This is a genomic window from Burkholderia cepacia (genome assembly GCF_001039005.1).
In the GTDB taxonomy this organism is placed as follows: Bacteria; Pseudomonadota; Gammaproteobacteria; order Burkholderiales; family Burkholderiaceae; genus Burkholderia; species Burkholderia theae.
Genome location: NZ_LDWR01000027.1, coordinates 54,744 through 111,175, shown reverse-complemented (window position 1 = coordinate 111,175; position 56,432 = coordinate 54,744). Strand labels below are relative to the sequence as shown.

54 protein-coding genes and 1 other RNA gene (2 of these 55 cut by a window edge) are annotated in these 56,432 nt (G+C 66.2%); 19 read left to right on the top strand and 36 right to left on the bottom strand.

The genetic code is table 11. The features are described from left to right. The 17 genes from VL15_RS16770 to ndk form a co-directional block, all read right to left on the bottom strand. On the bottom strand, positions 1-576 hold the start of the coding sequence (locus tag VL15_RS16770) for a potassium transporter Kup (RefSeq protein WP_048246926.1). The gene continues 1,341 nt to the left of window position 1, outside the view; 576 of the gene's 1,917 nt are visible here — the first part of the coding sequence; it begins with the start codon at positions 574-576; the stop codon falls past the left edge of the window. 274 nt (positions 577-850) lie between these two features. After that, positions 851-1,447 carry a phosphoribosyltransferase gene (locus tag VL15_RS16765; protein WP_048246924.1) on the bottom strand — a complete coding sequence of 199 codons (597 nt, stop codon included), beginning with the start codon at positions 1,445-1,447 and terminating at the stop codon, positions 851-853. 6 nt (positions 1,448-1,453) lie between these two features. Next, positions 1,454-2,800, bottom strand: coding sequence for an adenylosuccinate synthase (locus VL15_RS16760; RefSeq protein ID WP_048246922.1), 1,347 nt, complete (start codon positions 2,798-2,800; stop codon positions 1,454-1,456). Positions 2,801-2,913: 113 nt separating this feature from the next. Then, complete coding sequence (locus VL15_RS16755) at positions 2,914-4,062, bottom strand: ATP phosphoribosyltransferase regulatory subunit (RefSeq protein ID WP_048246920.1); 1,149 nt, start codon at positions 4,060-4,062, stop codon at positions 2,914-2,916. A gap of 101 nt (positions 4,063-4,163) precedes the next feature. Further along, positions 4,164-4,355, bottom strand: coding sequence for a DUF2065 domain-containing protein (locus VL15_RS16750; protein ID WP_009687995.1), 192 nt, complete (start codon positions 4,353-4,355; stop codon positions 4,164-4,166). Positions 4,356-4,391: 36 nt separating this feature from the next. Then, positions 4,392-5,291, bottom strand: coding sequence for a protease modulator HflC (gene hflC, locus VL15_RS16745; RefSeq protein WP_048246918.1), 900 nt, complete (start codon positions 5,289-5,291; stop codon positions 4,392-4,394). Between the two features lie 14 nt (positions 5,292-5,305). Further along, positions 5,306-6,646, bottom strand: coding sequence for an FtsH protease activity modulator HflK (hflK, locus tag VL15_RS16740; protein ID WP_048246916.1), 1,341 nt, complete (start codon positions 6,644-6,646; stop codon positions 5,306-5,308). A 47-nt stretch (positions 6,647-6,693) separates the two neighbouring features. Then, entirely contained in the window at positions 6,694-7,857 is a 1,164-nt protein-coding gene (gene hflX, locus VL15_RS16735) for a GTPase HflX (protein ID WP_193099478.1), read from the bottom strand. Positions 7,858-7,929: 72 nt separating this feature from the next. Then, positions 7,930-8,169, bottom strand: a complete 240-nt coding sequence (hfq, locus tag VL15_RS16730; protein WP_047901242.1) for an RNA chaperone Hfq — start codon at positions 8,167-8,169, stop codon at positions 7,930-7,932. Between the two features lie 142 nt (positions 8,170-8,311). Next, positions 8,312-9,649 (bottom strand): ribosome biogenesis GTPase Der, encoded by a 1,338-nt coding sequence (gene der / locus VL15_RS16725; protein WP_048246912.1) that lies wholly within the window; start codon positions 9,647-9,649, stop codon positions 8,312-8,314. Positions 9,650-9,896: 247 nt separating this feature from the next. Next, positions 9,897-11,042, bottom strand: a complete 1,146-nt coding sequence (gene bamB, locus VL15_RS16720; protein ID WP_048246911.1) for an outer membrane protein assembly factor BamB — start codon at positions 11,040-11,042, stop codon at positions 9,897-9,899. 41 nt (positions 11,043-11,083) lie between these two features. Further along, positions 11,084-11,713, bottom strand: a complete 630-nt coding sequence (locus VL15_RS16715; protein ID WP_048246909.1) for a tetratricopeptide repeat protein — start codon at positions 11,711-11,713, stop codon at positions 11,084-11,086. Between the two features lie 55 nt (positions 11,714-11,768). Then, complete coding sequence (gene hisS / locus VL15_RS16710) at positions 11,769-13,109, bottom strand: histidine--tRNA ligase (RefSeq protein WP_048246907.1); 1,341 nt, start codon at positions 13,107-13,109, stop codon at positions 11,769-11,771. Between the two features lie 16 nt (positions 13,110-13,125). Continuing rightward, a complete protein-coding gene (ispG, locus tag VL15_RS16705; RefSeq protein WP_048246905.1) occupies positions 13,126-14,430 on the bottom strand; it encodes a flavodoxin-dependent (E)-4-hydroxy-3-methylbut-2-enyl-diphosphate synthase in 1,305 nt (434 codons plus the stop codon). Positions 14,431-14,542: 112 nt separating this feature from the next. After that, positions 14,543-15,568: a helix-turn-helix domain-containing protein gene (locus tag VL15_RS16700; protein WP_048246903.1), complete on the bottom strand. Its 1,026-nt coding sequence runs from the start codon at positions 15,566-15,568 to the stop codon at positions 14,543-14,545. Positions 15,569-15,746: 178 nt separating this feature from the next. Continuing rightward, on the bottom strand, positions 15,747-16,886 hold the full coding sequence (gene rlmN, locus VL15_RS16695) for a 23S rRNA (adenine(2503)-C(2))-methyltransferase RlmN (RefSeq protein WP_048246901.1): 1,140 nt from the start codon (positions 16,884-16,886) through the stop codon (positions 15,747-15,749). A 55-nt stretch (positions 16,887-16,941) separates the two neighbouring features. Then, positions 16,942-17,367, bottom strand: a complete 426-nt coding sequence (ndk, locus tag VL15_RS16690; RefSeq protein ID WP_047900843.1) for a nucleoside-diphosphate kinase — start codon at positions 17,365-17,367, stop codon at positions 16,942-16,944. Between the two features lie 249 nt (positions 17,368-17,616). On the opposite strand from ndk, the gene VL15_RS16685 reads away from it, so the two are divergent. Then, entirely contained in the window at positions 17,617-18,315 is a 699-nt protein-coding gene (locus VL15_RS16685) for a Bax inhibitor-1/YccA family protein (protein WP_006484459.1), read from the top strand. 63 nt (positions 18,316-18,378) lie between these two features. Here VL15_RS16685 and rlmD read toward each other — a convergent pair whose 3' ends face one another. Beyond that, entirely contained in the window at positions 18,379-19,776 is a 1,398-nt protein-coding gene (gene rlmD / locus VL15_RS16680; protein WP_080970860.1) for a 23S rRNA (uracil(1939)-C(5))-methyltransferase RlmD, read from the bottom strand. Between the two features lie 220 nt (positions 19,777-19,996). On the opposite strand from rlmD, the gene VL15_RS16675 reads away from it, so the two are divergent. After that, positions 19,997-20,851: an endonuclease/exonuclease/phosphatase family protein gene (locus VL15_RS16675; protein ID WP_048246897.1), complete on the top strand. Its 855-nt coding sequence runs from the start codon at positions 19,997-19,999 to the stop codon at positions 20,849-20,851. Positions 20,852-20,884: 33 nt separating this feature from the next. Here VL15_RS16675 and VL15_RS16670 read toward each other — a convergent pair whose 3' ends face one another. The 10 genes from VL15_RS16670 to ffs all read right to left on the bottom strand — a co-directional run bounded on the left by VL15_RS16670 (position 20,885) and on the right by ffs (position 30,363). Continuing rightward, positions 20,885-21,661, bottom strand: coding sequence for a 3'-5' exonuclease (locus tag VL15_RS16670; RefSeq protein WP_048246896.1), 777 nt, complete (start codon positions 21,659-21,661; stop codon positions 20,885-20,887). A 3-nt stretch (positions 21,662-21,664) separates the two neighbouring features. After that, positions 21,665-22,753, bottom strand: a complete 1,089-nt coding sequence (rpoS, locus tag VL15_RS16665; protein WP_048246894.1) for an RNA polymerase sigma factor RpoS — start codon at positions 22,751-22,753, stop codon at positions 21,665-21,667. Positions 22,754-22,764: 11 nt separating this feature from the next. After that, on the bottom strand, positions 22,765-23,652 hold the full coding sequence (locus VL15_RS16660; RefSeq protein ID WP_048246893.1) for a peptidoglycan DD-metalloendopeptidase family protein: 888 nt from the start codon (positions 23,650-23,652) through the stop codon (positions 22,765-22,767). 5 nt (positions 23,653-23,657) lie between these two features. Further along, positions 23,658-24,590, bottom strand: coding sequence for a protein-L-isoaspartate(D-aspartate) O-methyltransferase (locus VL15_RS16655; RefSeq protein ID WP_048246933.1), 933 nt, complete (start codon positions 24,588-24,590; stop codon positions 23,658-23,660). Further along, positions 24,587-25,348 carry a 5'/3'-nucleotidase SurE gene (gene surE / locus VL15_RS16650; protein WP_048246891.1) on the bottom strand — a complete coding sequence of 254 codons (762 nt, stop codon included), beginning with the start codon at positions 25,346-25,348 and terminating at the stop codon, positions 24,587-24,589. The genes VL15_RS16655 and surE overlap by 4 nt, the downstream gene beginning before the upstream one ends. A gap of 115 nt (positions 25,349-25,463) precedes the next feature. Continuing rightward, complete coding sequence (locus VL15_RS16645) at positions 25,464-26,669, bottom strand: CaiB/BaiF CoA transferase family protein (protein ID WP_048246889.1); 1,206 nt, start codon at positions 26,667-26,669, stop codon at positions 25,464-25,466. A gap of 48 nt (positions 26,670-26,717) precedes the next feature. Further along, positions 26,718-27,314 carry a recombination mediator RecR gene (gene recR, locus VL15_RS16640; RefSeq protein ID WP_034181272.1) on the bottom strand — a complete coding sequence of 199 codons (597 nt, stop codon included), beginning with the start codon at positions 27,312-27,314 and terminating at the stop codon, positions 26,718-26,720. A gap of 31 nt (positions 27,315-27,345) precedes the next feature. Then, positions 27,346-27,672 carry a YbaB/EbfC family nucleoid-associated protein gene (locus VL15_RS16635; RefSeq protein WP_006482124.1) on the bottom strand — a complete coding sequence of 109 codons (327 nt, stop codon included), beginning with the start codon at positions 27,670-27,672 and terminating at the stop codon, positions 27,346-27,348. A 92-nt stretch (positions 27,673-27,764) separates the two neighbouring features. After that, entirely contained in the window at positions 27,765-30,137 is a 2,373-nt protein-coding gene (locus tag VL15_RS16630) for a DNA polymerase III subunit gamma/tau (protein ID WP_048246888.1), read from the bottom strand. A 127-nt stretch (positions 30,138-30,264) separates the two neighbouring features. After that, positions 30,265-30,363, bottom strand: an RNA gene (gene ffs, locus VL15_RS39250) — signal recognition particle sRNA small type. A 389-nt stretch (positions 30,364-30,752) separates the two neighbouring features. Between ffs and trxA the strand changes: the two genes are divergently transcribed. From trxA to VL15_RS16580, 11 genes are all read left to right on the top strand, one after another. Further along, entirely contained in the window at positions 30,753-31,079 is a 327-nt protein-coding gene (gene trxA / locus VL15_RS16625) for a thioredoxin TrxA (RefSeq protein WP_006402348.1), read from the top strand. A gap of 195 nt (positions 31,080-31,274) precedes the next feature. Next, positions 31,275-32,537 carry a transcription termination factor Rho gene (rho, locus tag VL15_RS16620; protein ID WP_006478662.1) on the top strand — a complete coding sequence of 421 codons (1,263 nt, stop codon included), beginning with the start codon at positions 31,275-31,277 and terminating at the stop codon, positions 32,535-32,537. 131 nt (positions 32,538-32,668) lie between these two features. After that, the gene (locus VL15_RS16615) at positions 32,669-33,169 is read left to right on the top strand and encodes a MerR family transcriptional regulator (RefSeq protein WP_048246886.1); all 501 of its coding nucleotides are present in this window, start codon (positions 32,669-32,671) and stop codon (positions 33,167-33,169) included. Continuing rightward, on the top strand, positions 33,166-34,722 hold the full coding sequence (locus VL15_RS16610) for an MFS transporter (RefSeq protein ID WP_048246884.1): 1,557 nt from the start codon (positions 33,166-33,168) through the stop codon (positions 34,720-34,722). Before VL15_RS16615 ends, VL15_RS16610 begins: the two co-directional genes overlap by 4 nt. Before the next feature lie 38 nt (positions 34,723-34,760). After that, complete coding sequence (locus VL15_RS16605; RefSeq protein WP_048246883.1) at positions 34,761-35,594, top strand: zinc-dependent peptidase; 834 nt, start codon at positions 34,761-34,763, stop codon at positions 35,592-35,594. A 157-nt stretch (positions 35,595-35,751) separates the two neighbouring features. After that, a complete protein-coding gene (locus tag VL15_RS16600) occupies positions 35,752-36,012 on the top strand; it encodes a type B 50S ribosomal protein L31 (protein WP_006753671.1) in 261 nt (86 codons plus the stop codon). 145 nt (positions 36,013-36,157) lie between these two features. After that, positions 36,158-37,990 (top strand): ArnT family glycosyltransferase, encoded by a 1,833-nt coding sequence (locus VL15_RS16595; RefSeq protein ID WP_155420241.1) that lies wholly within the window; start codon positions 36,158-36,160, stop codon positions 37,988-37,990. A gap of 2 nt (positions 37,991-37,992) precedes the next feature. Further along, positions 37,993-39,348, top strand: a complete 1,356-nt coding sequence (locus VL15_RS16590; RefSeq protein WP_048246879.1) for an MATE family efflux transporter — start codon at positions 37,993-37,995, stop codon at positions 39,346-39,348. Positions 39,349-39,393: 45 nt separating this feature from the next. Continuing rightward, a complete protein-coding gene (locus VL15_RS42035; RefSeq protein ID WP_155420240.1) occupies positions 39,394-39,546 on the top strand; it encodes a hypothetical protein in 153 nt (50 codons plus the stop codon). 190 nt (positions 39,547-39,736) lie between these two features. Continuing rightward, positions 39,737-40,348 carry a ComEA family DNA-binding protein gene (locus VL15_RS16585; RefSeq protein WP_048246877.1) on the top strand — a complete coding sequence of 204 codons (612 nt, stop codon included), beginning with the start codon at positions 39,737-39,739 and terminating at the stop codon, positions 40,346-40,348. Positions 40,349-40,436: 88 nt separating this feature from the next. Next, entirely contained in the window at positions 40,437-40,874 is a 438-nt protein-coding gene (locus VL15_RS16580; RefSeq protein ID WP_048246875.1) for a YidB family protein, read from the top strand. A gap of 120 nt (positions 40,875-40,994) precedes the next feature. On the opposite strand, the gene clpB is transcribed toward VL15_RS16580, so the two are convergent. Continuing rightward, on the bottom strand, positions 40,995-43,592 hold the full coding sequence (clpB, locus tag VL15_RS16575; RefSeq protein WP_048246873.1) for an ATP-dependent chaperone ClpB: 2,598 nt from the start codon (positions 43,590-43,592) through the stop codon (positions 40,995-40,997). A gap of 157 nt (positions 43,593-43,749) precedes the next feature. After that, complete coding sequence (locus VL15_RS16570; protein ID WP_048246871.1) at positions 43,750-44,268, bottom strand: Rrf2 family transcriptional regulator; 519 nt, start codon at positions 44,266-44,268, stop codon at positions 43,750-43,752. Positions 44,269-44,520: 252 nt separating this feature from the next. On the opposite strand from VL15_RS16570, the gene VL15_RS16565 reads away from it, so the two are divergent. Continuing rightward, complete coding sequence (locus tag VL15_RS16565; protein ID WP_048246869.1) at positions 44,521-45,081, top strand: group III truncated hemoglobin; 561 nt, start codon at positions 44,521-44,523, stop codon at positions 45,079-45,081. A gap of 60 nt (positions 45,082-45,141) precedes the next feature. Here VL15_RS16565 and moaE read toward each other — a convergent pair whose 3' ends face one another. The 6 genes from moaE to VL15_RS16535 form a co-directional block, all read right to left on the bottom strand. Then, positions 45,142-45,618, bottom strand: coding sequence for a molybdopterin synthase catalytic subunit MoaE (gene moaE / locus VL15_RS16560; protein WP_048246867.1), 477 nt, complete (start codon positions 45,616-45,618; stop codon positions 45,142-45,144). Positions 45,619-45,628: 10 nt separating this feature from the next. Further along, positions 45,629-45,886, bottom strand: coding sequence for a molybdopterin converting factor subunit 1 (gene moaD / locus VL15_RS16555; protein ID WP_031403202.1), 258 nt, complete (start codon positions 45,884-45,886; stop codon positions 45,629-45,631). Between the two features lie 19 nt (positions 45,887-45,905). Next, complete coding sequence (gene glp, locus VL15_RS16550) at positions 45,906-47,153, bottom strand: gephyrin-like molybdotransferase Glp (protein ID WP_048246865.1); 1,248 nt, start codon at positions 47,151-47,153, stop codon at positions 45,906-45,908. A 245-nt stretch (positions 47,154-47,398) separates the two neighbouring features. Continuing rightward, the gene (thrC, locus tag VL15_RS16545) at positions 47,399-48,850 is read right to left on the bottom strand and encodes a threonine synthase (RefSeq protein ID WP_048246863.1); all 1,452 of its coding nucleotides are present in this window, start codon (positions 48,848-48,850) and stop codon (positions 47,399-47,401) included. A 12-nt stretch (positions 48,851-48,862) separates the two neighbouring features. Continuing rightward, positions 48,863-50,188 carry a homoserine dehydrogenase gene (locus tag VL15_RS16540; RefSeq protein ID WP_048246861.1) on the bottom strand — a complete coding sequence of 442 codons (1,326 nt, stop codon included), beginning with the start codon at positions 50,186-50,188 and terminating at the stop codon, positions 48,863-48,865. A 53-nt stretch (positions 50,189-50,241) separates the two neighbouring features. Next, positions 50,242-51,480, bottom strand: coding sequence for a pyridoxal phosphate-dependent aminotransferase (locus VL15_RS16535; RefSeq protein ID WP_048246860.1), 1,239 nt, complete (start codon positions 51,478-51,480; stop codon positions 50,242-50,244). 313 nt (positions 51,481-51,793) lie between these two features. On the opposite strand from VL15_RS16535, the gene VL15_RS16530 reads away from it, so the two are divergent. From VL15_RS16530 to VL15_RS16510, 5 genes are all read left to right on the top strand, one after another. Continuing rightward, the gene (locus tag VL15_RS16530) at positions 51,794-52,168 is read left to right on the top strand and encodes an Mth938-like domain-containing protein (protein WP_048246858.1); all 375 of its coding nucleotides are present in this window, start codon (positions 51,794-51,796) and stop codon (positions 52,166-52,168) included. Positions 52,169-52,292: 124 nt separating this feature from the next. Then, entirely contained in the window at positions 52,293-53,969 is a 1,677-nt protein-coding gene (locus VL15_RS16525) for a glycosyltransferase family 39 protein (protein ID WP_048246855.1), read from the top strand. A 13-nt stretch (positions 53,970-53,982) separates the two neighbouring features. Beyond that, complete coding sequence (locus VL15_RS16520) at positions 53,983-54,354, top strand: EamA family transporter (RefSeq protein WP_048246853.1); 372 nt, start codon at positions 53,983-53,985, stop codon at positions 54,352-54,354. 137 nt (positions 54,355-54,491) lie between these two features. Beyond that, positions 54,492-55,643: a DegT/DnrJ/EryC1/StrS family aminotransferase gene (locus VL15_RS16515; RefSeq protein WP_048246852.1), complete on the top strand. Its 1,152-nt coding sequence runs from the start codon at positions 54,492-54,494 to the stop codon at positions 55,641-55,643. A gap of 6 nt (positions 55,644-55,649) precedes the next feature. Continuing rightward, positions 55,650-56,432, top strand: the 5' portion of a protein-coding gene (locus VL15_RS16510; protein ID WP_048246850.1) for a glycosyltransferase. Its footprint extends 255 nt past the window's final position; 783 of the gene's 1,038 nt are visible here — the first part of the coding sequence; it begins with the start codon at positions 55,650-55,652; the stop codon falls past the right edge of the window.

Genomic DNA, 56,432 nt, shown 5'->3' with positions numbered 1-56,432 from the left:
GAACCACAGCACCATGATCGGGCCGAACAGCTTGCCGACCAGTGCGGTGCCGTGACGCTGGATCCAGAACAGCGCGATCAGGATCACGATCGTGATCGGCATCACGAGATGGGACAGGTGCGGCGTCGCGATTTCGAGACCTTCGACGGCCGACATGACCGAGATCGCCGGTGTGATCACCGCGTCCCCGTAGAACATGCATGCGCCGAATATCCCGAGCGCCATCAGCGCACCCGCGACGCGGGTCTTCGAGTCGAGCGGCCGCAACGACAGCGCCATCAGCGCGAGCACGCCGCCTTCGCCGTTGTTGTCAGCCCGCATCACGAACAGCAGGTACTTGATGCCGACCACCAGGATGATTGCCCAGAACAGCAGCGAGATCACGCCGAGAATCGAACCTTCGGTGAGCGGAATGCCGTGCGCGGGGCTGAACGCCTCCTTGAGCGAATACAGCGGGCTGGTGCCGATGTCGCCGAACACGACGCCGATGGCTGCTATCGCTAGCGCCCGCATCGAGTGTTGTTGCGTCGAGTGCGGCGCGTGTGCTGCGTCGGTCGCGTGGATCGTGTCGTTCATATGAAGCGTAATAATCGGGTCCGGGTCGGACAAAACGAGCGCTATTCTACTCGCGCCCCCGTGAAACGCCGCCCTGCTCTGTTGCCGTGAAGCCACGTGATCCACGCCGCGCATGCAATCCGGCGCGAGCTGTGGCAGGGCTGCCATCATAGCCGGGGCTGCGCCGTCTGCCTACCGGATATACGGAGCGCGCGGCGCGGCACACCCGGCGCGCCAATGAAAAACGGCGCCGCAAGCGGCGCCGTACAAGGCTTTCGTTCAGTCGGCCGGCCGCTTACGCGCCCGAACCGTCGCGCTGCGCGCGACCACGCTTGATCCACGCCTCGAGGTTATGCGGACGAACCGTGTCCCATTCCTCGAACGGCTGATGAATCCACGGATTCGTCGGCAGGAACTGCGTGTGATAGTCGGGCTTGACCTTCGAGCAACCCTTGTACCAGAGCACCGCCGAACGCACGGCCGTCACGGCCGGATAACGCTCCTTCAGGTGCTCCTGCACACGCGCGAGCGTGACGCCCGAATCGACGAGATCGTCGACCAGCAGCACGTTGCCCGCGAGGTTGCCGCGCGTCATCGTGATGTACTGCGCGATGTCGAGGTCGCCCTGCTCGGTGCCGGCCGCCTCGCGGTACGAACTCGTCGCGAGGATCGCGAGCGGCACGTCATAAATGCGCGACAGCTGATCGCCGACGCGCAGGCCGCCGCGCGCGAGGCACAGGATCTGGTCGAACTTCCAGCCCGATGCATGCACCTGGAGCGCGAGGAGCTCGATCAGACGGTGATACTCGTCCCAACCTACCCACAGATTCTTGTCGTCGTTGCGCGGATCGGTCATCAAGTCTGCCGCCGTCATCGAAATTTGCTGCGTCATCTGGGGTTACACCTTGAACGGATGGCGGAGCAGAATCGTTTCGTCGCGGTCCGGGCCCGTCGACACCATGTCGACCGGCACGCCGGCCACTTCCTGGACACGGGTCAGGTAGGCCTGCGCGTTCGCCGGCAGTGCGTCCCACGTCTTGATGCCCACCGTGCTTTCCTTCCAGCCGGCGAACGTCTCGTACACGGGTTCGCAACGGGCCACGTCGGCTGCGCCGCGCGGCAGGATGTCCGCATCCTTGCCGTCGATCTTGTAGCCGACGCACAGCTTGACCTCGTCGAGGCCGTCGAGCACGTCGAGCTTCGTCATGCACAGGCCCGACACGCCGTTGATCTGGATCGAGCGGCGCAGCGCGGCTGCATCGAGCCAGCCCGTGCGGCGCGGACGGCCGGTGACCGAACCGAATTCCTTGCCGACGTTCGCGAGCGTGACGCCGACCTGGTCCTGGCGCTGCGGATTATCCGCATCGTACAGCTCGCTCGGGAACGGACCCGAGCCGACGCGCGTGCAATAGGCCTTCGTGATGCCGAGGATGTAGTTGAGCTTCTGCGGACCCACGCCCGCGCCGGCCGACGCCGCACCCGCGACGCAGTTGCTCGACGTGACGAACGGATAGGTACCGTGGTCGATATCGAGAAGCGTGCCCTGCGCGCCTTCGAACAGCAGGTTCTGGCCCGCGTTGTTCGCGTCGTACAGGCGGCGCGACACGTCGGCCACCATCGGCTTCAGGCGATCGGCATAACCGAGCATCGTGTCGAGCGTGGCCTGGAAGTCGACGGCCGCGCCACCCAGGTACTGGGTCAGCACGAAGTTGTGGAAATCGAGGTTTTCGCGCAGGCGGTCGGCGAAAGTCTTCGCGTCGAACAGGTCCTGCACGCGCAGTGCGCGGCGGCCAACCTTGTCTTCGTACGCGGGGCCGATACCGCGGCCCGTCGTGCCGATCTTGCCCGCGCCCTTGCGCACTTCGCGCGCCTGGTCGATCGCGATGTGGTACGGCAGGATCAGCGTCGTGGCTTCGGAAATGAACAGACGGTCGCGCACGTTCACACCGGCTTCTTCGAGCTCGCCGATTTCCTTGAACAGTGCCTCGGGGGACAGGACGACGCCGTTGCCGATGTAGCAGGCGACGCCTTCACGCATGATGCCCGACGGAATGAGGCGCAAGATCGTTTTCTTGCCGCCGATGATGAGGGTGTGGCCGGCGTTGTGGCCGCCCTGGAAACGCACGACGCCCTGAGCGTGGTCCGTCAGCCAGTCGACGATCTTGCCCTTGCCTTCATCACCCCATTGAGTTCCCACGACGACGACATTGCGCCCGGGAGTCACGTTCACTGCGCTGGCAGACATGTTGATTCGTTAGCTGGTTAAAAACGTATTCTACCTATGTTCGCGGGCGATTCCGAATTTTTCCGTTTCGCTTCAACGATATGCACGCCGAAGCACGGCCCGCGAACGCCTGTTTAACGGGGTTCGACCACCCATGCGCCATCGCGCTCGACGAGCGAACGATCGCATGCGAACTCGTCGAGCACGTGGTCGTGGCCCGGCAGCGCCTGGATCACGACCTCGCCCGCATCGCGCAGCGCCGAGACGGCCGCGCGCAGCGCGTCGTCCTGCACCCAGGGCGCGAGAATCGCGGTGCCGCGCGCCTCGATCGGCGAAATCCGGGCGAGCTCGCGCAGGTCGAGCGAGAAACCCGTTGCCGGTCGCGCACGGCCATACGCCTGGCCAACGTGGTCGTAACGGCCGCCGCGCGCGATCGCGTTCGGCACGCCGTCGATGTAGGCGCTGAACATCGCGCCGCTGTGGTATGCGTAACCGCGCAGGTCGGCAAGATCGATCGCCACTTCCACGCCCTTCGCCTGTGCAGCGAGTTGCGCCAGATCGTCGAGCGCCTGCGTGATTTCCGGCAGCACCGGCAACCGCGCACGCGCCTCGGCCAGCACGCTCGCGTCGCCGTAAAGGTGCGGCAGCGCGCGCAGCGCTGCGCGCGTATCGGCACCGAGATCGTCAGTCAGTTCGTTCAGCAGCGGCACGTCCTTGCCCGACAGCGCGTCGTACAGCGACTCGCCGCGTTCGGCGGCCTGCGCGTCGCGCGCGAGCAGCGCCGCGAGCACGCCCGCATGGCCGAGGTCGAGACGGATGCGCGACAGGCCCGCGAGGTGCAACGCGTCGAGCATCAGCTGCTGGATCTCGAGATCGGCTTCCAATCCGGCATGCCCGTAGATTTCGGCGCCGATCTGGATCTGCTCGCGCGTCGCGTGCAGACCGCGCGGGCGCGTATGCATCACGTGGCCCGCATAGCAGAGACGCGTCACGCCCTGGCGGTTCAACAGGTGCGCGTCGATCCGCGCGACCTGCGGCGTGATGTCGGCGCGCAGGCCGAGCGTGCGGCCCGACAGCTGGTCGACCAGCTTGAAGGTGCGCAGGCGCAGATCGGCGCCGCCGCTCGTCAGCAGCGACTCGAGATACTCGAGCAGCGGCGGCATCACCATTTCGTAGCCGTACGAACGGAAGCGGTCGAGCAGCCTGCGGCGCAGCTCCTCGATCTTGCGCGCTTCCGACGGCAGTACGTCGGCGATATTCTCGGGAAGTAACCAGGTCGACATTGGTACGGTCCTACGACGGGAAACAGCGCGCGACACGCGCGCCGCGAGATGAATCGGAAATTCGGAATCGGGCGGGACGAACGGCGGATGCGCCGTCCGGATCAAGTGGCGAGCAGCAGCAGCACGAGCCCGAGCGCCATCACGATCAGCCCGCCGATCCGGATATGATGCGGCGGCCGCTCAGCTATTCTACGAAACGTGTCGCGCCAGGCGACGGGAAACACGAAAGGGAACGCCCCCTCGATAATCAGCATCAGCGCTACTGCGAGCAACAACGAGCCAGCCAGGTCCATGCGAGCGACGGCGCCGCTCGACGCGGCGCCCCAAGGTCAATGTTTGCGGGGAGCAGGCGCCGCCGGTACGGCACCGCCCGTCGGGCTGCGCATGAAGCGGAAGAACTCGCTGTCGGGATCGACGACGATGATGTCGTTGCGCTTGAACGTGTTCCGGTAGGCCTGCAGGCTCGCGTAGAACTGATAGAACTGCGGATCGCGGCCGAACGCATCGGCGGCAATCGACGCGGCCTTCGCGTCACCCTCGCCCTTGATCGTCTGCGCGGACTTGTACGCGTTCGCGAGCACGGCCTGCTGTTCGCGTTCGGCATCGGCCTTGATCTGCTCGACGTCGGCCGCGCCTTCCGCACGCACCTGCGCCGCCTGATCGCGCAGCGCGCCGATCATCCGCTGATAGACCGCGTCCGTCTGCGCGGCCGGCAGGTCCACGCGCGTCAACTGGACGTCGATCACGTCGACACCGAAACCGGATGCCTTCTCTTTCGCCGCGTCGCGGGCCGCATCGGCGATCGCGCGCTGGCCGCCGAGCGCGTCGTCGAGCGCGCGCTTGCCGAACGCGTCGCCGAGTGCACTCTTCAACACGCCAGCCAGGCGTTCGGTGGCCGCTGCCGGATCGCCACCCGTCGCCGTGAAATACTTCATCGGATCGCTGATCCGGTATTTCACCGCATACGCGACGAGCAGGTCGTGCTTGTCTTCCGTGGCCAGTTGCAGCGGATCGGACGACTCGAGCGATTGCAGGCGCGTATCGATCAGCGTGGCCGTCTGCAGTGGCGGCGGCAGTTTGAAATGGATGCCGGGGCCCGCGAGTTCCGGCTGCGCGCCGTCGCGGCCCGACAGCACGGCCGCATGGCGCGGATCGACGGTGAGGACCGTCGAGGACGCCGCAAAGGCAACGATCACGATTGCGACGACGAGCGCAATGATTCGGTTCATGTTCTGCGCTCCCGTTACTTCAGATCGTCTTCGCGCGACCGGCTGCGAAACGCTTCGCGCGATCGCAGCACGTCGCTGCCCGACGCCGCGGCGGCCGGTGCCGCGCTGGCGGATGCGGCTGCTGCCGGCGCGACGGCCGCCGGTGCCGACGCCGCATCGGGCGCGGATGCGCCGCTGGACGCCGCGGCGTTTTGCCGCCCCTGCTCGACGAGCTTGTCGAGCGGCAGATACACGACGCTATTGCCGCCCTTGTTGCCGACGAACACCTTCGTCGCGTTCGAATAGATTTCCTGCATCGTCTCGAGGTACATCCGCTCGCGAATCACTGCAGGCGCCTTCGAGTATTGCGCGTAGACCTGCTTGAAGCGGTCGGCATCGCCGTCGGCTTCCGTGACCACGCGATCGGCATACGCCTTCGCTTCGTCGACGAGCTTCGCGGCATCGCCCTGCGCCTTCGGCAGCAGGTCGTTTGCGTACGCCTGCGCGGCGCGCTTCGCGGCCTCGCGCTCGTCGCGCGCCTTCGCGACTTCGCCGTAGGCGGCCTGCGTCTGTTCGGGCGCCGCGACGCTCTGCATCGTGACGGCCGTCACCTCGAGCCCCGACTGGTAGCGATCGAGATCGCGCTGGATCGCGGCGGACAGCTGCTCGCGCAGCGCGTCGCGGTCCTGGCTCAGCACGTCGGCCGCGCTGCGCGTGCCGACGATTGCGCGCACCGCGGCCTGTGCAGCCTGCGATACGCTGCGCTCCGGATCGACGCTGCGGAACAGGTAATCGGTCGCGGAACGGATCCGGTACTGGACGATGAAGCGCACGTCGACGATGTCGGCATCGCGCGTCAGCATCGCCGCTTCCTTCACGTTCGCGAGACGCACGACGTTGTTGCGGCCGATCTCGATCGAGCGGACCTGCGACGTATCGACGATCTCGTGCGACGCGAACGGATACGGCGCGCGCCAGTGCACGCCCTGCCCGACCGTGCCCGACAGCTTGCCGAGCTGCAGCACGACGCCGGTCTGGCCTTCCTGCACGACGAACAGCCCGCTGCCCGCATAGACCGCGACCAGCACTCCGATCACGATGCCGACGCCGACCCGCGCGGCCCGCCCGTTGTCGGGACGGAAGCCGTTGCCGCCCTTGCCGCCGAAAAGGCCGCTCAGGCGCCGGTTGAAGTTGCGCCACATCTCGTCGAGATCGGGCGGACCGTCACCGTCGCCGCTTTGCGGGCGCTTCGATTCGTTCGCACGGGGGCGGGATCCGTCTTTGCCATTGCCTTCGCCGCGTCCCCAGCGGGGATCGTTGATCGACAGCAAGGCGCGCATCCGCCGCCAGGTACTCCGCTCGTTGTATTCGTTCACCAGAGTTTGTTCACCAGATTAGACGCCGGCGTACCGGCCGGGACCGGTTAGCGCCCGTGTTCGGAAATCGTGTGGTCTTCGTGTGGTTCAGCGGACGCGCCGTCGAGCGGCATCGCGCCGGACAGGTGTTCCGCGGAGGCGATCTCGGCGATAGCGGCACGCAACGCGTCAAGACCCTGACCGGTGCGCGCGCTCAAAAAGACGCGCGAAATATTACCATACTCGTCCCGCTCAACCGCGTCGCCGCGGGCCGCCAGCTCAGGCACGGCGTCGATCTTGTTGAAGACCAGCACCTGCCGGATCGTGTCCGCGCCGATCTCGTGCAACACGCCGTTGACCTGCTCGATCTGTTCGAGCCGAACCGCACTCGACGCATCGACCACGTGCAGCAGCAGATCCGCGTGGATCGTTTCCTCGAGGGTTGCGCGGAACGCGGCAACGAGCTGGTGAGGCAGTTCGCGGATGAACCCGACGGTATCCGACACGACGATCTGGCCGACCTCGTCGCCAAGGTACACGCGCCGCGACGTCGTATCGAGCGTCGCGAACAGCTGATCGGCCGCATATGCCTGCGCTTTCGTCAACGCATTGAACAGCGTCGACTTGCCCGCGTTCGTATAGCCGACGAGCGACACCGACATCGTGCCGCTGCGCGCGCGCTGCCGGCGTTGCGTGCTGTGTTGCCGGCGCAGCCGGTCGAGCCGCGACTTCAGCATCTTGATCCGCTCGCCGATCAGTCGACGGTCGGTTTCGAGCTGGGTTTCGCCAGGACCGCGCAGGCCAATACCGCCCTTTTGCCGCTCGAGGTGGGTCCACGCGCGAATGAGCCGCGTCGACAGGTATTGAAGCTGCGCGAGCTCGACCTGCAGCTTGCCTTCGTGGCTGCGGGCGCGCTGCGCGAAGATGTCGAGGATGAGGCTCGTACGATCGATCACACGCCTGTTAAGTGCCCGCTCCAGATTGCGTTGCTGGGCCGGTGCCAGTGCGTGGTTGAAGATGACGAGTTCGGCGTTGTGCGCGTCGCAGGCAAGCCGCAGCTCTTCGGCTTTGCCGCTGCCGATGAACATCGCGGCATCGGGACTGGAGCGACGGCCCGTGAGGGTGACGGCGGGATGGGCCCCCGCGCTGGAGGCGAGAAGACTGAGTTCTTCGAGACTGGCTTCGAAATCGGTCTTGCCGAAATCGATGCCGACGAGCGCTGCGTTGATCAAATTATCAGGTGTCAAGATAAGGCGGCTGGCATCGGTCGCTCGCGGCGACCGGATGCCGGCCGCTGCGATAGGTTAGGACGTAGCTTCCGCGTCCGGGTGGAAATTCACCGGGCGCGCCGGCACGACCGTCGAGATGGCGTGCTTGTAAACCATCTGGGTCACTGTATTACGGAGCAACACGACGTACTGGTCGAACGATTCAATGTTCCCTTGGAGCTTGATGCCATTGACGAGGTAGATCGAAACGGGAACGTGCTCTTTGCGCAGTGCGTTCAAAAACGGGTCTTGTAACAATTGCCCTTTGTTGCTCATGGCGTACTCCATCTTTTTTTGCAGGTTGATCTGGATTGGCGGCGAAGAAAAAGAGATCCGGCGCCAATCGCTACACTATAGCCGATTTTGCCTGCCCCGCCCGGGGCGTAGGCCTTGCGGCCTATCCCTTGCGGGGCGTGCTTCAGCCCTTGTCCGCGTACGGATTGTTCGACGAACGGAACTCTATGCGCAATGGAGTCCCGATCAGTGAGAAAGTTTCGCGGAACCGGTTTTCCAGGTAGCGCTTGTACGTTTCCGTCACGGCGTCGAGCGCGTTACCGTGGATGACGATGATCGGCGGATTCTGGCCGCCCTGGTGCGCGTAGCGCAGCTTCGGACGCACCGGGCCGCGACGGCGCGGCTGCTGGAACTCGACGGCCTCGATCAGCGCGCGCGTGAGCTTCGGCGTCGGCAGCTTCGCCATCGCCGCCGCATACGCGTCGTCGACCGAGCGCATCAGCGTGCCGATGCCCGTCTTCTTCGTGGCCGAAATGAAGTGCGATTTCGCGAAGTCGAGGAATTTCAGCTTGCGGGTCAAATCCGCTTTCGCACGATCGCGTGCGTGGTCGTCGAGCCCGTCCCACTTGTTGACGCCGATCACGAGCGCGCGGCCCTGCTCGACGACGAAGCCGGCGATGTGCGCGTCCTGGTCGGAGATGTCCTGCTGAGCATCCAGCAGAAGAATGACGACGTTCGCATCCGAGATCGACTGCAGCGTCTTCACGACCGAGAACTTCTCGATCGCTTCGAACACCTTGCCGCGGCGGCGCAGTCCGGCCGTGTCGATCAACGTATATTTCTTGCCGTTACGCTCGAAGTCGACGTAGATCGAATCGCGCGTCGTGCCCGGCATGTCGAACGCGATCACGCGATCCTCGCCGATCAGCGCGTTCACGAGCGTCGATTTGCCGACGTTCGGACGGCCGACGATCGCGATCTTGATGCCGCGCGACGGGTCGTTCTCATCCTCTTCCGCCGGACGGTCCGCGTACGCGACCTCCAGCGCCTCGTTGATCATGTCGGTCACGCCGTCGCCGTGCGCGGCCGAGATCGCGCGCGGGTCGCCGAGCCCGAGTTCGTAGAACTCGGACGCAACCGATGTGTACTTCATCCCCTCGGCCTTGTTGACGACGAGGAAGATCGGCCGGCCGGTCTTGCGCAGGTAGTCGGCGATCGACTTGTCCTGCGGCGCGAGCCCGTTGCGGCCGTCGACGATGAACACGACGACGTCGGCTTCTTCGACCGCCTGGCGCGTCTGGCGCGCCATCTCGTGCAGGATGCCGTCCTTCGCGACGGGCTCGAAGCCGCCCGTATCGACGACCAGGTACGGCCGCTCGCCCGTCCGCCCCTCGCCGTAATGGCGATCGCGCGTCAGGCCCGGCAAGTCGGCGACCAGCGCATCGCGCGAACGCGTGAGCCGGTTGAACAGCGTGGATTTCCCCACATTGGGGCGCCCAACTAGGGCAATGACCGGTTTCATCTGTGTTTTCTACGGTGAAGCGCAGCAGCGGGAGGCCCGCTGCTGCGGGCGGCTGCGCTGAATGAAAATATCACGAATTCGCGCAGCGCCGGATGCGCGCGCCGGGCGCACGTTGCGCGCCGTCGTCTTTCGTCTCGAACTGCCTTTCAAATACCGAGCGGCCGGGAACACCGGCCGCCTTCAAATCGCCCGGCCCGTGCGCGCGGGACAAGCCCGCCGCGCCACGGCCGCGCAGGTTTCCTGCTCGTCAGCGCGGACGGAACCCGTACAGGCCGCCGTCCTTCGTCTGCACGACGAGCGTATTGCCCGCGAGGACCGGCGCCGCCGTGATCGCGCTGCCGTCGGTCTTCATCCGGGCGATGAAGCTGCCGTCTTCGCGCGACAGGAAATGCACGAAGCCCTGGTAATCGCCCATCACGACCGCATGCCCGAGCAGATACGGCACGCCGACGTCACGGCTCTTCAGCTTGTCGTTGCGCCAGAGCTGGTTGCCGGAGGCCGCGTCGTACGCCGTCACGACCGACCAGTCGTCGCCACCTGCGACAACCGAATCGTCCTGCGCAAGACCGCTGCGGCTCGAGAACGCCTTTTCCCACAGCGGGCGGCCCGAGTTCGCATCGAAGCAGCCGAGCTGGCCCTGGAACGTCACCGCGCAGGCTTCCGCGCCCACGAGTGTCGGCGGGCCGCTGACGTCGTTGATGCGCTCGACCTCGGTCACCCCTTTCGGGAACGACACGGGCGTTTGCCAGAACGGGTCGCCCGATTGCAGGTTGATCGCGACGAGGCCGCCGCCGGGGAAGCCCGCCAGCACCGCCGCGTCGCCCGCGAACGTCATGCCGGCCGACACGCGCAGGTTCAGCGGTACCGCGCGGTTGCGGTAGTTCCACTTCTGCTCGCCCGTCTGCGCGTTGAACGCGATCACCTGACCGTCGATCGTGCGGACAACCACGAGGCCGTTGCCGACGAGCGGCGGCGAGAAGATCTCGCCCTGCACGCTGGTCTTCCACAGTTGCTTGCCGTCCGGGCCCAGCACGAACACGCCGCCCTTCAGCGCGCCAACCGCGGTCAGGTTGCCGTCGCTGCCGACACCGGCCGACAGGTCGGAGTCGACCTTCGAGCGCCAGATCGTCTGGCCCGTCTTCGCGTCGATCTTCTCGACCGAACCGTTTTCACCCGCCGCATAGACGGCGTCGCCCACGGCCACCGGCGAGAACAGGTAGCGCCCACCCTTGCCGACGCTCGCCTTCCAGACCTGTTGCACGTCCATGACGGGCTTGAACTCGGTGAGCGGCGTCGGCACGCGGCGCGCGTCCTTCGACGACGAGCAGGCCGCCAATGCGAGGACAGCCGCCGCGCAGGCGACGGGCACAGCGTAACGTTTCAGCAAATTCATCGGTTAGCGAAGCAGAGTTAAGAGGTTGAGGGGACCGGGGTTCAGCCGCCGAGTGCGTCCAGCTTGAACTGTACGAGCTGGCGTGCAGACTGGTCGTCCTTCGACAGGCCGTCGAGCGCGAGCTTGTAAGCGGCGCGCGCATCGTCGGTCTTGCCTTGCGCGGCAAGCAGATCGCCGCGGCGATCGGCCACGAGGCCCTTGAATGCATCGACCGGCGTACCCGACAGCAGCGTGAGGCCCGCGTCGTATGCCTTCTCGTCGAGCAGCAGCGATGCGAGACGCAGCTTCGCGATCTGCTTGTACTCGTCGTCCTTGGCGTGATCGACGGCCCATTGCAGCTGCGCCTTCGCGCCCGCCGCATCGCCTGCCGCGTACAGCACCTTCGCGGCGGAGAGCGCCGCCATCTGGGCATACGGCGTGCTGCTGAACTTGTCTTCCATGTCGGCAGCCGCACGCGCCATCGTCGCCTTGTCGTTCGCGGCGGCAGCCTTCTGGACCTGCTCGTACAGCCCGGACGCCTCGGCAGCCTGACGCCGCTGCCAGTAGTTCCAGCCGTTGAAACCTGCCGCGACGACGAGCGCCGCGAGCACGATCCACGTGGTGAGGTTGCCCCAGCGGGCCCACCACGCCTTCAGACTTTCAATCGATTCTTGTTCGTCGTGATAACTCATCGGCGAGCGTTTCCTTCCTGTTCAGGCTTTTCTTGTCGAGCGGATGCCAGCGCGATCAGTCGTCGCCGTCTTCGGCGGATGCAACCATCGCATTGATTAGGAATTCGGTCAAGCTTTCGACCGGTACGGTCTGCTGAACGTTCTTTTCCCCTTCTTCGCCCGCACCGCGCAGCGCTTTCACGCCCACCGTGCCGTTCGCGACCTCTTCTTCGCCGAAGATCACCGCGAACGCGGCGCCGCTTGCGTCGGCCCGCTTCATCTGCGACTTGAAGCTTGCCGTCGCACCGTCGGCGCTGCAGTGGAAGATCACATCGAGACCCGTGTCGCGCAGGCGCTCGGCGGCGATGAACGCATGTTCGCGCGCGGTGTCGCCCTGGTGCACGACGTACACGTCGACGCCTTCCTGCTCGGGCGCAAGGTTGTCTTCCTTCAGCAGTTCGAGGATGCGCTCGATGCCCATCGCCCAGCCGCACGCGGCGGTCGGCTTGCCGCCGAGCTGCTCGATCAGCGGATCGTAGCGGCCGCCGGCCGCGACCGTGCCCTGCGCGCCGAGCTTGTCGGTCACCCACTCGAACACGGTCAGGTTGTAATAGTCGAGGCCGCGCACGAGACGCGGGTTGATCTTGAACGGAATGTTGTTCGCGAGCAGCAGGCGCTGCAGCCCGTCGAAGTGCGCACGCGATTCGTCGCCGAGGAAGTCGATCAGCTTCGGCGCGTTCTGCGCAATCTCCTGCAGCGCGGGATTCTTCGTGTCGAGCACGCGCAGCGGGTTCGTATACAGGCGGCGCTTCGCATCCTCGTCGAGCACGTCGGCAAACTGCTCGAGGTACTTGATCAGTTCGACGCGGTGCGCGGCGCGCTCTTCGGCGAGGCCGAGCGAGTTGATCTCGAGCTTGATGCCGGTCAGGCCAAGGTCGTCCCACAGGCGCTGGCACATCATGATGATCTCGGCATCCGCATCGGGACCCGCGAAACCGAGCGCCTCGACACCGACCTGGTGGAACTGGCGATAGCGGCCGCGCTGCGGGCGCTCGTGGCGGAACATCGGACCGATGTACCACAGGCGCTTCGGGCCGTCGTACAGCATGTTGTGCTCGATCGACGCACGCACGACGGCCGCGGTGTTTTCCGGGCGCATCGTCAGGTTCTCGCCGTTCAGCGCGTCGGTGAAGCTATACATCTCCTTCTCGACGATGTCCGTGACTTCGCCGATGCCGCGCGTGAAGAGCTGAGTATGTTCGACGATCGGCGTGCGGATGTTCTGATAGCCGTAGGCGCGCAGCAGCGATTTCACCGTGGCTTCGAAGAACTCCCAAAGACCGGCATCCTGCGGGAGGATGTCGTTCATGCCCTTGACGCCGGCGAGCTTCTCGATCTTGCGTTTCTGTTCAGTCATCGTGTGTGTGGACGAATTAATTCAGGGCCTCGGTGCGGCCGTAATTGCGTGCGACGTAGTCGCTGACGATCTGCTGGAATTCCTCGGCGATCCGCTCGCCGCGCAGCGTCTTGACCTTCTCGCCGTCGATGAAGACGGGCGCGGCCGGGTTCTCGCCCGAACCCGGCAGGCTGATGCCGATGTTCGCGTGCTTCGATTCACCCGGGCCGTTGACGATGCAGCCCATCACCGCGACGTTCATCTTCTCGACGCCCGGATACTCCTTGCGCCACGCGGGCATCTGCTCGCGCAGGTAGGTCTGGATCTGCATCGCGAGTTCCTGGAACAGCGTGCTCGTCGTGCGGCCGCAGCCCGGGCACGCGATCACCATCGGCGCGAACGAGCGCAGGCCCATCGTCTGCAGGATTTCCTGACCGACGATCACCTCACCCGTGCGCGACGCGCCCGGTTCCGGCGTCAGCGAGATGCGGATCGTGTCGCCGATCCCTTCCTGCAGCAGTACGCCGAGCGCGGCCGTCGATGCGACGATGCCCTTCGAGCCCATGCCGGCCTCGGTCAGCCCGAGGTGCAGCGCGAAGCCGCAGCGGCGGCCGAGTTCGCGGTAGACGGCGATCAGGTCCTGCACGCCGCTGACCTTGCACGACAGGATGATGCGATCACGGCCGAGACCCAGCTCGACCGCACGCTCGGCCGAGCCGATCGCCGACTGGATCAGCGCCTCGTACATCACGCTCTGCGCGTCCCACGGCTGCGACCGTGCACCGTTTTCGTCCATCATGCGTGCGAGCAGATCCTGGTCGAGGCTGCCCCAGTTCACGCCGATCCGCACGGGCTTGTCGTACTTGGCCGCGGCCTCGATCATCTGCGCGAACTGCGTATCGCGCTTCGCGCCCTGACCGACGTTGCCGGGATTGATCCGGTACTTCGACAGCGACTCCGCGCAGCCCGGGAAATCGCGCAACAGCAGGTGGCCGTTGTAGTGAAAATCGCCGACGAGCGGCACGGTCACGCCCATCCGGTCGAGTTGCTCGCGGACCGCCGGCACGGCGGCCGCGGCCTCAGGCGTGTTGACCGTGATGCGCACCAGTTCGGAGCCTGCGTTCGCGAGTTCCTTGATCTGGATCGCCGTGCCGATCGCGTCGGCCGTATCGGTATTCGTCATCGACTGCACGCGCACCGGCGCGGCGCCGCCAATCGTCACGAGCTGTCCGCCCCAGCGGACATCCACCGCATGCGACACGCGGCGCGGCTGATGCCCGCCGAACACCGGCTCGGTTGAACAAATCTGACTGCTGCGTGGGGATTGGGCTTCGGATTGCATCGATAGATCCATTTACGCGGAATGCACCGCAACGCGGCGCATGAATTGAAAAAGCGCCGTGCCCTCACGGCCTGCCGATATCGACGACAGGCCTTCGCCACGGCGCTTGACGTCAGGGCAACGTGAACCGCGCCACATTACCCCGCGCTGCCGAATATTTTGCCGGATCGACAGGTTTTCCGTCGAACGCGACCGCGTCGAGGCCTGCCTTGTTGCCGATCGTGACCTTGAACGGCCCGTCGCCGGCGACCTGCTTCGTCTCGCCGGCCCGCACCAGCGCCGAGAACAGCTCCTTGCCGTTCTTGTCGCGCACGCTGAACCAGCAATCCTGCTTGACCTTCAGTTCGACCATCGACTGACCTGCCGCGACCACGACGCTCGCCGGCTCGGCCGGCGCGGCGGCGCTCGCCACCGTCGTCGTCGTTGCCACGACGGGCTGCGACGCAGGCGCCGTCACGGCCGGTGCCGCGGGCGCCGGGACAGCGGATGCAATCGCCTGCACGGCGGTTGCGGACGTCGAAGCCGGGGCCGGAACCTCATTGGCAACCACGGTCGACGCGCCGCTCGCGGCCGCATCTTCAACGGACGACGAGGATGCAGCCGGCGCGCTCGCGGCCGACGCATGCTCCGTGTCACCGCCCTTGAAGCGCGCGAGCAGGCTCGACGAATCGCCGCCAGTGTGCCACATCAGTACTGCAACCACCGCGACGACGACGATTGCCGTTCCCCACAGCCACGGGTGGTGACGCGACGAGCCGCCCAGCGGAATCGACACGCGGCCGCGCGGCAGGTCTGTCCCGGACGACGCAGGCATCGACAGGTCGACTTCCGGTACCCCGCGCTCACGGCGCAACGCCTGCGCGAACGGTTCCGGATCGACGCCGAGCATCTTCGCGTAGCTGCGCACGACACCGAGCGCGAAGGTCACGCCAGGCAAATGGCTGATGTCGCCAGCCTCGAGCGCCCGGAGCTTCTGCGGTGCGACCTTGAGTCGCGCCGACACGTCGTCGACCGTCCAGCCCTTCGTCTCCCGAAGCTGCGCCAGCCGGCTGCCGACCGCCGCCAGCGATTCCAGTCCCGCCGGTGCCGGCTTCGCGGCATTCGTCTCTGCGCCGTTAGACGGCTGCGGCTCACTCATCCTTGTCCTCGCGTCGATTCTTCTTCACTGGCGGCCGCCGCCGGCTTCCACCGGCCGGCACCCGCAACTGTCCATACCATGCGCGGCGCCGTGGCGCCGCGACCGATCGCTGTTCGCGTGTTGTACTGCCAAAAGGTTCGGGCATCCCCGGACAGGCATCCCCGACTAGGCGTCCCCGTCAAATTGCCCGAACTTCGATGATTTTTGCTGCTGCGCCCGTTCGTTCCGCGAGGCGCGTGCGGTCCTTCACCGCACCGGCCAGCTGGCCGCACGCGGCATCGATATCGTCGCCGCGCGTCTTGCGCACGGTCGTGACGACACCCGCGTCGATGAGGATCTGTGCAAAGCGCTTGATCTGCTCCGACTTCGAGCGGAGGAGGCCCGATTCCGGAAACGGATTGAACGGAATCAGATTGAACTTGCACGGCACGTCACGCGTGACGGCCAGCAATTCGCGTGCATGCGCTTCGGTGTCGTTGACGCCGTCCAGCATGCAGTATTCGAAAGTAATGAAGTCGCGCGGCGCGACTTTCAGATAGCGCTGGCACGCAGCCATCAGCTCGCGGAGCGGGTACTTCTTGTTGAGCGGCACCAGCTCGTCGCGCAGCGCATCGTTCGGCGCGTGCAGCGAAACGGCCATCGCGACCGGCAATTCGGCACCTAGGCGGTCCATCATCGGCACCACGCCGGACGTCGACAGCGTGACGCGGCGGCGCGACAGGCCGTACGCGTTGTCGTCGAGCATCAACCGCATCGCGGGCACGACCGCGCTGTAATTCAGGAGCGGCTCGCCCATGCCCATCATCACCACGTTGGTGACAACCCGTTCGGCCTTGCCGTTCGGGCCGGGCGCGCGGCCCAGCGACGCTCGCAATGCAAATTCGGCCATCCGTAGCTGGCCGATGATTTCGGCTGTCGACAGGTTGCGGGAGAAACCCTGCTTGCCCGTCGAGCAGAAGCGGCAGTTGACCGCACACCCGGCCTGCGACGACACGCACAGCGTGCCGCGCGTCTCTTCCGGGATGAACACGGTTTCGACCGCATTGCCGTTTCCGACGTCGATCAGCCACTTGCGCGTGCCGTCGGTGGAAACGTGATCGCTGGCGATGTCCGGCATCACGATCGACGCGCGGCCCTTGAGTTTTTCTCTCAGGGACTTCGCGAGATCGGTCATACCGTCGAAATCGCCGGCGTTGTACTGGTGGATCCAGCGCTGCAACTGCTTGGCGCGGAACGGCTTCTCGCCCAGGCTGCCGCAGTACGCGACAAGACCCTCGGCATCGAAGTCGAGAAGATTGACGGAAGTTTCGCTCGTCATGATGTGCTGCCTTGCCGCGTGCGCTGAATCCTGCCTACTTGCTGTCAGCCAGGGCTTAACGCGAGTAAACGTTCATTTCCGGGAAGAAGAACGCGACTTCGACGGCAGCCGTTTCAGCTGCGTCCGAGCCGTGCACGGCGTTCGCGTCGATGCTGTCTGCGAAGTCGGCGCGGATCGTGCCCTGTTCCGCCTTCTTCGGATCCGTTGCGCCCATCAGGTCGCGGTTCTTCAGGATCGCGCCTTCACCTTCCAGAACCTGGATCATCACCGGGCCCGAGATCATGAAATCGACGAGGTCCTTGAAGAACGGACGCGCTGCGTGAACCGCGTAGAACTTCTCTGCGTCAGCACGCGACAGGTGTGCCATGCGCGATGCGACGATCTTCAGGCCGGCGCCTTCGAAACGGCTGTAGATCTGGCCGATCACGTTCTTTGCCACCGCATCCGGCTTGATGATCGACAGGGTGCGCTCGATTGCCATAAAAACTCCAAAAAATTAAGAAGTTACAGGTTCAAATGAATCCGCTATTGTAGCACGATCCCGTGTATCATTGCGATTGAACCCTTACATATGTGAAAGGTTCCGAATCCATATATTTTGCGCCGTGCAGCCATTGAAACCTCCCGGCGCGGAACGTATCTTAGCCATAGCTGCTCCGGTTTGCTGCGCCGCACACCGCGCGCGCCGAACCGGCCCCGGACGCCCATGCGTTCAATGTTAGGAGAAACCATGAACGACTATCCGTACAATTTCGGCCGTGGCGGTTCCGTCAGCACCGCCGAGGTTCGCAACCGCGTGCTGCGGAACACGTACTGGCTGCTCGCGCTGTCGATGGTGCCGACCGTGCTGGGCGCCTGGGTCGGCGTCGCGACGGGCTTCTCGCTGTTCGCGGCCACGAGCCCGATGATGAGCCTGCTCGCGTTCTTCGCGATCGCGTTCGGCTTCATGTTCGCGATCGAGCGGACGAAAAACAGCGCGGCCGGCGTGTTCGTGCTGCTCGGCTTCACGTTCTTCATGGGCCTGATGCTGTCGCGGCTGCTGAGCTTCATCCTCGGCTTCTCGAACGGCCCGTCGCTGATCATGCTCGCGTTCGGCGGCACCGGCATCATCTTCGCCACGATGGCGACGATCGCCACGGTCAGCAAGCGTGACTTCTCGGGGCTCGGCAAGTGGCTGTTCATGGGCGTGATCGTGATCCTGCTCGCTTCGGTCGCGAACATCTTCCTGCAACTGCCGGCGCTGATGCTCACCGTGTCGGTGCTCGCGATCGCGATCTTCTCCGCGTACATGCTGTTCGACGTCCAGCGTGTCGTGAACGGCGGCGAGACGAACTACATCTCGGCGACGCTCGCGATCTACCTCGATCTGTACAACGTGTTCACGAACCTGCTCGCGCTGCTCGGCATCTTCGGCGGCAACCGCAACTGACGTTCGCCACGCACCATGAAAAAACCGGCCTTCAGGCCGGTTTTTTTACGTCCGCCGCCCAGCTCAGTCGCGCTCGAACAGCGCGATCGATTCGACGTGCGACGTGTTCGGGAACATGTTCACGACACCGGCACCCTTCAACCGGTAGCCGGCCTCGTGCACGAGCAGGCCCGCGTCGCGCGCAAGCGTCGACGGGTTGCACGACACGTAGACGATGCGCTTCGGCAGCGGGCCTTCACCGCTCTGCGCGATCTCGGCCAGCGCCTTCGACACCGCGAGCGCGCCTTCGCGCGGCGGGTCGATCAGGTACTTGTCAAATGCGCCGAGCGCGCGGAGGTCGTCGCCCGTCACTTCGAACAGGTTCCGACATGCGAACGTCGTATGGCCGTCGACGCCGTTCTCGCGTGCGTTCGCCAGCGCACGCGTCGTCAGCGTATCGCTGCCCTCGATGCCCATCACCTCGCGCGACAGCCGCGCGAGCGGCAGCGTGAAGTTGCCGATCCCGCAGAACAGGTCGAGCACGCGATCGTCGCGCGACGGCGCGAGCAGGCGCAGCGCGCGGCCCACCAGCACGCGGTTGATCTGATGGTTGACCTGCGTGAAGTCGGTCGGCTTGAACGGCATGCGGATGCCGAATTCCGGCAGCGTGTAGTCGAGCGACACGTCGAGCGGATAGAACGGCGTCACCGTGTCGGGGCCTTTCGGCTGCAGCCAGAACTGCACCTTGTGCTCGTCCGCGAACGCGCGCAGCAACGCTTCGTCGTCCGCGTTGATCGGCTCCAGCACGCGCAGCACGAGCGCCGTGACCTCCGAGCCGACCGCGAGCTCGATCTGCGGCATCCGATCGCGGATCGACAGCCCCTCGACAAGCCGGCGCAGCGGCACGAGCATCGCCGACACGTGCGGCGGCAGCACCTCGCAGCTCGTCATGTCGGCAACGTAGCTGCTCTTCTTCTCGTGGAATCCGACCAGCACGCCGCCCTTCTTCACCACGTTGCGCACGGTCAGGCGCGCACGATAGCGATAGCCCCACGACGGGCCGTGGATCGGCGCGAACATCGTTTCCGCGCGCAGCTTCGCCAGGTGCCACAGGTTGTCTTCGAGCACACGCTGCTTGACCGCCACCTGCGCGCGCATGTCGAGATGCTGCATCGAGCAGCCGCCGCAGGTACCGAAGAACTTGCATTTCGGCTGCGTGCGCATCACGCTCGGGCGCAGAATATCGACAACCGTCGCCTGCTCGTAGCTCGGCTTGCGGCGGTAGCTCGAATAGGTCACGCGTTCGCCCGGCAGCGCACCTTCGACGAAGATGACCTTGCCCGGCTCGCCGTCCTCGGTGATCGTGCGGCCGACACCGCGCGCTTCCATGTCGAGCGATTCGATCTCGAGAACCGGGGCGATCCCGGGCGCGACGGGCGCATTTTTCGATTTGCGCGCAGAAGTGGGGACGGCTTCGGACACCAGCTTTTCCTGACAAACGTTGAAGAAGGCGAGATTGTAGACGACGAAGGCCCGCATCGCCCGCTTTGCATGGGGCAAGCGTCGACACTTAAGCATAGACGGCCCTGCATCGCGCCGGAACGGCCAGGCAGGCGGCTCGGGCAGACCCGCGGCCAGGCGGGCCGCAGCGCCAATCGGGAGCGGTGCACGGCCCGGCATCCGCGCGGCAGGAGATTCGACCATGCGACTGATCGACTGGAACATCCAATGGGGTCGGGACGCGGACGGCGTTGTCGACCTTTCGCACACTGTCGCAGCGATCCGCCGGCTCGGCGATTTCGACGTGCTGTGCCTGCAGGAGGTCACGCGCGGCTTCGGCGCACTGCCCGGCCGGCCCGGCCCCGACCAGTTCGCCGAACTCGCGGCGCTGCTGCCCGGCTACACGATCGTCGAAGCCATCGGCGCCGACCTGCCGGCCATCGAACCCGGCGCACCGCGTCGCCAGTTCGGCAATGCGATCGCGACCCGGCTGCCGATCGGGCGCGTGCTGCGCCAGTTGCTGCCGTGGCCGGCCGATGCCGACGCGCCGTCGATGCCGCGCGTCGCGCTCGACATCGCGTTGCAGGCGCCGTTCGGCCCGCTGCGCGTGGTCACCACGCATCTGGAATATTATTCGGCACGCCAGCGGCTTGCGCAGGTCGACGCACTGCGCGACCGGCATCGCGAAGCCTGCGCGCATGCGGAACAACCGGCGCCCGCCGAAACCGCCGAGGGGCCATTCAGCGCGACCGGCCAGCCGCGCGACGCGATCGTCTGCGGCGATTTCAACAGCGCGTTCGGCAGCGACGCATATCGGCGCTTCCTGGAGCCGATCGCTGACGCCCCGTGCTTCGTCGACGCATGGGCCGCGCAGCATCCCGGCAGCACGCCGCCGCCGACGGCGGGTGTCTACGATACGGTGCAATGGTCGGAGGGGCCGCTGGCGTGCGACTTCGTGTTCGTGACCGACACGCTGCTGCCGCGCGTCACGCGGTGCGAGATCGACGGCGATACGCGCGCATCGGACCACCAGCCGGTACTACTCGAACTCGCTTGATCGCGCGGGCCGCCGGCGGCGGCGCCGCCCGCACTACGCGTCGAAGCCAGCCAGGTATTCGGCCCAGTGCGACGCCGGTTCCAGCGCGAGCGCGTTCTTCACGAGCAGAATCTCGTCCGCATACTCGCCCGGCGTCAGGCCGCCGCGCATCAATTGGAACCGGCAGTACAGCAGGTACGTATTGACGACGTCGGTCTCGCAATAATTGCGGATTTCCTCGATCCGCCCTTCCCGGAACGCCGGCCACACCTGGCTGCCGTCCATCCCGAGCTTGCCCGGAAAGCCGCACATCTTCGCGAGCGCGTCGAGCGGCGCGTTCGCGCGCGCCTGATACATCGCGAGCACGTCCATCAGGTCGGTGTGCCGCGAGTGATAGCGCGAGATGTAGTTGTTCCACTTGAATTCACGGTCGTCCTCGCCGAGATCCCAGTAGCGGGTCGCGGGAATGCCGTGCACGAGCGCGCGGTAATGGAGCACCGGCAGATCGAAGCCGCCGCCGTTCCACGACACGAGCTGCGGCGTGTATTTCTCGATCACGCGGTAGAACGACTGGATCAGCGTCGCTTCGTCGTCCTGCGGCGTGCCGAGCGAGCGCACGCGAAAACCGTTGTTGTCGCGGAACACGCATGAAATCGCCGCGATGCGCTGCAGGTGGTGCGGCAGGAAATCGCCGCCGGTTTTCTCGCGGCGTGCGGCGAACGCATGTTCGGCCACCGCGGCATCGTCGAGCGTCGCGGGCAGGTCTTCCAGACGGCGAATGCCGTCGACATCGGGGATCGTCTCGATGTCAAAAACAAGAATCGGTGTCATCAGTTACAGAACGGCGTCCTTGCGCACGCCGTTGGAGGCGAAGAACCGCTTGAGGCGCACCAGCGCTTCCTGCTGGATCTGCCGCACGCGCTCGCGCGTGAGCCCCATCTCGTCGGCCAGCTCCTCGAGCGTCGCCGGTTCGATATGGTTCAGGCCGAAGCGGCGCTCGATCACATGCCGATGTTTGTCGGACAGCCGCGACAGCCAGGCGCGCGTCAGCGTTTCGAGCTCGCGGTGCTGCACCTCGGCGTCGGGCGACTGGCTCTGGTCGTCGGGCAGCAGATCGAGCAGGCTGCTCGCGGGATCGAGATCGAGCGGCGCATCGAGCGACGCCGTGTGCTCGTTGAGCGCGAGGATGTCGGTGACTTCCTCGGCGGTCTTGCCGGTGAGATAGGCGATGTCGTCGATGCTGGCTTCGCGGCGCTCGGCCGCCTCGCCCGTCGACATCGAATTCTTTTCGAGGTGGCGCTTCGCGCGCAGCACCTGGTTCAGTTCGCGGATCACGTGCACGGGCAGGCGCACCGTGCGGGCCTGGTTCATGATCGCCCGCTCGATGCTCTGCCGGATCCACCAGGTCGCATAGGTCGAGAAGCGGAAACCGCGCGTCGGGTCGAATTTCTCGATCGCGTGCATCAAGCCGAGATTGCCCTCCTCGATCAGGTCGAGCAGCGGCACGCCGCGATTCAGATATCCCTTGGCGATACTGACGACGAGACGCAGGTTGCGCTCGATCATCACTTGCCGCGCCTCGAATTCGCCGGCCTTCGCGAGACGGGAATAGCGCTGCTCCTCCTCGACGGTCAGCAGCGGCTTCACGCTGATGCGGTTCAGGTAATGCTGGATCGTGTCGGCCGTGAGTTCGGCCTGCAGCAGCGTGCGGAAATCGTCGACCTCGGGCGAAGCTTCCGAGCGACCTTCGCGCTCGTCGTCGCCACCGTCCGCCTCGACGTCGCGTGCCTCGAGGTCACGCTCGTTTTCCGCGACGTCGTCTTCGTCGTCCGTCGAAGCGCCAGCTCGCCCCACCGATGCTTGCGTGGCACGACTGATCTTCTCAGACTCGGCTTGCGGCTCGTGGCGCTTCGATTTCGGCATGGTCGTCTCGGTTATTGAGGCGGCAAATACTTCAGCGGATCGACAGGCTTACCCTGCCGGCGAACCTCGAAATGCAGCATCACGCGGTCGGCATCGCTATTACCCATCTCGGCGATCTTCTGCCCCTTCGTTACCGCGTCCCCCTCTTTTACCATCAAAGCGCGATTGTGTGCATACGCCGTGAGGTAAGTTGCATCGTGTTTGATGATAATGAGGTTGCCGTAGCCGCGCAGGCCGTTGCCCGAGTAGACGACGCGGCCGTCGGCCGCCGCCTTCACGGCTTCGCCGGCCGTGCCGCCGATGTTGACACCCTTGTTCTTCGCATCGTCGAACCCGTTCAGCACTGGGCCGCGCGCGGGCCACGCGAACGTCACGGGGCCGCTCGGGGCTGCCGCCGTGTCGCTCGATCCGGTGGCCGCGGCCGGCGGCGTCGCAAGCGTGGACGACGTGCCGGCAGCCGGCGTCGCGGGGCCGCTGCTCAGCGGCGCGGTTGCGACGCCTGCGCCCGTGATCGGCGCGGCAACCGGTGCGCCTGCAACCGCGGCGCCGCCCGGCGGCGCGACGCGCAGCAGCTGGTCGACTTCGATCTGGTTCGGGTTCGCCAGGTTGTTCCACGTGGCGATGTCGCGATAGTTCTGCCCGTTCTCGAGCGCAATCCGGTACAGCGTGTCGCCCGGCTTCACACGGTAGAAACCAGGAGGCGGCGGGCCGAGCGGCACCGCGGGCTGCGCGGTGGCGGTCGTGCCGAGCGACCCGGAGCGGTCGACGACGGGCGCGTTGTCGAGCCGCGTCGCACACGCGGCCAGTAGGGTGGAGAACGCTGCCACACAGATCGCGCGCTGGGCGAGCGTGAGCGGTTCCCGGGATCGGTTGTTTTGCATCGCGCGCAACATACTCATCGGTTTCAAATCACTCCGGATTTTAAAGGGACAAAGAAAACGCGATCAAGCCGTGACTCTCGCCATTGCGCGTGCGCGACGCGCTCGACGAGGGTGAGCACCTGGTGCTGCCCACTCTGCGCGCCGACCGGCGCGATGAGCCGCCCGCCGATCGCGAGCTGCTCGAGCAGCGCCTGCGGCACGTCGAGCCCCGCCGCCGCGATCACGATCGCGTCGAACGGGGCCGCGGACGGCAGGCCGACACGCCCGTCGCCGTAGTGCAGACGGATGTTCGGCACGCGCAGCGGCCGCAGGTTCAGCTTCGCGCGCTCGTACAGCGGCTTGATGCGTTCAATCGAATACACGTCGCGTGCCAAGTGGCTCAGCACGGCGGCCTGATAGCCGCAGCCCGTGCCGATCTCGAGGACGCGCTCGAGCGTGCGGCCGGCCATCGCGAGCTCGATCATGCGCGCGACGACCGACGGCTTTGAAATTGTCTGCTGGTGGCCGATCGGCAACGCGGAATCCTCGTAGGCCTGCGTCGCGAGCCCCGGATCCACGAACAGGTGGCGCGGCACCGCGGCCATCGCCTCCAGCACGCGCGCGTCGGTCACGCCGTTCGCGCGCAGCCGTTCGACCATCCGCTCGCGCACACGTTCCGACGTGAGCGCGAACGCGCCGGCCGGCGCGACGCTCGGCGCCGCCGGCTTCGGCAGCGCGGGCTTGAGTGCGGTCGGCTTCGGCACGCTCGCGGGCTTCGCGGCGGCGGGACCGGGCAGCGTCGTTCGGACGGCAGCCGGCTTCACCGCAACCGGTTTCAGCACGGCCGCGGGCTTGTCGGCGGCCTTCGGCTTCGCGGCCGCCGCATGGCGTTCGCCGGCTCGACCTTCCGACTTGCGTGGCGCTCGTTTGAGATCCTCGAGCGCGAGCGGGAACCGCTTCGCGCGCTCGCCGCTCATGAAGCCCGCCCTCCGGCGCGCGCCCATTCGCGCGTCGCGGGCAACATCTGCGTATGCGTGAGGTCGAGCTGCAGCGGCGTGATCGACACGAAACCGTTTGCGACGGCGTGGAAATCGGTGCCTTCGCTCGCATCCAGCGCCGCGCCCGCCGCACCGATCCAGTAGACCGGCTCGCCGCGCGGGTCGGTCTGGCGAATCACCGGCTGCGACGGATGACGCTTGCCGAGGCGCGTGACCTTCCAGCCTTTCAGTTCGTCGTACGGCAGGTTCGGAATATTGACGTTCAGCAGCGGCTGGCCCGGCAGCGGATGCGCGAGGTAGTGCTCGACGATTTCCGCAGCGACGCGCGCGGCGTCCGCCAGATGGGCCCAGCCCTTGTCGGCCAGCGAGAATGCGATGGCCGGAACGCCGAACATGATGCCCTCGGTGGCCGCTGCAACTGTCCCCGAATAGAGCGTGTCTTCGCCCATGTTCTGGCCGTTGTTGATCCCCGACACAACGAGATTCGGCTTGGCGTCGGTCATCCCCGTCAACGCGACGTGCACCGAATCGGTCGGCGTGCCGTTCACGTAGAAGAAACCCGTACCCGTCGCGCGCTGCACCGACAGCGGCCGCGACAACGTCAGGGAATTCGACGCGCCGCTGCAGTTCTGCTCGGGCGCGATCACCGTGAGTTCGGCCAGCGGCCGCAGCGCTTCGCTGAGCGCGGCGAGACCGGGGGCAAGATAGCCGTCGTCGTTGCTGAGTAGGATTCGCATCCGGCGATTGTAACCGAGGAAAGATGGCGCGAGAGCGACAGTCCGGCGGCCGCGGATGGACGGCGCACGTATCCGCGCACGGTGCGCCGCCGCATTGCGCGGCGGCGTTCTGCGCTCAGATCGCGCCCGCGTCGCGCAGTGCGGCAATCGCCTGCGCGTCGTAGCCGAGGCCGCGCAGCACCTCGTCCGTATGTTCGCCGAGCTCGGGCCCGAGCCAGCGCGTTTCGCCCGGCGTGTCCGACAGCTTCGGCGTGATGTTCGGCAGCGGAATATCGGTGCCGTCGGCCAGCTTGAAGCGCTGGATCATCTGCCGCGCAACGAACTGCGGATCAGTGAACATGTCGGCGGCACTGTAGATATGCCCGGCCGGCACGTCGGCCGCATTGAGCACGACGAGCGCGTCGTCGATCGTGCGCGGCGCGAGCCACGCGGCGATCGCGTCGTCGATCTCCTGTGTGCGCGGCACGCGTCCGTCGTTCCGCGCCAGCGCGGGATCGTCGGCGAGGTCGTCGCGCTCGATCGCCTTCATCAACCGCTTGAAGATCGGGTCGCTATTGCCGCCGATCACGATGCTGCCGTCGCGGCACGCATAGGTATTCGACGGCACGATGCCCGGCAGCGACGCACCGGTGCGCTCGCGCACCATCCCGTACACGCCGTATTCGGGCACCACGCTTTCCATCATGTTGAATACGGCTTCATACAGTGCAACGTCGACTACCTGCCCCGCGCCGCCATTGACCTTGCGGTGATGGAGCGCCATCAGCGCACCGATCACGCCGTGCAGCGCGGCGATCGAATCGCCGATCGAGATGCCGATGCGCGGCGGCGGCAGATCGGGATATCCGGTGATGTGGCGCAGCCCGCCCATCGATTCGGCGATCGCGCCGAAGCCGGGCCGGTCGCGGTACGGGCCCGTCTGCCCGTAGCCGGACAGGCGCACCATCACGAGGCCCGGGTTGTCGGCCGACAGCACGTCGTAGCCGAGCCCGAGCTTTTCGAGCAGGCCCGGACGGAAATTCTCGATCACGATGTCGGCCTCGCCCGCGAGCTGCCGCGCGATCGCCTTGCCTGCATCGGATTTCAGGTTGAGCGTGACCGATTTCTTGTTGCGCGCCTGGACGGACCACCACAGCGACGTGCCGCCCTGCTCCGGGTGGAGCTTGCGCCACTTGCGCAGCGGGTCGCCGCCGTTCGGATCCTCGATCTTGATCACTTCCGCGCCGAATTCGGCGAACAGCCGCGACGCGAACGGCCCCGCGATCAGCGTTCCGAATTCGAGCACTTTGACGCCCGCGAGCGGGCCCTGGCTGGTGCTCATGTGTCTCCCTGGCATGAGGAACGGCGCCGCCCGCGGGCGGCGCCCGGCTTACATCGTGCGGCGGTCGAGCATCGCGCGGGCGATGGTGCCCGCGTCGACGTATTCGAGCTCGCCGCCCACCGGCACACCGCGCGCGAGGCGGGTGACCGCGAGCCCGCGTGCCTTCAGCGTCTGGCCGAGGTAGTGCGCGGTGGCTTCGCCCTCGTTCGTGAAGTTGGTCGCGAGCACGACTTCCTTGACGATGCCGTCGGACGCGCGTCGCACGAGGCGGTCGAAATGGATTTCCTTCGGGCCGATCCCGTCGAGCGGGCTCAGCCGCCCCATCAGCACGAAATACAGCCCGCGGTAAGTCATCGTCTGCTCGAGCATGATCTGGTCGGCAGGCGTCTCGACGACGCACAGCAGCGTCGGATCACGTTCCTCGTCGCTGCAGACCTCGCAGATCTGCGCTTCGGTGAAGGTGTTGCACTTCTCGCAGTGCTGCAGGTGCTCGGTCGCGAACAGCAGCGACCGGCCGAGCCGCTCCGCGCCCTCCCGATCGTGCTGCATCAGGTGAACCGCCATGCGCTGCGCGGATTTCGGCCCGACGCCGGGCAGCACGCGCAACGCTTCGACGAGAGCGGACAGGGCGGACGGCTGTTTCATACGGCGGCAAAAAGTGGCACGGACGCTGCGCTCAGAACGGCAGCTTGAAGCCCGGGGGCAACGGCAGACCCGACGTCATGCCGCTCATCTTTTCCTGCGACGTCGCTTCGGCCTTGCGCACGGCGTCGTTGAACGCAGCCGCGACGAGATCCTCGAGCATGTCCTTGTCGTCCGCGAGCAGGCTCGGATCGATCGACACGCGACGCACTTCGTTGCGGCACGTCATCGTCACCTTGACGAGGCCGGCACCCGACTGGCCTTCGACTTCGATCAGCGCAAGCTGCTCCTGCATCTTCTTCATGTTTTCCTGCATTTGCTGCGCTTGCTTCATCAGTCCGGCGAGGTTGCCTTTCAACATGGGAATACTCCTTCTTGATCGTGTGAAAACCGGCACGCGGCGCGTGCCGGCCAATGTGTGGGCGTGATTGTGCCTGTCGGGGCGCGGTCAGTTCAATGCAGCGTCGGCGGCGGACCATCCGACGCCGAATCGGCGAGCGGACGCACCGAACCCTCGACGACGCGCGCACCGAAGTCGCGCACGAGCTGCTGGACGAACGGATCGCCGTGAATCTCCTGCTCGGCCTCGCGCTGGCGTGCCGCGCGCGCGGCCGCATCGAGCGCCGCCGCGGTACGCCGTGCGGGCCCGACCTCGACGACCACCTCGACCGGCTTGCCGAGCGCGTCGGCCAGCGCGGCCTTCAGCTTCGCCACCTGTGCGGCGTCCGCATACTGCGGCACCGGCACGGAAAGTTTCAATGTCGTCGCATCGACGGCTGTCAGTTCGCTGTTGAACGCGAGCTGGTACGCGACGCCCTTGAGCGGCAGCCGCGCGGCCAGCGCGGGCCAGTCGCCGTCGAAGCCGACCGGATCGAGCGCGATCGCGGGCGGCAACGGTCGCGTGTCGACCGGCGCGGACGGACGAGCCTCCACCGGATTCGGCGTCACGCGCACATCGTCGGGACCGCTGTCGAACACGGGTACGAAGCCATCGTCGGGCGGGCCGCCGAACATCTCGTCGGCGCTGAGCGGCACGTAGTCGTCCGGCGGGATGTCTTCCCACGGCGGCGAGGCCTGACGCGAATCGGCCGCCTGCGGCGCACGGGCGGCAGCGCGCGGCGTCGGCACCTGGACGGCAGGACGCGGCGCGGCCGGCTTCTCGGCGGCCGGCGGGGCCGCCGGTTTGGGCGCAGCGCCTGCGCGCCCGCGATCGGACGACACGCGCATCCCTGCATTACGCAGCACGTCGAGCGCGGCGGCGGCACCGCCTGCGCGCGCGGTCGGACGCGCGGCCGGCTCGGGCGGCACAGCGCGCGGCGCCGGTGCGGCAGGCGCAGCCGGTTCGTCGTTTCGCTGCGCAACGGCAACGGCGGCGGCAGGCGGCTCGGATTCCGATTCCTTGCGGGCAGGCGCCGGCATATCGCCGGCCGGCGCCGCTTGCGGCGCCACATCCGCTTCCGGCTGCGTCGTTTCGATAACCTGCGCATCAACTGCAGCCGGCGCAGACGCCCGAACGGCAGCCGGCTTCATGGCCGACTGGGCTGATGCATCGCCGGACTGCGCCGGCGCTGAACGCGCAACCGGCGCAACGGTTGCAGCCGGTGCGGCAGCCTGCGCACGCACTGCTTCAGCGGGTGCAGCCGATACCGGCTTCGCCGCAGCGGCCGATGCCGCGGCAGCGCGCGGGCCCGGCACGGCACGCGGCACGGACGGCTGGCCGCCCGGTGCACTGTCGGCGGCAACGGCCGGCTCGAATGCGAGCATCCGCAACAGCGTCATCGTGAAACCGGCGTACTCGTCCGGCGCAAGGCCGAGCTCCGCGCGCCCGACCGTCGCGATCTGATAGAACAGCTGAACCTGTTCGGGGCTCAGCGTCTCCGCGAAGCGGCGCAAGTCGGTCGCTTCCGGCCATTCGTCGAGCACCGAGCCCGGCGCAAACTGCGCCCAGGCGATCCGGTGCAGCAGGCTCGCGAGATCCTGCAGCGCGGTCGAGAACGACAGGCTGCGCAGCGACATCTCGTCGGCAATCGCGAGGATTTCCGGGCCGCTGCCGGCCGCGAGCGCGTCGAGCAGGCGCACCATGTAAGTCTGGTCGAGCGCGCCGAGCATGCCCGACACGGCCGACTCGGTCACCTCGTTCGCCGAATAGGCGATCGCCTGATCGGTGAGGGACAGCGCATCGCGCATGCTGCCCTGCGCGGCGCGTGCGAGCAGTCGCAGCGCCTGCTGCTCGAAACTGATCTGCTCTTCGCCGAGGATCCGCTCGAGATGCGACACGATGTGCCCGGCCGGCATCTGCTTCAGGTTGAACTGCAGGCAGCGCGACAGCACGGTGACGGGAATTTTCTGCGGATCGGTCGTCGCGAGGATGAACTTGACGTGCGGCGGTGGCTCTTCGAGCGTCTTCAGCATCGCGTTGAACGCGTGATTCGTCAGCATGTGCACTTCGTCGATCATGTAGACCTTGAAGCGCGCATCGACGGGCGCGTACACCGCGCGCTCGAGCAGCGCGGCCATCTCGTCGACGCCGCGGTTGCTCGCGGCGTCCATTTCGACGTAATCGACGAAACGGCCCTCGTCGATCTCGCGACAGGCACGGCACACGCCGCACGGCTGCGACGTGACGCCGGTTTCACAATTGAGTGCCTTCGCGAAGATCCGCGACAGCGTCGTCTTGCCGACACCGCGGGTTCCGGTAAACAGATAGGCGTGATGGAGACGCCCGCCGTCGAGCGCGTGCGTGAGCGCCCTGACAACGTGCTCCTGGCCGACGAGCGAAGCGAAATCCTTCGGACGCCACTTGCGTGCGAGAACTTGATAGGTCATCGGGAAATTGTATCAGTAACGTTGCGTCGCGCCGACACGCGAAACAGTGCGGAAGTCGGGCAAAGTGCAGGTAAAACGGAGTGTGGCGCAGAAATGAAAATCGCCCGGCGAACGGGGCGAGAAGGAAGGTGACGAGCCCGACCCTCGGCACTGGCGGAAAACGATTGTGGCTGCTTCGTTCCCGACCTGACCAGGTTCACCGCCCCACCATGCGAGGAGGCCCGTCACGGCATATTCTATCACCGCTTCCGGATGAATGCGACCGTTTGTTCGCATCAATGCGAAAGGCCGGGCAAAACCGGCGCGCGTAAGGCCGTGCGAATCGCATGCGTACCCGCCCCCTTGTAATTTGCGAGCCGGCCTCCACCTGCAGGGCACAACGGTCGAACGTCGCGTCGTACCCCTACTCGCGTAGCGGCTACTATCGCCGCCCGCAGCAGATAGCAATTTAGGCTAATATGACGCCCGAACGACCCGCGAGCCGCGGCATGCAGCGCTTACGCCCCTCCCGTCCGGAGAGCGGAGCTACCTGCCACGGCGGCCGGCAGCCTACGGAGGCCGGTACGCCGCAACGCGCAAGCAGGCAGTCCCCGAACCGTAAGAGGTATTGACCCAATGAGCGAACAGATCAAACACATCAGCGACGCATCGTTCGAACAGGACGTCGTCAAGTCCGACAAGCCCGTGCTCGTCGATTTCTGGGCCGAATGGTGCGGCCCGTGCAAGATGATCGCCCCGATCCTCGACGAAGTCGCGAAGGACTACGGCGACAAGCTGCAGATCGCGAAGATCAACGTCGATGACAACCAGGCAACGCCCGCGAAGTTCGGCGTGCGCGGCATCCCGACGCTGATCCTGTTCAAGAACGGCGCGGCCGCCGCGCAGAAGGTCGGCGCGCTGTCGAAGTCGCAGCTCACCGCATTCCTGGACAGCCACCTGTAATACCGGCAGTTCCGCGGACGTGTTGTCAGCCGGCAACACGTCCGTCGTCAAGCCGCCGATCGGCCGCTCAAGCGCGAATCGGCCTATGCTAGAATTAAAAAACGTCTACAAGACGCATTTAAGTCTCTGAGCGCTTCCGCTCGCCCTCCTCCCTTTATTTCTTTCGTCGCTTCTCCTCCCTGGCGGGTTCTCCGTATGCATTTATCCGAGCTCAAGTCTCTGCACGTCTCCGAACTGATCGAAATGGCCAATGGCCTCGAGATCGAAAACGCGAACCGCCTGCGCAAGCAGGAGTTGATGTTCGCCATTCTCAAAAAGCGCGCCAAGACGGGAGAGACGATCTTCGGCGACGGTACGCTCGAAGTGCTGCCGGACGGCTTCGGCTTCCTCCGCTCGCCGGAAATGTCGTACCTCGCGAGCACCGACGACATCTATATCAGCCCGTCGCAGATCCGCCGCTTCAACCTGCACACCGGCGACACCATCGAAGGTGAAGTCCGCACGCCGAAGGACGGCGAGCGCTACTTCGCGCTGGTGAAGGTCGACAAAGTCAACGGGCAGCCGCCCGAGGCCTCGAAACACAAGATCATGTTCGAGAACCTCACGCCGCTGCACCCGAACAAGCCGCTGTCGCTTGAACGCGAAATGCGCGGCGAAGAGAACGTCACGGGCCGCATCATCGACATGATCGCGCCGATCGGCAAGGGCCAGCGCGGCCTGCTCGTCGCGTCGCCGAAGTCGGGCAAGACCGTGATGCTCCAGCACATCGCGCACGCGATCAAGCAGAACCACCCGGACGTGATCCTGTTCGTGCTGCTGATCGACGAACGCCCTGAAGAAGTGACCGAAATGCAGCGCTCGGTCGCCGGCGAAGTGATCGCATCGACGTTCGACGAACCGGCCACGCGTCACGTCCAGGTCGCCGAAATGGTGATCGAGAAGGCCAAGCGCCTCGTCGAAATGAAGCACGATGTCGTGATCCTGCTCGACTCGATCACGCGTCTCGCACGCGCTTACAACACCGTGATCCCGGCATCGGGTAAGGTGCTGACGGGTGGTGTCGACGCGAATGCGCTGCAGCGTCCGAAGCGCTTCTTCGGCGCGGCGCGCAACATCGAGGAAGGCGGTTCGCTGACGATCATCGGCACCGCGCTGATCGAAACCGGCAGCCGCATGGACGACGTGATCTATGAAGAGTTCAAGGGCACCGGCAACATGGAAGTGCACCTCGAGCGCCGCCTCGCGGAAAAGCGCGTGTATCCGTCGATCAACCTGAACAAGTCGGGCACGCGTCGCGAGGAAATGCTGATCAAACCCGAGATCCTTCAGAAGATCTGGGTGCTGCGCAAGTTCATCCACGACATGGATGAAGTCGAGGCAATGGAATTCCTGCTCGACAAGATTCGCCAGACGAAGAGCAACTCCGAGTTCTTCGACCTGATGCGCCGCGGCGGCTGATCGCCCCCGCTCCGCAACGAACGGCCGCCCGCGTATCTTGCCGGCGGCCGTTTTTCGATCCCAACCTGAACGTGAACGTACGGGTTGATCTATAATCGCGTCATCGCCCCGACCGAATCCCCCGCCTCCCGATGCCCAACGACACCTCCACCCCGCTGCTGACCGTGAGCGACGCCGCGTCGCGGCTCGGCGTCACGCCGCGCACGCTGAAGTATTACGAAGAGCGCGGGCTCGTCACGCCGTCGCGCAGCGAAGGCCGCTACCGCCTCTACGACGAAGCCGATCTCGAGCGCTTCGCGCGCATCCTGCGGCTGCGCGCGCTCGGCTTCTCGTTGCACGGCATCACCGAAATGCTGAAGCGCCCGCTCGAGGAAACGGGCGACGGACGACGCCGTTACTCGGACGCGTCGCTGCGCGACATCCGCACCGGCCTCGCTGAGCAGATCGGCACGCTCGACCGGCGGATCGCGGCCGTTCAGCGCGAACTGAAGGAAGCCGTCGCGCTGCGCAAGGAACTGCAGCACGACATCGACTACGTCGAGCGGCGTCTCGCCGGCGAAAACCCCGATGCGCTGATCGCACAGCGGCAGGCCGAAGCCGGAACGCGGCGCGCGCGCAAGGATCGCGAATGAATGCAATGCCCGGTCGTTCGCCGCTGTGGAGCCGCGCGAACCTGCGCGCGGATTTGTTCCCGTGGGCGCTTGCGCTCGTCACCGGCATCGACTACTTCGACAACGCGGTCTTCTCGTTCTTCGCGAGCTACATCGCGGGCGGCATCAACGCGTCGCCCGACGAACTCGTGTGGTCGTCGAGCGCGTACGCGGTCACGGCCGTGCTCGGCATCCTGCAGCAGCAATGGTGGGTCGACCGGCTCGGACATCGCCGCTACGTCGCCGGCTGCATGCTGATGTTCTCGTTCGGCGCGATCGCGGCCGCGCTCGCCGATACGTCGCTCGAACTCGCGTTCGCGCGCGGTTTCCAGGGTTATTTCATCGGCCCGATGATGGGCGCATGCCGGATCCTGATCCAGATCAGTTTCAAGCCGCAGGAACGGCCGCCCGCGACGCGCGCGTTTCTGATCATGATCCTGCTCGGCAGCGCGCTCGCGCCGATCGTCGGCGGGCTGCTCGTCGCGCATTCGACGTGGCGCGCGCTGTTTGCGTGCACGGCGCCGGCCGGCATCGCGTTCGCGATCCTCGCGCTGCTCACGCTGCCCGATTCGGGCAGAACCCCCGACGACGAACGCGGCTCCGGACACTTCTGGCCGTATGTCGTGTTCGCGCTCGCGCAAGGCGCGCTGCAGATCGTGCTGCAGCAGGTGCATTACCAGCTCTACAGTGGATCGCCGATGCTGATCCTGCTGACGATCGCGGGGCTCGGCGCGCTCGCGTGGTTCGCGTATCACCAATGGAATCACCCGACGCCGCTCGTGCGGTTGCACGCGTTCCGCGAGCGAACGTTCCAGGTCGGGCTGCTGCTCTACATGTTCTATTACTACGAGACGACGGGTTTCAGTTACCTGACATCGCGGTTTCTCGAAGGCGGGCTCGGTTATCCGGTCGAGAACGCCGGGCGGCTGGTGGGCACGATGTCGCTGATTTCGGCCACCGCGCTGTTCGCGTACCTGCGCTACGCGAAATTCGTCACGCACAAGAAGTGGTTCGTGGTGCCGGGGTTCGCGATCGCGGTCACGGCCGCGCTGTGGATGACGCGGATGACGCCGCAGGTCGGCGAAGCCGCGCTGATCGTCCCGCTGCTGCTGCGCGGCCTGCTGCTGCTCTTCATCGTGCTGCCGGTCGCCAACCTGACGTTCCGGATCTTCGCGATCGACGAATACACGCACGGCTACCGGCTGAAGAACATCGTGCGGCAACTGACGATCTCGTTCGCGACGTCGTCGGTGATCATCGTCGAGCAGCATCGCGTGGCCGTGCACCAGACGCGACTGGTCGAGCGCGCGAACGTGTTCGACCCGCTGTTCCAGCAGACCGTCGACACGCTGACGCGCAGCTATGCGGCGGCCGGCCACGCGCTGAACGAGGCGCACGGCCTCGCGATTGCCGCCATCGCCCGCATGGTCGCGCAACAGGCATCGTTCCTGGCGTCGCTCGACGGCTTTTACTTCCTGGCGGGCGTGGCGCTCGTCGGCGGCCTCTTCGCAGCATGGCAAAAAGAGATCGATTGAGTTAAAAGACAGAGTCTGGATTTCCGCGAACCGCCTCCATGCTCTCGAAACTGACCCGCTGGTTCGACGACCGCCGCCGCGACCGCGCGCTGCGCAGCCACCCGATCTCGGACGCGCTGTGGCACGAAACCGTCGAGCGCCTGCCGTTCCTCGCCACGCTGTCGCCCGACGCGCTCGGCCGGCTGCGCGAGCTGACGAGCCTGTTCGTCGCGAAGAAATCGTTTTCGACCGCGCACGGGCTCGAACTGACCGACGCGATGATCGTTGCGATCGCCGCGCAGGCCTGCCTGCCGGTGCTGAATCTCGACCTGTCGCTGTACGACGGCTGGGTCGGCGTCGTCGTGTATCCGGGCGAATTCCTGATCCGCAAGACCGTGCAGGACGAAGACGGGGTGGTCCACGAAGTCGAACAGGATGCGAGCGGCGAGGCCTGGGAAGGCGGCCCCGTGATCCTGTCATGGGAAGACGCGCAGATGACGGACGGCCAGGACGCGTACAACGTCGTGATCCACGAGTTCGCACACAAGATCGACATGCTCAACGGCGCGGCCGACGGCTATCCGCCCCTTTTTCGCCGCTGGCACGCGCCCCATCTCGACGCGCAGGCGTGGGCCGACGTGTTCGAGCATGCGTACGACCAGTTCTGCGCGCGCGTCGACGCGGTGCCGGACCGCGCGTGGGCTCGCTTCGAGCGGGAATCGCTGATCGATCCGTATGCGGCCGACCACCCGTCGGAATTCTTCGCGGTGTGCAGCGAAGCGCTGTTCGTGAGACCGCGTGCGTTCGAGTCCGAATTTCCGGAGCTGTACCGGCTGCTCGCCCGCTACTATCGACAGGATCCGGCCGGCACCGGCGCGCTCGACGCACCGTGAAAATTATTCGTCAACCATCTGATTTTCTGGCATAATCGCCGTTTTTCGACCTTAGGCAAGTGGCTCGCGCCGGGCTTGGCGTCGGCTGGTACGCGTAATTCACGCGATCCGGCACGGCAAGCGGCGGGTTGGCTACCGCTCTCACCAAGGAAAGACCATGAAAGAAGGCATCCACCCGAATTACCGCGAAGTCGTCTTCCAAGACATGTCGAACGGCTTCAAGTTCATCACGCGCTCGACGATCCAGACGCGCGAAAACATCGAACTCGACGGCAAGACCTACCCGCTCGCCAAGATCGAAGTGTCGTCGGAATCGCACTCGTTCTACACGGGTCAGCAAAAGATCATGGACACGGCAGGCCGTGTCGAGAAGTTCAAGAACAAGTTCGGCGTTCGCGCCAGCGGCAAGGCGAAGTAAGCTTCGCACCGCATCCGGTGGTTGCAACGCACCGGTATCGCACAAAAGGGCAGCCCAGGCTGCCCTTTTTTGTCTCTGCTCACCCGGAAATCGCCGGCCGGCGCCCGGGGTATCGACCTGACGCGCACCAGCCGGCGCGTCTACAATGCCGGATGCTCGAAACCGGCTCGGCCGCGCGCGATCGCGCCGGCCGCCCGCCCATAACAAATCGCTCATCTGCATGAAGCCTGTCGTCCGTCTCACCGCCTCCGCCACGCGTGCGCTGCCGCGCTGGCTGCTGCTCACCCTCTGCTTCGTCTACGCAGCGTTCGGCCTGTTCGGCCGCGACCCGTGGAAAAACGAGGACGCGGCGGGCTTCGGCGTGATGTGGACGATGGCCAAGGGCGGCTGGCACGACTGGCTGCTGCCGAACCTCGTCGGCAAGTTCATCACGACCGACGGGCCGCTCGGCTACTGGCTCGGTGCGCTGTCGATCCGCGGCCTCGGCCCGTGGGTCGATGCGAGCAACGCGTCGCGCGTCGATACGGGCGTGCTGTTCTGCGTCGCGTGCGCGTTCGTCTGGTACGCGGCCTACCTGCTCGGCCGGCGCGCCGAGGTCCAGCCGTTCAAGTACGCATTCGGCGGCGAGCCCGAGCCGCGCGACTACGGCCGCACGCTGGCCGACGGCGCGCTGCTGGTCCTCGTCGCCTGCTTCGGCCTCGCGGAACGCGGGCACGAAACGACGCCGCAGGTCGCGCAGTTCGCGTGGATCGCGATGCTCGTCTACGGGATCGTGCGCGGCATCGACAAGCCGATGCAGGGCGCGCTGTGGTGGGGCCTCGCGATCGGCCTCGTCGCGCTGTCCGGCAATCCCGTGCTGGTCGTCGCGCTGCTCGCCGGCACGGCCGCGCTGTGGCTCGTCACGCCCGAGATGCGCAACCTGCGCCTGCCGCTGGTCGGCGTGCCGCTCGCGGCCGCGATCTTCGCGCTGTGGCCGCTTGCCGCATTCGTCGCGGCGCCCGACGACGCCGCATGGTTCTTCAACCAGTGGATCCACGGCAGCCTGATGCGCTTTTCGGGCCCGCCGACCGCCGTGCTCGCTTATGCCGCGAAAAACCTGCCGCTGTTCACGTGGCCCGCGTGGCCGCTCGCGATCTGGGCGTGGTGGAGCTGGGCCGGCATGCGCCGCCGCGCGCACATCGCGATTCCGCTGTCGGTCGCCGTGCCGCTCGTTGCGCTCGTGATCCTGCAAAGCCAGCAGTCGAACCGCATGTACATGCTGCTGCTGCCGCCGCTCGCGGTGCTGGCGACGTTCGCGCTGCCGACCCTCAAGCGCGGCGCGATCAACGCGTTCGACTGGTTCGCGGTGCTGAGCTTCACGATCCTCGGCACCTTCGTATGGCTCGTGTGGCTCGCATCGCTCACGGGCTTCCCGCATCCGCTCGCGCGCAACCTCGCGCGTCTCGTGCCCGGCTACGAGCCGCATTTCAAGATCCTGTCGTTCATCTGCGCGGTGATCGTCACGGTGTGCTGGTGCGTGCTCGTGCGCTGGCGCATCTCGCGGCAGCCGAAGGTGCTGTGGCGCAGCGTCGTGCTGTCGGGTGCGGGCACCACGCTGATGTGGGTACTGCTGATGACGCTGTGGCTGCCGATCGTCAACTACGGCCGGACCTATCGCGATGTCGCGCAGCAGATCGCGGTGCACCTGCCGTCCGACTACGAGTGCATCTCGCCGGTGCGGCTCGGCGATGCGCAGATCGCGACCTTCGCGTATTTCGGCAACATGCATTTCGATTTCTCCGGCGACTGCGACGTGATCCTTCGCCAGGACCGCGCGGACTTCGGCGAGCCGAGCGCGATGTCGCAATACGTGTGGCGTCTCGTGTGGGAAGGCCGTCGTGTCGCCGACCGTGACGAACGCTTCCGCCTTTACGAGCGCATCGAGCGGCCGAAGACGCCTGTCAAGCGGCGTCCGCCGCGCCGCCAGGCGGCCGATTGACGATGCTCGGCGACATCCGCCGAATCGTCGGTCTCGCGTGGCCGGTGCTGGTGGGCCAGCTCGCGATCATCGCGTTCGGCGTGATCGACACCGCGATGGTCGGCCGCTACTCGGCCACCGATCTGGCCGCGCTCGGGCTCGGTTCGTCGATCTACGTGTCGATCTATATCGGCCTGACGGGCATCCTGTCCGCGCTGCAGCCGATCACCGGGCAACTGTATGGCGCGCGGCGCTATACCGAGATCGGCGAGGAAGTACGCCAGGCATTGTGGCTCGCGCTGCTGCTCGCGGTGCCCGGCTTCCTGCTGCTGCATTTTCCCGAACCGCTGCTGCACCTCGCGCACACGCCCGCCGCGCTGCACGACCGCACCGTCGACTACCTGCGCATCCTGTCCTACGGGCTGCCCGCCAGCCTCGTATTCCGCATCTACAACGCGCTGACCAACGCGGCCGGCAAACCGCGCCTCGCGATGATCCTGCAGATCGGCGCGCTGCTGCTCAAGTTTCCGCTCAACGTGTGGTTCATCTTCGGCGGGTTCGGCGTGCCGGCGCTCGGCGGCCCGGGCTGCGGGCTCGCCAGTACGCTGATCAACTGGGCGCTCGCGCTGATCGGCTACACGCTGCTCGCGAAACTCGACGTGTTCGCGCCGCTCGCGATCTTCTCGCGCTTCTGCTGGCCCGTCTGGGAACGCCAGAAGGCGATCCTGAAGCTCGGCGTGCCGATGGGCCTGTCGTACCTGATCGAGGTCACGTCGTACACGTGCATGGCGCTGTTCATCGCGCAGTTCGGCACGACGACGCTTGCCGGCCACCAGATTGCCGGCAACATCGGCGCGGTGCTGTACATGACGCCGCTGTCGATCGGCGTGGCGGCCTCGACGCTGGTCGCGCGCGCGCTCGGTGCCGGACGTCCCGAAGAAGCACGGTTGCTCGGCCGGCACAGCGTGATATTCGCGTGCGGCGTCGCCGCCACCTACGGCGTGCTCGTGTTCACGCTGCGCCCGCTGATCGTCAGCGGCTATACGCCGAACCCGGCCGTCGCTGCGGCCGCGATGCCGCTCGTCGCGATCGTCGCGTGCTACCACTGCTTCGATGCGCTACAGGTCACGTCGGCCTTCGTGCTGCGCGCGTACAAGGTGGCGATCGTGCCGACCGTGATCTATGCGGTCGCGCTGTGGGGCGTCGGACTCAGCGGCGGTTACGTGCTCGGCTTCGACGTGGGCGGCATCGCGCCCGCGTGGCTGACGGGCGCGCGCGGCTTCTGGTTCGCGAACACGATCAGCCTGATGCTCGCGGGCGCCGGGCTCGTGTTCTACCTGCGCCGCGTGAGTCGCGCGCACGTCGCGGCCGAGGCCTGACGCGTCGTCCGGCAGCTGCGCAGTGTGCCGCGGCATGCGTGCGCGGTGTACGACGCCGCGCGCGTGACGCGGCACGACCTGCCGGCCGACATCGCCGTGCAGCTCGGCGAATGCCCGATCGTCAGCGGATCGGCGGCAGAACGTTTCGATACGGTTTTCGACATGCCAGGAACAAAACCACGCCCCGCGACACCGTAAAGAATGGTCAAAATCGCCGCCCGGCGCGGCTTTCGGTCTTTACAGCAACGCAAGCCTTCAGCAAGATTCGGTCAGCCTGTCTTAAAAAGGGCACGCATTTGTCCTATGCTTAACGGCGACACTTCGCCGGGTCTCGCCCCGCCGTCCGTTGCAACAGCCATTCATCCGTCAGAACCAGGGAGCCTTTGCCATGCTGAAAAAGCTGCTGATGCTGTTCGTCGCGCTATCGCTGTCGCTTGCCGCCGGCCTTGCCGCGGCCGTCGAAGTCAACACGGCCGACCAGGCCGCGCTCGAATCCGTGAAGGGGCTCGGGCCGGTGAAGTCCAAGGCGATCATCGACGAACGCACCAAGAACGGCCCGTTCAAGGACGCCGACGATCTGGCGAACCGCGTGAAGGGCCTCGGCACGAAATCGGTCGGGCATCTCGAGGAAAATGGCCTGACGATCGGCGGCTCGGCGACGCCGCCCAAGGGTGTGAAGCTGTCGAAGCCGGCCGCGACGGCACCCGCCACCACGCCGGCGACGACGTCGGCAGGCACCGCGTCGACGTCCACGACCACGACGGCCGCTACGACGGCTACGGCACCGGCCCCGGCTGCCAGCGCACCGGACGCGGCAACGAAGCCGGCGAAGAGCAAGCGTATGTCGAAGAAGGAAAAGGCGGCGGCTGCCGCGTCGGCGTCCGCGGAAGCGGGTGCGAGCGCACCGGCCGCGGCATCGTCCGCGAAGGCGGCGAAGGGTTCGAAGAAGAAGAGCAAGAAGGACAAGGCAGCCTCCGCCGCCGCGGCGTCGGGCGCCTGATGTGCGCCGCGCGCGCGACGGCGTGCGCGCGGTATTCGTTCAACGGGCGCCGTCGTCACGGCGCCCTTCTCAGTGAAGGTGAAGAACCATGGGTCTCCTCGACATCGTTGGCGGTCTGATCGGCGGCCAGGCAGGCGGCAACTCGCAAAGCGCGCTGATCACCACCGCGCTCGAATTCATCAACAACCAGCCGGGCGGCCTGAACGGCCTGATCGAGAAGTTCAAGGCAGGCGGCGCCGGCGACATCATCGGCTCGTGGGTCGGCAACGGCCAGAACCAGCCGATCTCGCCCGACGCGCTGCAGAACGTGCTCGGCTCCGACGCGATCGGCGCACTGGCGAGCAAGTTCGGCGTCGACCCGTCGATGGCATCGACTGTCCTCGCGCAGGTGCTGCCGCACGTCGTGAACCACGCGACGCCGGACGGCGCGGTGCCGGCCGACGGCCAGGCGCAGGTCGACCCGTCGAACGTGCTCGGCTCGCTGTCGCAGCTCGCCGGCATGTTCGGCGGCAACAAGCAGGGCTAAAGGGCCAGGCGCGCCGCGCAGCGGCCGCTTCAGCCGCCCCATAAGCAAACACCCCGCCTCGGCGGGGTGTTTGTTTTTGCGCGCCCGGCGCGAACCGGGCGGGCGGCCGATGGCAGGCGATCAGTGAACGACGCGGTCGAACACGAACTTGCCGTCGTTGATGTCGACCGGAATCACGTCCTTCGGACCGAAGCGGCCCGCGAGGATGAGCTTCGCGACCGGGTTCTCGATCTCCTGCTGGATCGCGCGCTTCAGCGGCCGCGCACCGAACAGCGGATCGTAGCCGACCTTCGCGATCTGCTCGAGCGCCGCTTCCGACACGTCGAGCGCCATGTCGAGCTTCGCGAGCCGTTCGTGCAGACGCGCCAGCTGGATCTTCGCGATCGACTCGATGTTGCTGCGGTCGAGCGCATGGAACACGACGACGTCGTCGATCCGGTTCAGGAACTCGGGGCGGAAATGCTGCTTCACCTCAAGCCACACGGCGTCCTTGATCTCGTCCTGCGGCGCACCGGTCATCGCCTGGATCACCTGCGAGCCGAGGTTCGACGTCATCACGATCACCGTGTTCTTGAAGTCGACCGTGCGCCCCTGCCCGTCCGTCATGCGGCCGTCGTCGAGCACCTGCAGCAGCACGTTGAACACGTCCGGATGCGCCTTCTCGATCTCGTCGAGCAGGATCACGCTGTACGGTTTGCGGCGCACGGCTTCCGTCAGGTAGCCGCCTTCCTCGTAGCCGACATAGCCCGGCGGCGCGCCGATCAGCCGCGCGACGCTGTGCTTCTCCATGAATTCGCTCATGTCGATGCGGATCAGGTGCTCTTCCGAATCGAACAGGAACGACGCCAGCGCCTTGCACAGCTCGGTCTTGCCGACACCCGTCGGGCCGAGGAACAGGAACGAGCCGTACGGACGGTTCGGATCGGCGAGACCCGCGCGCGAACGGCGGATCGCGTCGGCCACCGCGCCGATCGCCTCGTGCTGGCCGACCACGCGCTCGTGCAGCTTTTCCTCGATGTGCAGCAGCTTCTCGCGTTCGCCCTGCATCATCCGCGACACGGGAATCCCCGTCGAACGCGACACGACTTCCGCGATTTCCTCGGCGCCGACCTGCGTGCGCAGCAGGCGCGGACGCGTCGGGTTGTGCTGCTCCTTCTCTTCGGCCTGCGTGACCTGCTTCAGTTGCGCCTCGAGCTGCGGCAGCTTGCCGTACTGCAGTTCGGCGACCTTCTCGAGCTTGCCGTCACGCTGCAGCCGCGCGATGTCCGCACGCACCTTCTCGATCTCTTCCTTCAACTGCGCGCTGCCTTGCACCGCCGCCTTCTCGACGGTCCAGATCTCCTCGAGGTCCGCGTATTCGCGGCCGAGGCGGTCGATCTCTTCCTCGATCAACTGCAGGCGCTTCTGCGACGCTTCGTCCGGCTCCTTCTTCACGGCTTCGCGCTCGATCTTCAGCTGGATCAGCCGGCGGTCGAGCTTGTCCATCTCTTCGGGCTTCGAATCGATTTCCATCTTGATCTTCGAAGCGGCTTCGTCGATCAGGTCGATCGCCTTGTCGGGCAGGAAGCGGTCGGTGATGTAGCGATGCGACAGCTCGGCCGCGGCGACGATCGCCGGGTCGGTGATGTCGACGCCGTGGTGCAGTTCGTACTTCTCCTGCAGCCCGCGCAGGATCGCGATCGTCGCCTCGACGCTCGGCTCGTCGACCAGCACCTTCTGGAAGCGGCGCTCGAGCGCGGCATCCTTCTCGATGTACTTGCGGTATTCGTCGAGCGTGGTCGCGCCGATGCAGTGCAGCTCGCCGCGCGACAACGCCGGCTTCAGCATGTTGCCCGCATCCATCGCGCCTTCGGCCTTGCCCGCGCCGACCATCGTGTGGATTTCGTCGATGAAGACGATCGTCTGGCCTTCGTCCTTCGCGATGTCGTTGAGCACGGCCTTCAGGCGCTCCTCGAATTCGCCGCGGTACTTCGCGCCCGCGAGCAGCGCGGCCATGTCGAGCGACAGCACCCGCTTGCCCTTCAGCGTCTCGGGCACTTCGCCGTTGACGATCCGTTGTGCGAGCCCTTCGACGATCGCGGTCTTGCCGACGCCCGGCTCGCCGATCAGCACCGGGTTGTTCTTCGTGCGGCGTTGCAGGATCTGGATCGAGCGGCGGATTTCGTCGTCGCGACCGATCACCGGATCGAGCTTGCCCGCACGGGCACGCTCGGTCAGGTCGACCGTGTATTTCTTGAGCGCCTCGCGCTGGCTTTCCGCGTCCTGGCTGTGCACCTGCGAGCCGCCGCGCACCGCGGCGATCGCGGCTTCGAGCGACTTGCGCGTGAGGCCGTGCTGACGCGCGAGCTTGCCGGCTTCGCCCTTGTCGTCGGAGACGGCGAGCAGGAACATCTCGCTCGCGATGAACGTGTCGTTGAGCTTCTGCGCTTCCTTGTCGGCCTGGTTCAGCAGCCCGGACAGCTCGCGGCCGATCTGGATGTCGCCGCCCGTGCCCGTCACTTGCGGCAGGCGCGAGATCGCCTCGTTCAGCGCGCCTTGCAGCGCCTGGATGTGAACCCCCGCGCGCGACATCAGCGAGCGGGCGGAACCGTCCTGCTGCGCGACCAGCGCCGCCAGTACGTGAACGGGTTCGATGTATTGATTGTCGCGGCCTGCCGCGAGGCTTTGCGCGTCCGAGAGTGCTTCCTGGAACTTGGTGGTGAGCTTGTCGATTCTCATTTAGTCGAGACCTCCAATTTTCGATTAACACCAAGATGAGGATGGTTATGCGGCTTTCAAGCGAAATTCGGGTTGATTCAGCGCAAAAATTGCTGGATATCCGTGAAGCGGCCCAGGAGCAGGCCGCGGCCGGATCGCGGGACGCGGCGCCCGCGCGTCAGCCGGCCGTCGACGGCGGCTCGACGGCCGCAGCCGCTTCGTCCGGTGACGGCTCGGCACGCACGAGCGCGAACGGACGGATGCCGAGCAACGCCACGAGCGGCGACGCATCTTCGACCAGCTCGCCGAGCGTGTGACGGTCGAGTTCGGCGAAGAACGCATCGCGTGCGGCCGCCAGCACGCCCTTCAGGCGGCACTGCGGCTCGATCACGCAACCGCGCGACTCGCCGTCGTCGGTCGAAAAGCAGCCAACCAGCGCGAAGTCGCTCTCGGTCGCGCGCACGACCTGGCCGACCGTCAGCTGCAGCGATTCGGGGAAGAGGCGCAGCCCGCCGTTGCGGCCGCGAACCGTGTCGACCCAGCCCAACTCGCCGAGCTGCTGCACGACTTTCATCAGATGGTTCTTCGAGATGCCGTAGGCATCCGAGATCTCCTGGATCGTCGCGAGCCCCTCGCCGCGCACGGCAAGGTACAGCATCACGCGCAGCGAATAGTCGGTGTAGTCGGTGAGTCTCATGGGCGAATTCGGTAAAGATCGATCATGCCCCGATCACGTGAACCGGGCCGATCGGGATGCGCGCGGGGCCGACCGACGGCCCTGTTTCGCAGCCCGGGTTGCCGGGATGGCGCGCGCACATATAAGATGCGTTACATCTGCACGTTTTTCAGGGGGTGTTGGACGCTATTTTGCGTCAAAATCCGGCCGGCGTCCTGTCCGTTGCCCGCGCCGCCGCGTTGACGTTGCCCAGCTCTCCCGGCCCTTTTTGCCATGACCGCCATCCCCTCCTCGCCCGATACCGCCCCGGCCCGCCCTCGCGATGCCGAGCCGACCGAAGACAACATCCGCGCGCTCGTCTACGCGTTCTACGACCGCGTGCGCGCCGATCCGCTGCTCGGGCCCGTGTTCGACGCGAAGCTGGCCGGCCGCTGGGACGACCATCTGCCGAAGATGGTCACGTTCTGGTCGAGCCTCGTGCTCGGCACCAAGGGCTATCGCGGCAACGTGCAGCAGGCGCACCAGCCGCTCGACGGGATCGAACCGGCCCATTTCAGCCGCTGGCTGTCGCTGTTCCTGAAGACCGTCGAGACGCGCTACGCACCGCCCGCGGCGATCCGCTTCATGGAACCCGCGCTGCGGATCGCGCAGAGCCTGCAGTTGAGCCGGTTCGGCTGGGATTATCGGATTCCGCCCGAGCAGCAGGCCCTGCTCGACGCGATCGCGCCGCGCCGCCGCGACACGGGCGACGACCCGCAGGCGTTGCCGTCGCGCGCCCGCGGCGAGCCGTTTCCGACGAAGATCATCGGGCGCAGCGCCGATCCGGACGCGTAACGCGCGTCGCGCACCGATTGCGCACCTGCGGCACATGGCCGCATCGCCCGGACGCTGCGCTCAGCGCGGCGTGTTGCCCGATTCGACGCCCCAGCGCGCGAGCGCGGCATCGTCGGTCGTGCGGGCATCGACCCAGCGCTCGCCGTCCGGCGTCGTTTCCTTCTTCCAGAACGGCGCCTCGGTCTTCAGATAGTCCATCACGAACTCACACGACGCGAATGCATCGCCGCGGTGCGCGGCGACCGTCGCCACCATCACGATCTGGTCGAGCGGAAGGAGCTTGCCGACGCGATGCACGATCGCGACGTCGATGCCCGGCCAGCGCCGGCCGGCCTCGGCCGCGATCTTCTCGAGCGCCTTCTCGGTCATGCCCGGGTAGTGTTCGAGCTCCATCGCGGCGACCGAATCGCCTTCGTTCAGGTCGCGCACCGTGCCGACGAAGCACGCGACCGCGCCGATCTTCGGATTGCGCGCGCGTAATGCCGTCACTTCGGCGTTCAGATCGAAGTCGTCGGCCTGGATTCGTATGGTTGCCATCGCGTACTCGTCAACCGCCCGTCACCGGCGGAAAGAACGCGACTTCGCAGCCCTCGGTGAGCCGCGTGTCGGGATCGGTCATCTCGTGGTTGCAGGCCATGCGCAACGCGCGCCCTTCGGCGAGCGTCTCGGCCCATGCACCGCCGCGCACGCGCAGCCACGCGCGCACGTCGCCGACGGTCGTCACGCCGTCCGGCACGTCGGCCTGCTCATCGGCCACGCCCAGTGCCTCTCGTACGCTTGCAAAAAATTTCAGTTGAATCTTCATGAGTCGGGAAGCCGTCGCGTTACGACAGTAGTTCGGAAAACGGAATGAAACGCACGGTCTCGCCTGCGCTGATCGCGTGCTGCGGCGGATTGTCGATCAGGCCGTCGCCCCAGACCGTGGACGTCAGCACCGCCGAGCTCTGGTTCGGGAACAGGTCGAGGCCGCCGGCCGCATTGACGCGCGCGCGCAGGAATTCGTTGCGCCGGTCGCCCTTGCCTTGCGAAAAATCGGCACGCAGCGACAGCGCGCGCGGCGCGACGTCGCGCACGCCGGACAGGCGCAAGAGGAACGGCCGCACGAACAGCAGGAACGTGACGAAGCTCGATACGGGGTTGCCCGGCAGCCCGATGAAATGGGCGGCGGGGCGATCGTCGCCGCGGCGTACCGCGCCGAATGCGAGCGGCTTGCCGGGTTTCATCGCGATCTGCCACAGCGCGAGCCGTCCTTCGGCCTCGACGGCCGGTTTCACGTGATCCTCGTCGCCGACCGAGACGCCACCGCTCGTCAGGATCACGTCGTGATCGCGCGCGGCCTCGCGCAGCGTGTCGCGGGTCGTGGCGAGCGAATCGGGCACGATCCCGTAGTCGGTCACGTGGCAGCCGAGCCGCTCCAGCAGCCCGCGCAGCGTGAAGCGGTTCGAGTTGTAGATCGCGCCGGGCTTCAGCGGCTCGCCCGGCATCGTCAGTTCGTCGCCGGTGAAGAACACCGCGACGCGAAGCCGCCGTGCGACCGACAGGTGCGCGCAGCCGACCGACGCGGCAAGGCCGAGCGCCTGCGGCGTGAGCCGCGTGCCGGCCGGCAGGATCACCGAGCCCTGCCGGATGTCCGCGCCCTGCGCGGTGATCCATTCACCGGCCTTCGGCGTGTGCAGGATCTCGACCGCGTCGCCGTCGGCTGATGCCTGCTCCTGCATCACGACCGCGTCGGCGCCGGGCGGCACCGTTGCGCCGGTGAAGATCCGCGCGGCCGTGCCGGCCGCGAGCGGCACGGCCGGATGACCGGCCGGAATGCGCTGCGACACCGGCAGGCGCCGCGCGCCGTGCAGCAGGTCGGCGACGCGCACCGCATAACCGTCCATCGCGCTCGTATGCATCGGCGGCACGTCGAGCGGCGAACTCACGTCGGCCGTCAGCACGCGGCCAAGCGCGTCGAGCGTGGCGACGGTTTCGGTACCGGGCAGCGGCTTCGCGGCTTCGAGCAGCGCGGCGAGCGCCTCGGCGGTCGACAGCATCGGCGCGCGCGGCGCCGCGGGATTCGGGTTCGACATCGATGGAAGCGGGGATCGTTGGATTCAATACGTCATTGTAGCGACGCCGTCGCGCGGGCGCGCGATATGGCGGACATGCGGAAACTGTGATCGGCGCGAACGCGGGGTACTGGCACTTGTTTCGCGCGAGGTGCGGTGGGTGTCGAACACATGCGCCACCAAATGAAACAGCCGGAACCCCGATCCGTTCGACGAATCGGCATTCCGGCCGTGCTGCGCAGCCGGGCCTGCGGCCCGGCCGTGCGTCACTCGCCCGTATGCGCGGCGATGAAGTCCTTCACCTGCTGCGCGTCGGCCTTCACGACCTCGAAGCGCTGCGGCAGCGCCTCGAGCCCGTCGAATGCAGCCGGACGCTCGGGTTCGCGATCGAGCGCTTCGCGGATCGTCTCGCCGAACTTGATCGGCTGGGCCGTCTCGAGCACGACCATCGGCACGCCCGCGTCGAGATGCTCGCGTGCGACCTTCACGCCGTCGGCCGTATGCGTATCGATCGTGGTGTTGTAGCGCGAGAACACGTCGCGGATCGTCGCGATGCGGTCCGTGTGGCTGCTGCGGCCCGACACGAAGCCGAACTCGGCGACGCGCGCGAAATCGCCGCTCGCCACGAGATCGAAGCCGCCCTTCTCCTCGACATCGCGGAACAGTTGCATCACGCGCGCCGGATCGCGGCCGAGCAGGTCGAACACGAAGCGCTCGAAGTTCGATGCCTTCGAGATGTCCATGCTCGGGCTGCTCGTGTGATACGTGTTCTCGGCGCTGCGCACGCGATACGCGCCCGTGCGGAAGAACTCGTCGAGCACGTCGTTCTCGTTGGTCGCGACCACGAGCTTCGCGATCGGCAGCCCCATCATCCGCGCGATGTGGCCCGCACAGACGTTGCCGAAGTTGCCCGACGGCACCGTGAACGACACGCGCTCGTCGTTGGACTGCGTCGCCGCGAAGTAGCCCTTGAAGTAGTACACGACCTGCGCGACGACGCGCGCCCAGTTGATCGAGTTGACCGTGCCAATCTTCTGCTGTGCCTTGAATGCGTGATCGTTCGACACGGCCTTCACGATGTCCTGGCAGTCATCGAACACGCCTTCGACCGCGAGGTTGAAGATGTTCGGATCCTGCAGGCTGAACATCTGCGCCGTCTGGAACGCGCTCATCTTCTTGTGCGGCGACAGCATGAACACGCGCACGCCGACCTTGCCGCGCATCGCGTATTCAGCCGCGCTGCCCGTGTCGCCCGACGTCGCGCCGAGGATGTTCAGCGCCTTGCCCTGCTTCGCGAGCGTGTACTCGAACAGGTTGCCGAGCAGCTGCATCGCCATGTCCTTGAACGCGAGCGTCGGGCCGTTCGACAGTTCGAGCAGCGACAGCGCCGCCCCGTTCTCGGCGCCGAGCGTCTTCAGCGGCGTGATGTCGGACGCGTTCTCGCCGTGGCGCGTGTTGCTGTACACGTCGGCCGTGTACGTGCGGCGCGTAAGCGCGCGCAGGTCGTCGGCCGCAATGTCGTCGCTGAACTTCGACAGGATCTCGAACGCGAGATCCGCATACGGCAGCGTGCGCCAGCGCGCGAGCTCGTCGGCGGACACCTTCGGGTACTCGGCCGGCAGGTAGAGCCCGCCGTCCTTCGCCAGACCGCCGAGCAGGATGTCGGAGAACGTGTGGCGCTCGCCGATGCCGGCGCCGCGCGTGGAGATGTAGTTCATGTCGTCCTCAGCTCAGTTCAGCGCTTCCATGCGCAGCTTCGTCACCTTCGAGACGACCGTCGCGAGGCTTTCGATCTGCGCGATCGCCGCGTTGACGTTCTTCTCGATCGTCTCGTGCGTGATCAGGATGATGTCGGTCTCGCCGTTCGCGCCGTCGACCTGCTCCGATTCCTTCTGCAGCAGCGCGTCGATCGAGATGCCCGATTCGGCGAGGATGCGCGTGATGGCGGCCAGCACGCCGGTCTGGTCGGCCACCCGCAGGCGCAGGTAGTAGCCGCTCGTGATTTCCTCGATCGGCAGAATCGGCGTGTTCGACAAGCTGTCGGGCTGGAACGCGAGATGCGGCACGCGATGCTCGGGATCGGCCGTGTGCAGGCGCGTGACGTCGACGAGATCCGCGACCACGGCCGACGCGGTCGGCTCCGCGCCCGCGCCCTTGCCGTAGTACAGCGTCGTGCCGACCGCGTCGCCGTGCACGACGACCGCGTTCATCGCGCCTTCGACGTTCGCGAGCAGGCGCTTCTCGGGGATCAGCGTCGGATGCACGCGCAGTTCGATGCCGTTTTCGGCGCGGCGCGCGATGCCGAGCAGCTTGATCCGGTAGCCGAGCTCTTCCGCGTAACGAATGTCGGTCGCGTCGAGCTTGCTGATGCCCTCGACATACGCGCGGTCGAACTGCACCGGCACGCCGAACGCGATCGCGCTCATGATCGTCGCCTTGTGCGCGGCGTCGACGCCTTCGATGTCGAAGGTCGGATCGGCTTCCGCATAGCCGAGCTCCTGTGCGGCCTTCAGCGCCGTCGCGAAGTCGAGCCCGCGGTCGCGCATTTCCGACAGGATGTAGTTGGTCGTGCCGTTGATGATGCCCGCGATGTACTGGATGCGGTTCGCGGTCAGGCCTTCGCGCAGCGCCTTGATGATCGGGATGCCGCCGGCGACGGCCGCCTCGAACGCGACCATCACGCCCTGCTCGCGCGCGGCCTCGAAGATCTCGGTGCCGTGCACCGCAAGCAGCGCCTTGTTCGCCGTCACGACATGCTTGCCGTTCGCGATCGCGCGCAGCACGAGCTCGCGCGCGATGCCCGTGCCGCCGATCATCTCGGCAATGATCGAGATCGACGGATCGTCGACGACCGAATTGAAATCGTCGGTGATCTCAACGGTGCCGGCGACGCCGAGCGCAGCCTGCGCCTTGGCCGGGTTGCGCACGGCAATGCGCGTCACCTCGATGCCGCGCCCCGCGCGTCGCTTGATTTCTTCCTGGTTGCGGCGCAGCACCGTGAAGGTGCCGCTGCCCACCGTGCCGAAGCCCAACAGGCCAACTTTGATCGGTTCCATGCTGCGTGTGATCGATGAGTAAGAATGAGTGAGTGCCATGTGGTCCTGCCCGCTCACGCCGAATGGCGCTTGCGGTAGCCGTCGAGGAAGCGTGCGATCCGGTTGATCGAATCGGTCAGGTCGTCGAGGTTCGGCAGGAAGACCACACGGAAGTGGTCCGGCGTCGCCCAGTTGAAACCCGTGCCCTGCACGAGCAGCACGCGCTCCTCGAGCAGCAGGTCGAGAATGAACTGCTGGTCGTTCTGGATCGGGTAGAGCTTCGGGTCGAGGCGCGGAAACATGTACAGCGCGGCCTGCGGCTTCACGCAGGTCACGCCCGGAATCGACGTGAGCATGTCGTAGGCGAGTTCGCGCTGCTTGTACAGGCGCCCGCTCGGCACGATCAGCTCGTTGATGCTCTGGTAGCCGCCGAGCGCCGTCTGGATCGCGAACTGCCCGGGCACGTTCGCGCACAGGCGCATCGACGACAGGATGCCGAGCCCCTCGAGGTAATCCTTCGCGTGCCGGCGGTTGTCGCCGCCCAGGCCCGACACGGCCATCCAGCCCGCGCGGTAGCCGCACGAGCGATAGCTCTTCGACAGGCTGTTGAACGTGACGGTGATCACGTCCTCCGACAGCGCGCCCATCGCCGTGTGCTCGAGGCCGTCGTAGACGATCTTGTCGTAGACCTCGTCGGCGAACACGATCAACCCGTGCTGGCGCGCGATCTCGAGCAGTTCGAGCAGCAATTCGTCGGAATAAAGCGCGCCCGTCGGATTGTTCGGGTTGATCACGACGAGCGCCTTGGTATTCGGCGTGATCTTGCGGCGGATGTCGTCGAGATCGGGCATCCACGCGTTCTGCTCGTCGCAGACGTAGTGCACGGGCGTGCCGCCCGACAGGCTCACCGCCGCCGTCCACAGCGGGTAGTCGGGCGCGGGCAGCAGCACTTCGTCGCCGTCGTTCAGCAGCGCCTGGGTCGCCATCACGATCAGCTCGGACGCGCCGTTGCCGATGTAGATGTCGTCGAGACCGACGCCCACGACGCCCTTTTGCTGCGTGTAATGCATCACGGCCTTGCGGGCCGAGAACACGCCCTTCGAATCCGAATAGCCCGACGACGTCGGCAGGTTGCGGATCATGTCCTGGATGATCTCGTCCGGCGCGTCGAAACCGAACGGCGCGAGGTTGCCGATGTTCAGCTTGATGATGCGGTGGCCTTCGTCCTCGAGGCGCTTCGCGTGCTCGAGCACCGGGCCACGGATGTCGTAGCAGACGTTGAGCAGCTTGTTCGACTTCTGAATCGGTTTCACGACGACACGGTTCCTGGGTTGGCCTTGCGGCCGGGGGGGCGGGATCAAAACTGGAAAGCGGCCGGTCTGTGCGCGCTGTCTAGACTGGAAAAAGCGGGCGGTCGGACGCGGCTTGTGGCGACGCACGACGCAAGTGGCGCCCGGGGGCGACCAAAAAGTTATAATTTAGCGGATTTTGGCCGACTTTCGCAATGCACCATAACCGCATCGGGCCCCGCCGTCGGGCGTCCCGCCAGTACTGGAGCGCGAAACCGGCCGCCCGGGCACGTGTGGCCCAGCGACACATTCCCCTACGGAACCGCGGAATACCGATTTGAAACTGCACCAGGACACGAGCGGCGCGCTCAACACCGTCACCGGCTACGGCCCCGATTATGTCGACGTCAATCTCGAACGCCACGAAACGAGCGTCATCGTGCTGCCCGGCGCGCCGGTCCAGGCGTGGCCCGTGTCGTCGTTCGACGCACTCGCCCCCGAGCATTTCGCGATGCTGCTCGAGCCGGCGCCCGAACTCGTGATCTTCGGCAGCGGCGCGCGGCTGCGCTTCCCGCACCCGCGGCTCGTCGCGGCGCTCACGGCCAAGCGGATCGGCGTCGAAACCATGGATTTCCAGGCTGCCTGCCGCACCTACAACATCCTGATGGCCGAGGGCCGCAAAGTCGCCGCCGCGCTCTTAATTGAACGTTAATCCCCGATGCGGTAAAACTCGGGCCGGCGCAGCGGGTCGATCCCCCGGATCGGCCAGGCCAGGCCGCCCGCCCCCGGCGCAACCCGCCGGCGGCCCGTCACAACAACCAACAGGCTGAAAATCCATGAACGATACGCCGTCGAGGCTACCGCTCAATCGCATCACGCTCGTCCTCCTGCTCGTCGCGCTCGCGATCGTCTGGTTCGCGCCGCTCGGGCTGCGCCACCTGATCCCGAGCGATGAAGGCCGCTATGCGGAGATGGCGCGCGAGATGTTCGTCACCGGCGACTGGATCACGCCGCGCTACAACGGCTACAAGTACTTCGAGAAGCCGCCGCTGCAGACCTGGCTGAACGCGCTGACGTTCGCCTGGTTCGGCATCGGCGAATGGCAGGCGCGCCTCTATACGGCCGTCGTGTCCTTCGCCGGCGTGCTGCTCGTCGGCTACACCGGCGCGCGCCTGTTCAATCCGCTGTCGGGCTTCCTCGCGGCCGTCGTGCTCGCCTGCTCGCCGTACTGGAACCTGATGGGCCACTTCAACGCGCTCGACATGGGGCTCGCGTTCTGGATGGGACTGTCGCTCTGCTCGCTGCTGCTCGCGCAGCGGCCCGGGCTGCACCCGGCCGCGGTGCGCGGCTGGATGTGGGTGTGCTGGGCCGCGATGGCGTTCGCGGTGCTGTCGAAGGGCCTGGTCGGCGTGATCCTGCCTGGCGCCGTGCTCGTGCTCTATACGCTGGTGGCACGCGACTGGGCGCTGTGGAAGCGCCTGTACCTGATCAGCGGCCTCGTGATCTTCTTTGCGATCGTCACGCCGTGGTTCGTGCTCGTCCAGCAGCGCAACCCCGAATTCTTCAACTTCTTCTTCATCGTCCAGCAGTTCCGCCGGTACCTGACCCCGGAACAGAACCGTCCGGGCCCGCTCTACTACTTCGTGCCCGTACTGCTGGTCGGCTTCCTGCCGTGGCTGTCGGTCGCATGGCAGAGCATCCGCCATGCACTGCGGATGCCGCGCCAGCCGAACGGCTTCTCGCCGATGCTCGTGCTGCTGATCTGGAGCGCATTCATCTTCCTGTTCTTCAGCGCGTCGCATTCGAAGCTGATCTCGTACGTGCTGCCGGTCGCGCCGGCGCTCGCGCTGATCATCGGCGCGTACCTGCCGCTGATGACGGCCGACCGGTTCCGCCGCCACCTGCTCGGCTACCTCGTATTCTTCGTCGTCGCGGCGTTCGGGCTCATCTTCCTCGCGTACCAGGGCGATGCACGCACGCCGAACGCGCTGTACCGCGCGTTCCAGATGTGGCTGTACGCGGGCCTCGCGGTCTCGGCCGCGCTGACGCTCGCGGCCGCATGGCTGAACCGCCGCGCGGGCGTCGCGGCCGCGATCACCGCATTCGGCGCCGCGTGGCTCGCGTTCGGCACGATCGGCGGCACCGGGCACGACGAGTTCGGCCGCTACAGCTCGGGCGCGCTGCTCGCGCCCGCCGTGCGCGCCGAACTGGCGAAGCTGCCGCCCGACACGCCGTTCTACTCGATCGAGATGCTCGATCACACGTTCCCGTTCTATATGGGCCACACGACGATCATGGTCCAGCGCCAGGACGAGCTCGCGTTCGGGATCTCGGTCGAGCCGAACAAGTGGATTCCGACCGTCGACGAATGGATCACGCGCTGGAAGCAGGAAACCCATGCGCTCGCGATCATGCCGCCCGGCCAGTACGACACGCTGGTCAAGCAAGGCGTGCCGATGCGCGTCATTGCGCGCGACAGCCGCCGCGTGATCGTCGAGAAACCGCAATCGTAAGGACGCCCACCGCATGAATCCCGTTTCTCTCGTCTGCATCATCACCGGCGTGATGCTCAACGCCTGTGCGCAACTTCTGCTGAAAGCCGGCGTCAACGCCGTTGGACACTTCGAATTCAGCCGTGCGAACATCATCCCGGTCGGCCTGAAGATCGCGACCCAGTTGCCGATCATCGGCGGCCTCGGCTGCTACGTGCTGAGCGTCGTCGTCTGGATCGTCGGGCTGTCGCGGGTCGACGTGTCGATTGCGTACCCGATGCTGTCGCTCGGCTACGTCGTCAACGCATTCGCTGCCTGGTACCTGTTCGGCGAAGTGCTGTCGGTCCAGCGGCTCATCGGCATCGGCATCATCCTGATCGGGGTGCTCGTGCTCGCACGCAGCTGAGCGCCCGCGGCACCCGGCGGCGTTAAGCGTCCGCCTACAAAAAATCACGGTGCGAATCCGTCAACCGGTGTTTAATGCCGGTTTCGGACGGGATCGCCCGACCCTTTTATTACACGCCATTACAGGCCAAAGCGTTCATGAGCCAGACTTCCGCTCCGTTTCTGCCGTTCACCCGCCCCGAGATCGATGAGGAAACCATCCAGGGCGTCGTCGAAGTGCTGCGCTCGGGCTGGATCACCACCGGCCCGCAGAGCCAGAAATTCGAAGCGGCCCTGTCCGAGTACTGCGGCGGCCGTCCGGTCCGCGCGTTCAATTCGGGCACCTGCACGCTCGAGATCGGCCTGCGCATCGCGGGCGTCGGTGCCGGCCACGAGGTGATCACGACGCCGGCGTCGTGGGTCTCGACCAGCAACGTGATCCTCGAGACCGGCGCGACGCCCGTGTTCGTCGACATCGATCCGGTCACGCGCAACATCGACCTCGACAAGCTCGAGCAGGCGATCACGCCGCGCACGAAGGCGATCATCCCCGTCTACCTGGCCGGCCTGCCGGTCGACATGGACCGCCTGTACGCGATCGCGCGCGCACACAACCTGCGCGTGATCGAGGATGCCGCGCAGGCGCTCGGCTCGACGTGGAACGGCAAGCGCATCGGCGCGATCGGCGACATCGTGTCGTTCAGCTTCCACGCGAACAAGAACCTGACGACGATCGAAGGCGGCGCGCTCGTGCTGAACAACGAGGACGAGGCGACGCTCGCGCAGAAGTACCGGCTGCAGGGCATCACGCGCACGGGCTTCGACGGCATGGATTGCGACGTGCTCGGTGGCAAGTACAACCTGACCGACGTCGCCGCGCGCGTCGGCCTCGGCCAGCTGCCGCACCTCGAGCGGTTCACCGCGCAGCGCCATGCGCTCGCCCGCGCGTATTTCGCCGCGTTCGACGGCGGCCCGGCCGCGAAGCTCGGCCTCGGCCTGCCGCTCGCCGAATTCGAGAACGGCAACTGGCACATGTTCCTCGTCACGCTGCCGCTCGAGCGGTTGACGATCACCCGCGCCGAGTTCATGGCGCAGATGAAGGAACGCGGCATCGGCACGGGCATCCACTACCCGGCGATCCATCTTTTCACGCTGTACCGCGGGCTCGGCTTCAAGGAGGGCATGTTCCCCCACGCCGAACGGTACGGTGCATCGACCGTCACGCTGCCGCTCTTCACGCAGATGACGGAAGACGACGTGCGTCGCGTGGTCGACGCCATCAACCAGATTTGCGAACAATACGGAAAATAAGCGTACATGAGTCACCTTGAAGCACGCGCCGGGCATCCGGGCGCCGGGCACCTGGACGCCGGCCGGCCCGAAGTATCGATCATCATCCCCGTGTACAACGAGGAAGATGGCCTCGCCGCGCTGTTCGCGCGGCTGTATCCGGCACTCGACGCACTCGACACGTCATACGAAGTGATCCTGATCAACGACGGCAGCCGCGACCGCTCGGCCGCGATGCTCGCCGATCAGTTCCACGTGCGCCCCGACACGACGCGTGTCGTGCTGCTCAACGGCAACTACGGCCAGCATATGGCGATCCTCGCGGGCTTCGCGCAGTCGCACGGCGACATCGTCATCACGCTCGACGCCGACCTGCAGAACCCGCCCGAGGAAATCGGCAAGCTGATCGCGAAGATGCGCGAGGGCTACGACTACGTCGGCTCGATCCGCAAGCAGCGCCAGGACAGCCTGTGGCGACGCAAGGCGTCGCAGATGATGAACCGGCTGCGCGAGCGCATCACGCGCATCAAGATGACCGACCAGGGCTGCATGCTTCGTGCGTACAGCCGCCGCATCATCGATACGATCAACGTGTGCGGCGAAGTCAACACCTTCATCCCCGCGCTCGCCTATACGTTCGCGCAGAATCCGACCGAGATCGAGGTCGCGCACGAGGAGCGCTTCGCGGGCGAGTCGAAGTACTCGCTGTACAGCCTGATCCGGCTGAACTTCGACCTCGTGACGGGATTCTCGGTCGTGCCGCTGCAGTGGTTGTCGTTCATCGGCGTGATCCTGTCGATCGGCTCCGCC

What these genes read in the sequence shown, in the direction of transcription:
- VL15_RS16765 (WP_048246924.1), bottom strand. Translation starts at nt 1,447, where the DNA reads ATGACGCAGCAAATTTCGATGACGGCGGCAGACTTGATGACCGATCCG.
- VL15_RS16760 (WP_048246922.1), bottom strand. Translation starts at nt 2,800, where the DNA reads ATGTCTGCCAGCGCAGTGAACGTGACTCCCGGGCGCAATGTCGTCGTC.
- VL15_RS16755 (WP_048246920.1), bottom strand. Translation starts at nt 4,062, where the DNA reads ATGTCGACCTGGTTACTTCCCGAGAATATCGCCGACGTACTGCCGTCG.
- VL15_RS16750 (WP_009687995.1), bottom strand. Translation starts at nt 4,355, where the DNA reads ATGGACCTGGCTGGCTCGTTGTTGCTCGCAGTAGCGCTGATGCTGATT.
- hflC (WP_048246918.1), bottom strand. Translation starts at nt 5,291, where the DNA reads ATGAACCGAATCATTGCGCTCGTCGTCGCAATCGTGATCGTTGCCTTT.
- hfq (WP_047901242.1), bottom strand. Translation starts at nt 8,169, where the DNA reads ATGAGCAACAAAGGGCAATTGTTACAAGACCCGTTTTTGAACGCACTG.
- der (WP_048246912.1), bottom strand. Translation starts at nt 9,649, where the DNA reads ATGAAACCGGTCATTGCCCTAGTTGGGCGCCCCAATGTGGGGAAATCC.
- bamB (WP_048246911.1), bottom strand. Translation starts at nt 11,042, where the DNA reads ATGAATTTGCTGAAACGTTACGCTGTGCCCGTCGCCTGCGCGGCGGCT.
- VL15_RS16715 (WP_048246909.1), bottom strand. Translation starts at nt 11,713, where the DNA reads ATGAGTTATCACGACGAACAAGAATCGATTGAAAGTCTGAAGGCGTGG.
- hisS (WP_048246907.1), bottom strand. Translation starts at nt 13,109, where the DNA reads ATGACTGAACAGAAACGCAAGATCGAGAAGCTCGCCGGCGTCAAGGGC.
- ispG (WP_048246905.1), bottom strand. Translation starts at nt 14,430, where the DNA reads ATGCAATCCGAAGCCCAATCCCCACGCAGCAGTCAGATTTGTTCAACC.
- VL15_RS16700 (WP_048246903.1), bottom strand. Translation starts at nt 15,568, where the DNA reads ATGAGTGAGCCGCAGCCGTCTAACGGCGCAGAGACGAATGCCGCGAAG.
- rlmN (WP_048246901.1), bottom strand. Translation starts at nt 16,886, where the DNA reads ATGACGAGCGAAACTTCCGTCAATCTTCTCGACTTCGATGCCGAGGGT.
- ndk (WP_047900843.1), bottom strand. Translation starts at nt 17,367, where the DNA reads ATGGCAATCGAGCGCACCCTGTCGATCATCAAGCCGGATGCGGTGGCA.
- VL15_RS16685 (WP_006484459.1), top strand. Translation starts at nt 17,617, where the DNA reads ATGAACGACTATCCGTACAATTTCGGCCGTGGCGGTTCCGTCAGCACC.
- VL15_RS16675 (WP_048246897.1), top strand. Translation starts at nt 19,997, where the DNA reads ATGCGACTGATCGACTGGAACATCCAATGGGGTCGGGACGCGGACGGC.
- VL15_RS16670 (WP_048246896.1), bottom strand. Translation starts at nt 21,661, where the DNA reads ATGACACCGATTCTTGTTTTTGACATCGAGACGATCCCCGATGTCGAC.
- rpoS (WP_048246894.1), bottom strand. Translation starts at nt 22,753, where the DNA reads ATGCCGAAATCGAAGCGCCACGAGCCGCAAGCCGAGTCTGAGAAGATC.
- VL15_RS16660 (WP_048246893.1), bottom strand. Translation starts at nt 23,652, where the DNA reads ATGAGTATGTTGCGCGCGATGCAAAACAACCGATCCCGGGAACCGCTC.
- VL15_RS16655 (WP_048246933.1), bottom strand. Translation starts at nt 24,590, where the DNA reads ATGAGCGGCGAGCGCGCGAAGCGGTTCCCGCTCGCGCTCGAGGATCTC.
- surE (WP_048246891.1), bottom strand. Translation starts at nt 25,348, where the DNA reads ATGCGAATCCTACTCAGCAACGACGACGGCTATCTTGCCCCCGGTCTC.
- VL15_RS16645 (WP_048246889.1), bottom strand. Translation starts at nt 26,669, where the DNA reads ATGAGCACCAGCCAGGGCCCGCTCGCGGGCGTCAAAGTGCTCGAATTC.
- recR (WP_034181272.1), bottom strand. Translation starts at nt 27,314, where the DNA reads ATGAAACAGCCGTCCGCCCTGTCCGCTCTCGTCGAAGCGTTGCGCGTG.
- VL15_RS16635 (WP_006482124.1), bottom strand. Translation starts at nt 27,672, where the DNA reads ATGTTGAAAGGCAACCTCGCCGGACTGATGAAGCAAGCGCAGCAAATG.
- VL15_RS16630 (WP_048246888.1), bottom strand. Translation starts at nt 30,137, where the DNA reads ATGACCTATCAAGTTCTCGCACGCAAGTGGCGTCCGAAGGATTTCGCT.
- trxA (WP_006402348.1), top strand. Translation starts at nt 30,753, where the DNA reads ATGAGCGAACAGATCAAACACATCAGCGACGCATCGTTCGAACAGGAC.
- rho (WP_006478662.1), top strand. Translation starts at nt 31,275, where the DNA reads ATGCATTTATCCGAGCTCAAGTCTCTGCACGTCTCCGAACTGATCGAA.
- VL15_RS16615 (WP_048246886.1), top strand. Translation starts at nt 32,669, where the DNA reads ATGCCCAACGACACCTCCACCCCGCTGCTGACCGTGAGCGACGCCGCG.
- VL15_RS16610 (WP_048246884.1), top strand. Translation starts at nt 33,166, where the DNA reads ATGAATGCAATGCCCGGTCGTTCGCCGCTGTGGAGCCGCGCGAACCTG.
- VL15_RS16605 (WP_048246883.1), top strand. Translation starts at nt 34,761, where the DNA reads ATGCTCTCGAAACTGACCCGCTGGTTCGACGACCGCCGCCGCGACCGC.
- VL15_RS16600 (WP_006753671.1), top strand. Translation starts at nt 35,752, where the DNA reads ATGAAAGAAGGCATCCACCCGAATTACCGCGAAGTCGTCTTCCAAGAC.
- VL15_RS16595 (WP_155420241.1), top strand. Translation starts at nt 36,158, where the DNA reads ATGCCGGATGCTCGAAACCGGCTCGGCCGCGCGCGATCGCGCCGGCCG.
- VL15_RS16590 (WP_048246879.1), top strand. Translation starts at nt 37,993, where the DNA reads ATGCTCGGCGACATCCGCCGAATCGTCGGTCTCGCGTGGCCGGTGCTG.
- VL15_RS16585 (WP_048246877.1), top strand. Translation starts at nt 39,737, where the DNA reads ATGCTGAAAAAGCTGCTGATGCTGTTCGTCGCGCTATCGCTGTCGCTT.
- VL15_RS16580 (WP_048246875.1), top strand. Translation starts at nt 40,437, where the DNA reads ATGGGTCTCCTCGACATCGTTGGCGGTCTGATCGGCGGCCAGGCAGGC.
- clpB (WP_048246873.1), bottom strand. Translation starts at nt 43,592, where the DNA reads ATGAGAATCGACAAGCTCACCACCAAGTTCCAGGAAGCACTCTCGGAC.
- VL15_RS16570 (WP_048246871.1), bottom strand. Translation starts at nt 44,268, where the DNA reads ATGAGACTCACCGACTACACCGACTATTCGCTGCGCGTGATGCTGTAC.
- VL15_RS16565 (WP_048246869.1), top strand. Translation starts at nt 44,521, where the DNA reads ATGACCGCCATCCCCTCCTCGCCCGATACCGCCCCGGCCCGCCCTCGC.
- moaE (WP_048246867.1), bottom strand. Translation starts at nt 45,618, where the DNA reads ATGGCAACCATACGAATCCAGGCCGACGACTTCGATCTGAACGCCGAA.
- moaD (WP_031403202.1), bottom strand. Translation starts at nt 45,886, where the DNA reads ATGAAGATTCAACTGAAATTTTTTGCAAGCGTACGAGAGGCACTGGGC.
- glp (WP_048246865.1), bottom strand. Translation starts at nt 47,153, where the DNA reads ATGTCGAACCCGAATCCCGCGGCGCCGCGCGCGCCGATGCTGTCGACC.
- thrC (WP_048246863.1), bottom strand. Translation starts at nt 48,850, where the DNA reads ATGAACTACATCTCCACGCGCGGCGCCGGCATCGGCGAGCGCCACACG.
- VL15_RS16540 (WP_048246861.1), bottom strand. Translation starts at nt 50,188, where the DNA reads ATGGAACCGATCAAAGTTGGCCTGTTGGGCTTCGGCACGGTGGGCAGC.
- VL15_RS16525 (WP_048246855.1), top strand. Translation starts at nt 52,293, where the DNA reads ATGAACGATACGCCGTCGAGGCTACCGCTCAATCGCATCACGCTCGTC.
- VL15_RS16520 (WP_048246853.1), top strand. Translation starts at nt 53,983, where the DNA reads ATGAATCCCGTTTCTCTCGTCTGCATCATCACCGGCGTGATGCTCAAC.
- VL15_RS16515 (WP_048246852.1), top strand. Translation starts at nt 54,492, where the DNA reads ATGAGCCAGACTTCCGCTCCGTTTCTGCCGTTCACCCGCCCCGAGATC.